Origin of the sequence: Nitrosomonas sp. (assembly GCF_040256045.1) — a bacterium.
Taxonomy (GTDB): domain Bacteria; phylum Pseudomonadota; class Gammaproteobacteria; order Burkholderiales; family Nitrosomonadaceae; genus Nitrosomonas.
Genome location: NZ_JBDZWD010000010.1, coordinates 1 through 53256 on the forward strand (window position 1 = coordinate 1; position 53256 = coordinate 53256).

Here is a 53256-nt window from a genome sequence, read left to right on the forward strand (position 1 = left end):
CGGTCAATCTCCAACCCGCTCGCGACTGAAAACAGAATTATTCAGAGCGGACTAAATAACGCTGGAATAAACCATTGCACGATTATTGTCAGCAATGCGTTTGCCTTGGTTGTGCTTCTTGTCGGGCCCGGCTATCTTGTTTACATGGGATCTTGCCCGATCAGTATCTGCCTGACCGGGTTGATTGGAAAATTCTGTTATTTCTGTTTGTCCGTTGCTTCTTTGGGATCTGTTTGCGATGCACGGACTGCTTCCAGGTTTTTGATGGCTTCTTCATTGCCCTGTTCGGCAGCTTTCTCAAACCATTCGATAGCTTTGTTGGTGTCTTGCTTCACGCCTTCGCCCATCAGGTAGATGACGCCAAGGTTATTCTGCGCGTCGATATTGCCTTGTTCGGCAGATTGGGTGAATAGTTCGACCGCTTTGGCAGTATCCTTGGTAACGCCCTCGCCACTGAAATATAGCAGCCCAAGGTTGAACTGAGCGCCGGCATGGCCTTGTTCCGCCGCTCGGAAGAACCACCCTGCGGCGGCTTCCGGATCCCGATCCTTGGCTTTTCCTTGTGCATCACGGGAAATGGCTTCGCCGGAGAAATACATGGAACCGAGGCTGTTCTGTGCTTCCGCATCGCCGGCTTCCGCATCCTTGCGCAGGTTCAGGAAACGTTGCTCCGGTGTAAGGCCGTCATCGAGTATCGGCATGATCTGTTTCTTCAGCTCATCCTGTTCTTTATCCGACAAACCTTCTTTCAGAACCGAAGGGAGTTCACCAACGGAAGTAGATTCATCCATCATTACGATCTCTGGCTCATCGCTTGCTGTTTTACCGGTGGATTCCTTATTTCCGCAGCCGGTGGCCAACAGGAGGGCCGTCAAAAGAACTGTGATTATCTTCATGCTGTTTTCCTTTTCTATCTGATTGATGATTTAACTCATCCGGTGATACCGCTCTTGTTTTACGGGTTGATATGATTGTTGTACATACTGAAAAATCGGATATATATATTTGTGGGTTTCGTTCAATTTTCGGTGATGGCGAACAAGCGCTGGTATTCCCTGATGGCATAGCGGTCGGTCATGCCGGCGATGTAATCGGCGATAGCTTGATGTCCGTACTCCTGAAATTTTTTCTGATATTCATAGGGCAATAATGCAGGTTCAGTTTCAAACGCGGTGAACAATTTTTCAATCGTATGCCGTGCTTTGTTGCTCATACGCATGACCCGGTAATGCTTGTAGAGATTCTTGTGCAGAAAACGTTTCAGTTCCTGTTGTTGTCGTTTGATCGTATCGCTGAAACCGATCAGAACAGGCTTCTCGCGCACACTGTCCGGGCTGTCCGGGCTGGCATCCCTGATGCGGGCGCCGCTTTGCACGGTCAGATCGACTACTAGCGTATTGATCATGCCGCGAACGGTTTCATGAATCAAACGCCGTCCGGTAATATCCGGGTAATGCTGTTTTACCTGGTGCAGGTGGCGCGCGAAGATTTCGATTTCTTCAAGCTGCGTCAGGGTAATTAGGCCGGAGCGCAACCCGTCATCCACATCGTGATTGTTATAGGCAATTTCATCTGCCAGATTGGCAAGCTGTGCTTCCAGTGAAGCACTGTAGCCATGCAGAAAACGTATTCCCAGTTCTCCCAGCTCCGGGGCTCTAGATTTGGGGATCCTTTTCAAGATACCTTCGCGGGTTTCGAAACACAGATTCAGTCCGTTGAACGCGGCATAGCGCTCTTCCAGCACATCTACTACACGGAGTGATTGTAGATTGTGCTCAAATCCTCCGTGGATTTTCATGCAGTCGTTCAGAGCATCCTGGCCGGCATGGCCGAAAGGCGTGTGTCCCAGATCATGTGAGAGCGTAATCGCTTCCACCAGCTCTTCGTTGAGCTTCAGATTGCGTGCAATGGAACGACCGATCTGGGCGACTTCCAGGCTGTGAGTCAAACGGGTGCGAAACAGATCGCCCTCATGGTTGACGAATACCTGGGTTTTGTATTCCAGCCGGCGGAAAGCAGTAGAGTGGATGACGCGATCCCGGTCGCGCTGAAACTGGCTGCGCCCGGACGGCAGTTCTTCATGGATACGGCGGCCGCGTGAGTTGGTATCGGATACGGCGTAGGGTGCCAGATTACTATGCATCGGTAACGCAGGCTGACAATGTTTCAAGCAGCAGAGGAGTGGGGATGGTATCGCCCGCTGATGCTTTGCCGATACAATCGAGCAGGATGAAACGCATGGCACCCTCTTTCACTTTTTTATCGAGCTGCATCGATTCCAGGTAACGTTCCGGTGTGATGCGCGGGCCTTTTACCGGTAATCCGGCATTTTCGAACAAGTGCCGGATACGATCGATCTCCTGAGAGGTAATGCGCTGTAAACGCTGGGAGAGATCAGCTGCCATGATAGTGCCGGCGGCAACAGCCTCACCGTGTAGCCATGCACCGTAACCCATGGCATTCTCGATTGCATGGCCAAAAGTATGACCAAGATTGAGCAGTGCCCGCAAACCGCTTTCACGTTCATCCAGCGAAACGATTTCAGCCTTGATTTCACAACTGCGGCGGATTGCATAATTTATTGCCTCGGGGTCACGTGCCAGCAGTCGTTTCATGTGGTGTTCCAGCCAGTCGAAGAAATCTGCGTCATGGATCAGGCCGTATTTGATTACTTCTGCAATGCCAGCGCGCAGTTCCCTGTCCGGCAAGGTAGTGAGGGTGGCTGAATCGGTCAGAACCAGTTGCGGCTGATAAAAGGCACCGATCATGTTTTTGCCAAGCGGATGGTTGATGCCGGTCTTTCCTCCCACGGAAGAATCTACTTGTGCGAGCAGGGTGGTGGGAATCTGGATAAATGGCACACCGCGCAAATAGGTGGCAGCTGCGAAACCGGTCAGGTCGCCGATGACTCCACCCCCCAGTGCAATCAGCGGTGTCTTGCGTTCACAGCGGTGTTCCAGTAGTGCATCAAAAATCAGATTCAGCGTTTCCCAGTTTTTGTATTGTTCACCATCAGGCAGAATGATCGCAAAGGTTTCCACGTGATGCTCGGCGAGCATGGTACGCAGTTTCTCCAGGTAAAGCGGTGCTATAGTGGTATTGGTAACGATTGCAGCCTTTTTGCCAGGCAGATAGGGAAGCAGCAGATCTGTTCTGGAAAGCAGCCTCTGTCCGATATGAATGGAGTAATTGCGGTTCTCCGGGGGGGCGTCAAGTGCAACTTCGACTGATTCTATTGCGTTCATATCACATTCTTTCAAAGTTATCGTTCAGCAGAAGCAAAACCTGATCGGGGTTTATCAGAGTCTGTGTTGTAGGCCATATGTCATTCGGATGGTTTAATGCAAGGAGAAGTGCCTTCAGCAGTGGAGTTTTGATTGCACTGACGCAATTTCTGTATCAGTTTCTGTACGAAAGTGCGGGCACTTTGCCGACCGCTGTCCATGATGATATGTGCGGTTTCACGATACAGCGGATCACGCTGGGTGAACAGCTCGATCAGTCTGGCATGCACGTTCCCGGTTTGCAGCAGAGGCCGATTTTTATCTTGATGGGTACGACGGCGTAATTCAGTAACGGGTGCGCACAGATAAACTACTGTGCCATGCTGCCGCAATAAGGTACGATTATCGGGGTGTAATATCGCTCCTCCCCCGGTAGCTAGTACGATGTTCTGCTGCCTGACCATATCCCGCAGTATTTCACTTTCACGTTTGCGAAAGCCCGCTTCTCCTTCTATTTCGAAGATCACAGGTATTCCGACTCCAGTGCGTCGCTGGATTTCGTGGTCGACATCAATAAAAGTCTTGCCGACAAGATTCGCCAGTAATTTGCCAACCGTGGTTTTACCGGAACCCATCATACCGATCAGAATGATGTTGCCTGGTATCGACCCGGTATCAGAATTTTTTGTGTTTGGCGTTTTGCTGCGTTGCATGCGGTAATTGTACCGGAAATGCATAACCTGCCCGTGGATTTCCCTGAGGGTGCGGGATGGTTTTTCGCTGGAGTATTTGCCCGAATTCTGCTTGAATCGGGTAAAAATACGGCGGAAAACAGGATGAATTTATAGAAACCTGACAATGAATGCTTTTTCGATATTCCCTGTGAGTGGAATTCGGACGCGGTGGCCGCTGCCGGGCGCAATGCTGACCGTATTGCCTTCGAGATCCTGCATTTGTTCGAGCTGGATGACGCGATTGCCGGAAGGGTGGACGATTTCCAGGCGATCACCGATCTGAAAACGGTTCTTGACCAGGATCTCAGCCATGCCGGTGGTGGTATCCATATGTTCGATGTCGCCTACGTACTGGCTGCGGGAGGATTCAGAGTGGCCGCGCAGATAATTCTGCGTTTCCTGGCTGTGATGGCGCTGATAGAAACCATCGGTATATCCTCGATTGGCCAAGCCTTCCAATTGGCCTAACAGCGCGGGATCGAAGGGACGCTGATGGACAGCATCATCGATTGCCTGACGATAAACTTGTGCAGTACGTGCGACATAGTAAGTTGATTTGGTTCGCCCTTCGACCTTGAGCGAATCGATACCGATTTCAGTCAGATGCGCGACATGCTCGACAGCGCGCAAGTCTTTCGAGTTCATGATGTAGGTACCATGTTCATCTTCCATCACGGGCATCAGTTGCCCCGGTCGCTGGCTTTCTTCGATCAGATAGACCTGATCGGCTGCGGGATGGCGTTGTATAGCGGTATTGCTGAAAGAGATAGATTCGATTGATTGAAGTGCTTCATTGAAATCGAAGTCGATTTTTTGCGGCAGCTCGATATCGCCGCTTGCATTCTCTTCAGCTGCCTTGACTTTGTAGTCCCAGCGGCAGGAATTGGTGCAGGTGCCCTGATTGGGGTCGCGATGGTTGAAATAGCCGGATAGCAGGCATCGGCCGGAGTAAGCAATACATAAAGCACCATGCACGAATACTTCGAGTTCCATATCCGGGCAGAGTGTACGGATCTCGCTGATTTCTTCCAGCGATAGCTCGCGCGACAGGATGATGCGCGTCAGGCCGAGTGATTGCCAGAATCTGACGGCGGCATAGTTGACGGTATTGGCCTGAACGGATAAGTGGATTGGCACCTCAGGCCATTTTTCCCGCACCATCATGATGAGACCCGGGTCGGCCATGATCAGTGCATCGGGCTGCAGTTCGATGACAGGTGCCATGTCGCGCAGGTAGGTCTTGACCTTGCTGTTGTGAGGCATCAGGTTACTTGCTACAAAAAATTTCTTGCCGAACTGATGCGCTTCAGTGATCCCTGTGCATAACTGCGGAAGGGTAAATTCATTATTACGGGCGCGCAGCGAGTAGCGCGGTTGGCCGGCGTAGACCGCATCCGCTCCGAAAGCGTAGGCAGCACGCATTTTTTCCAGAGAGCCGGCGGGCAGGAGTAATTCAGGGGCTTTCAGCATGATGTAAAATGAGGCAAATGGACTGAGGAAATAAAACTGCTTCAGTTCTTATCCGATTGTTTTTCAAAGTTTCAGTGAATGTTGCCATTGTATCACCATGCCGATCGACCCTGTTTTCATCCATTTACGGTTGCACAGCGAGTACTCTGTCATAGACGGTATCGTGCGAGTTGAAGAAGCGGTCACAAAAGCGCGTGATGTCGGTATGCCTGCGCTGGCATTGACGGATCTTTCCAATCTCTTCGGTCTGGTCAAATTTTATCAATGTGCTTTCAAAGCCGGGATCAAGCCAATTGCCGGCTGCGACATCTGGATCACGAATGAAAACGATGCAGAGCGGCCTTTTCGTCTGTTGCTGCTGTGTCAGTCTTTTTCCGGTTATCTGCTTCTGAGTCGCCTGCTGTCCCGCGCCTATCGCGAGAATATGTGTCGTGGGTGTGCCGAACTGAGAAAAAGCTGGTTCCGAGAAGAGGAGGCGGGTACAGAAGGGTTGATTGCGTTGTCAGGAGGAGGGCAGGGAGAGGTCGAGCAATTGTTGCTGGCTGACCCCCCTGCTGCAGTAACGGCTGCGCAGCAGTGGGCGGATTTGTTCCCCGGAAGGTTTTATCTGGAAATTCAACGTTGTGGCCGACCTGATGAGGAAATATCAGGATATGCCCTGATGGATCTGGCTTCCCGCCTGAAACTGCCGGTGGTGGCGACTCACCCGGTGCAATTCATGCGGCCGGAGGATTTCAGGGCACACGAAGCGCGTGTATGTATCGCACAAGGTTATGTACTGGGAGATCGCCGGCGTCCCAAGGAATTTACCGAGCAACAGTATTTCAAAACGCCGGAAGAAATGAGTGAGCTGTTCCGCGATGTGCCGGAAGCATTGGCCAACAGTGTGGAGATTGCCAGACGTTGTTCGCTGATACTGGAGTTGGGAGTCAATCGGTTACCCGATTTTCCGACACCAGCCGGAATCAGTGTCGAGCAGCATCTGCGCGAGCAGGCCCAGACAGGGCTCGAAGCGCGTTTGCTGCAATCGTTCCCGCAGGTGCTGCAACGTAACGAAAGGCGGCCAATCTATCAGATGCGGCTGGATTTTGAAGTGGAGACCATTATTCAGATGGGATTTGCCGGTTATTTTCTGATTGTGGCCGACTTTATCGGCTGGGCCAAGCAGCATGATGTGCCGGTCGGGCCGGGGCGTGGTTCGGGAGCAGGATCGTTGGTGGCCTATTCTCTCGGGATCACTGACCTGGACCCGCTGCTTTACGACTTGCTGTTCGAACGATTCCTGAACCCGGAGCGTATTTCCATGCCGGATTTCGATATCGATTTTTGTCAGGACCGGCGTGAGCAAGTGATCGAATACGTGCGCGACCGTTACGGCTCGGAGAGTGTGGCGCAGATTGCAACATTCGGTACCATGGCTGCCAAGGCAGTGGTGCGTGATGTCGGGCGGGTGCTCGATCTGCCATATAACTTTGTTGATCAGCTGGCCAAGCTGGTGCCGTTTGAATTGGGTATGACTTTGCGCAAGGCGCGTGAAATCGAGCCATTGCTCAATCAGCGGGCAGAGGAAGAGGAAGACGTGCGCAATCTGCTGGAACTGGCGGAACGACTGGAAGGATTGACGCGCAATGTGGGGATGCACGCGGGGGGGGTGCTGATTGCGCCGGGGAAGATCACCGATTTTTGTCCGGTTTACTGTGCTGATTCGGGAGATGCGGTCGTCAGCCAGTATGACAAGGATGATGTCGAGAAAGTAGGCCTGGTGAAGTTTGACTTTCTCGGGTTGCGGACATTGACCATTCTTGATCGGGCAGTTGCCGATATCCGGCAGTATCGGGCTGCGTCACCCGGACCGGCGGTCGCTGAGCCGGATGCACAACCTACTGAAGAAAGTCATTTTTCACTGGGAAGTATTTCCCTCGAGGATGCGGCCACATTTTCTTTGATGGCGAAGGGCAATACCGTCGGGATTTTTCAGTTTGAATCACGTGGGATGAAAGATTTGCTGCAGCGGGCAAGACCTGATCGATTTGAAGATCTGATCGCGCTGGTGGCGCTTTACCGGCCGGGGCCGATGGATCTGATACCTGACTTCATCGAGCGCAAGCACGGTAAGCGGGTGGATTATCTGGATCCTCGTCTGCAGCCGATCCTTGGACCTACCTATGGCATCATGATTTATCAGGAGCAGGTGATGCAGATTGCCCAGGTAATCGGCGGTTACAGTCTGGGCGGGGCCGACTTGCTGCGGCGTGCCATGGGCAAAAAGAAAGTAGAGGAAATGGCACAGCAACGTGCAGTGTTCGTTGAAGGTGCAGTCAAAAATGGAATGGCCGAAGCAGATGCTGTAACGCTGTTTGGCTTGATGGAAAAATTTGCCGGCTACGGTTTCAATAAGTCCCATGCGGCTGCGTATGCGCTGATTGCTTACCAGACGGCCTATCTCAAGACACATTATCCAGCGGAGTTCATGGCCGCCTGTATGTCATCAGATATGGATGATACGGACAAGGTGAATGTATTTTATGAGGACTGCAAACTGAACAGGATTGCCATCCTGTCACCGGATATCAATGAATCCGGGTATTACTTTTTCCCGGTCGATCATAAAACCATTCGCTATGGTCTGGGAGCCGTAAAGGGATCGGGGGAAGCGGCTATCTCGGCTATCGTACAGGTCAGAGAGCAGGAAGGGGCATTTACCGGTCTGTTCGATTTCTGCCGGCGTGTCGACCGGCGTATCGTCAACCGCCGTACTATTGAAGCACTCATTCGTGCAGGTGCATTTGATTCCGTTGAAACCAATCGAGCAGCACTCCTTGAATCCGTGGGCAATGCCATGGAGTATGCCGAGCAATGCTGCCTGGCTGCCAGTCAGGTGAGCTTGTTCGATGAAAATACAGATCTGATTCAGCCGCCTGCAATTACGGGTGTTGCGCAATGGCCGGAGAAAGAGAAGCTGCAGAACGAAAAAATAGCGCTGGGATTTTATCTGAGCGGCCATCCTTACGACAGCTATGCCAGAGAGTTGAGTCGCTTCATCCCGGCGCGTCTCAGTCGTATCATTCCCGGACGTGAACCACAGTTCATCGCCGGCGTGATCTATGCCATACGAACACAAATGTCCCGGCGCGGGAAGATGGCTATTGTTACATTGGATGACGGGTTGGCAAGAGTCGAGGTCGTGGTCTACAGTGATTTACTGAGCACGGGTTCACACTTCATGAAGGCAGATCAGTTGCTGGTCGTCAGAGCCCTGGTCAGCCATGGCAACGGGGAAAATGCTGATCGGCGTATCGTGGCGAAGGAGATTTATGATTACGTCACTGCTCGTTCGATGCATGCCAGAAAACTGAAAATCACGATCGATGACTCCGGGCTTCTCACGCCCGCGCGACTGAAGGAGTTACTGGTTGCCTATCTGCCGGAAAATGGAGTGAATAATGTCATTCCTTCGTCAGGTTGCGCGGTATCGATTGATTTTCGTAACCAGGTAGGTAGTTGTGAAATTGATTTGAGCAGCCGCTGGCGTGTTCATTTACATGAAGGGCTGATCGAGTCGCTTATGGATATCCTCGGTCGTGACAAGGTGGAGGTGGTTTACTGATAGCAGATTTGGGTAATGCTGCGCCCCGGGCGAAGTTGCCAATCCGGACTGCAGAAATCCAGCTTATTTTAATTGCCGTGAATATATTCGATGTAAACCCATAACATCATGAGCATGAACAGTACCAGTGAGAGCGTGACCCGGATAGTAAGCGATTTGACCATGCGTGTGCTGTCGCCTTTATCCTTGATCATAAAATAAAGTGCAGAACCCAGGCTGTAGAGGATGGATAGCAGAAGTAGAATGGCAAGTATTTTCAAGTGTTCTCCCGGTGGATGACAGGCAGTTCCTGCACCGTTTCCGCTGCTTTTACTGCTGTTTGGAAACTCCAGCGGACGACGGTCAATGCCGTTTGTCAGGAAAGATTGGTCGTCTGCTTTTTTTATTGTAACTGATAACAGTTGGCTGTGAACCTTCCTGATATTGAATCTCCGCCAGCGATTTTCCTGATGGGGCCTACCGCCAGCGGAAAATCTGCTATGGCTCTGGAGATCGCACGACGTTTCCCCGTGGAAATCATTGGTGTCGACTCAGCCCAGGTTTACCGGTTTATGGATATCGGCAGTGCTAAGCCAGACAAACTGATACTGTCGGAAATTCCTCATCATCTGATTGATTTGATCGACCCTGATGAAAGCTACTCTGCTGCACGTTTCCGGGAGGATGCTTTATTGGTGATGCACGAGATTACGGCGCGTGGCAGGGTTCCGTTACTGGTCGGAGGCACCATGCTTTATTTCAAGGTGTTACGACAGGGGCTCGCTGCATTGCCTCCAGCGGATGATAATGTGCGCAGGGCGCTGGAGCAACAGGCCTCCGAGAAGGGATGGCCTGCCCTGCATGCTGTTTTGAGTCGACTCGACCCTGTAACGGCGGACCGTATCCAGCCGAATGACAGTCAGCGAATACAGCGTGCGCTGGAAGTCTGTCATCTGACCGGAAAACCTATGTCGGAAATACTGGAACAGCAGCAAAATGCCGATTTTCCATTTCGTGTTTTCAAGATTGCGCTGCTCCCGGGCGATCGCAGTATTTTACACGACCGTATCAGTCAACGGTTCGCAGCCATGCTGGAAGCCGGGCTGGTCGATGAAGTACGCCTGATCCGTGAGCTGTTCCATGTCGACAGCGATATGCCTTCGATGCGGTGTGTGGGTTATCGCCAGGTTTGTATGTACCTGGACAATGAAATCAGCTTTGCCAGAATGCAGGAAACGGGTGTTTTTGCGACCAGACAACTGGCTAAACGTCAACTGACCTGGTTGAGGTCGATGAACGGACTGCAAGTATTTAATTGTCTGGAAAATCGACTGGTCAGACAGATAATCGATTTTATCCGGGCACAGCACCTTTTCTCCTGATTGGCCAGTCAGTTCCGACCGTGGCTGGTTGAAATACAGATTGAGTTACATAATGGACACGGATAGCAGGGGGTCCGATTTTGTGACCGCCCGGCAGAATGTATCGGGCAGATTATATGAAAATACTATTGACGCCGAACTGTAATGGCGTCCCCAAGGGGATTCGAACCCCTGTACTCACCGTGAAAGGGTGATGTCCTAGGCCTCTAGACGATGGGGACCAAGATTGACAAATGAGGCAAACAGCTGGTGGAGATAAGCGGGATCGAACCGCTGACCTCTTGCATGCCATGCAAGCGCTCTCCCAGCTGAGCTATACCCCCGAGCAAAACAAGTCGGCAATTATACTGATCACCCCATTTATTGTAAAGCAGCGTGTCATAAACGCACCCTGCAATTGATTCTGGCATGATACGGGAAATTGCCTGTCCATATGGCTATCGCCTATGTATATGCATGGCCGATTTTTTTGTATAGGTGAACTTTAATAGTTCTGGTTACGTGGCTTGATACCCAGTGTTTTGATTTTCCGGTAAAGATGGGTGCGCTCCAGGCCGGCTCGTTCAGCAACACGGGTCATATTGCCGCCTTCCTGCTCGATCAGTTTTTCAAAATAATTTTTCTCGAAAATATCCCGTGCTTCGCGCAGTGATATGTTGAGTGGGATGTCTGAAACGACGGAAACCGCTTCCCGTGAGGAAAAAGTCAGTGCCTGCTGCACGGCATCAACAGAAATTTCATCGCCGGTACAGGTCAATGCGAGTGAATGTGTGATACTGGTCAACTGGGCGATATTTCCCGGCCAGTCATAATTGCGCAGGGCATTTAGTGCTGCTGTGCTGAAGTGCATGAGCGGTATTTCCCCTGATTCAATCCAACCTGAGAGCAGCTGATTGGCCATTTCCGGCACGTCTTCACGATGAGCCCGCAGGGGTGGGACGGTAATACAGAGGTTGCTCAGTATTTCGAATAACTTGGGATGATATGTACCTTGTGCCGTGAGTTCTGCCAAGGGGCGTATCGTGGCGCACATCAGCCGGACGCTGTATTGTTCCAGTTTGCCGAGCAGCAACAATAAGCCTTTCTGTTCGAGCTTGCTCAGATCCCCGACTTCGCTGAGGAAAAGCAATCCTCCTTTCGCCTGTTCCAACTGAGTCAGGGGGCTTTCAGCGAGGAATGAGCAAGATTCCGGTGCTACCCAAGCCGTGTTAGGGCGATGCAGGAATCGTGCGCAATATTCCACGCCGACACCAGGTTCTCCAGTCAGCAGGACAGGGATTTTGAGATTCTCCACCTGTTCGAGTTTCTTTCTGAGCTCTGTGATTAATCCGCTGTGTCCCAGATTTGATAGAGAAAGGGCAGGGGAGAATTTATGCTGCTTGCCACCACGCATAACCTGACCGACAGTATTCAGCAGTTTCTGCAGCGGGATTGGTTTTTCCAGATAGCCGACTGCACCGACACGTGTGGCTTCTACTGCTGTATCGATCGTGCCGTGTCCCGACATCATGACGACTGGCATGGTCAGGAGACCATTGTTTGCCCAATCTTTCAGTAGTGTGATGCCATCCGTATCCGGCATCCAGATATCCAGCAGTACCAGATCAGGGCGGGTCTGGTTGCGATAGTTTCTTGCCTGCTCCGCATTTTCCGCCAGTGCAACATTATAGCCCTCATCTCCCAGTATCTCAGATAACAGCTCGCGTATTCCCAGCTCATCATCTACAACGAGAATCGTGTTATTGGCCATATGGTCCTGTCCTTATTCTATAATCGGAGTGTGAGAATTTTCGGTATTTTCGCCGAAGCATTCTTTGAGGTTTTTGTTATTTGAAATTCCCCGCCCCTATTGTGAGTCACCAGGTATTTCTGGCAGAACGGTTGGCCTTATCATTGTGCCTTGCATGTTTTCAGTGTGCAAAATTTTATAACTGTACCTATTTAATTGATTCGCTTGGTATCCGGCAATCCGTTCCCATATTCAGGCAGCTCGAGTTGAAGGCTGTGGGGTGCTGCAGGGTAAAGCGGGCAGGGTAATTGAAATCTGGGCACCATGAGGCTGGATGTTTTGTATTTTGATCGTGCCCCCATGTTCATCCACGATTTTTTTGACGATCGGCAATCCCAGACCGGTTCCTCTGGGTTTGGTCGTAACATAAGGTTCAAAGGCATGTGCTTTGACCTGTTCCGGGAATCCCTTGCCATTGTCGACCACACTCAGCTCGATGCCGTTGTTCACGGATCGGGTCTGCACGGTAATCCTGGCATCTTCCATACTGGTCAGAGCATCTTGCGCATTCTGTAACAGGTTATGTATGACCTGCCGCAATCTTGCCGGATCTCCCCGAACAGGTGAGACTTCTCCCGCCAGTTCCAGAGCGATGGAGGGGTGAGGTAATTCGTTTTCAATATTGTCGCCTGTCTGATAAAGAGCCAGTACTTCCCGCACCAGACGGTTGATATCCACCTGACACAATTCAAGCTCGGGCACACGTGCGTATTCCCGAAATTCGTTTACCATTCTTTTCAGAGCTTCGACTTGGCTGACGATCGTTTCAGTGGAACGTTTCAGTATTTTTGCATCTGCTTCATCAAGCTTGCTGACCAGCTTGTGCTGCAGACGTTCGGCAGATAACTGGATGGGAGTGAGCGGATTTTTGATTTCGTGTGCCAGGCGCCGCGCCACTTCCCCCCATGCTACGGTACGCTGGACTTGCAACAGACTGGTGATGTCATCGAATACTACCACGCCACCGCCACCGGATGCTTGGGGCAGACGAGAGCCACGCAGCAGCAGAACCTGTTCCTTGTCCGCAGTGAAGTGTAATACCTGTCGCTGCCATTCACCGACTTCCTCGGAATCAAAGCCCCCTCTTATTTCGGCGGCCAATAATCTCACTCCTGGTTCTCGCTCGGCACATTCTTCCACGGTCAGCCCTTCGAAACTGGTCAGTGGAATCTGCAGTATCTGCTCAGCGCTCTGATTGACTGCACGTATTCTCAAGGTTTTATCAAAGACAATGACACCCGATGATAAGTTGGCCAGAATATTTTCAAGATAGGCGCGTGCGTTTTCAACTTCCTGCTGGTGTTGCTGTGCGATTGTGCGTGTGGCTGCCAGTTGCTCAGTCATGAGGTTGAACGATTCTGTCAGGATACCAAACTCATCTGTACTGTGAACCTGGTGCCGCCGGCTGAAATCGCCCTGCGCCACCGCACGGGTTCCTTCGGCCAGCAATCCTAGTGGGGCACTCAGTTTTTCACTAATCAGGAAAGCACAGGCAAGTGCTGAAAACAATGCCAGTAACAAGGCTAGAGTCAGTGTGGCGCTGTACAGTCGTGTCAGTCCCTGCCGGGACAGCATCAATTCCTGATAATCGCTGAAACCAGCCTGAATTATTTCGGCGTTGCGTGCAATGGATCGCGGTACGCGCTGCAGCACCTGTAATACCCGGATATCTTCTTCAGCGCTCAATACATTAACTGGAACGAGCACCCGTAAATACAAAGTATTATCAGCGAGCGTTTCAATCGCCTTGTAGTTCTTCTGCATTCGGATATGCCGCATTGCTTCCGTGTTAGGGATTTCAGGGAACAACACAGCATCATCCAGACTGGTGAAGGCAATGACTTTTCCCTCCTGATTGAACAGAGTGGCTTCCTGAATCTGGGATTGGATCAGAAGCTGATTCAGGACAGTCAGGGGGAACGATGCCGACTCTACCAGGTCGAGTGCGGCCACCTGTGCTTTTTTCTGCAATTCTTCCAGCAGGTTGTTCAGTATCGTTTGACCCAGTGTCAGGCCACCTTCCAGTGCCCGGTCCACTTTGACATCGAACCAGGATTCGATACTTTTTTCCAGGAACTGTACCGAAATACTGTAAATCAGCACACCGGGAAGAATGGCCATCAATGAAAACACCATCAAAAGCCGCAGTGCCAGCCTGGAGCCGAATTCACCCGTTTTGAGGCGGCGTCGCAATCGCCCGAGCAAAAAACCAACGACTCCAATCAGGAGTAACAGGAAAATTGCGATGCTGACGATTAGCCAGCGGTAATGACGCTCGAAAAATTCAGTATTGGCTCCGGCTGAAGCCAGCAGATACAGCATGACGGCACTCAGCCCTGCAACCACAAAAATAACGTATTTCATAAGCCGGTTTTCTAATAAAAGTCAGACTCATCGCCGACATCAGGTGCAGGCGGAAATTTGATCTGCCAGATTTTTCTTTTGGAGCTGAGATTCCAGTCTTCGGTATCGAGCCATTCAAGTTGAAAAGGCTTGGATAAACGTGAGATATCCAGCCATATCTGCAGAATGGCCGTATAAGTAGTGTCGGGCAGGAGGGATTGATTCTCCTTGATCAGCATATCCGGCTGATGCCCCAAAGCCTGTAATGCGGTTTTCAGTGTGGGAAAATTGCGTGGTTGCCCGTGCTGAGTCAGTCGGTACTGCCTGGTCAGTGCCTGATAACTGAGTTCAATTCTTTCCTTGGAACGGGCAACTTCTTCATCCAACCAGTACCAGCGTGGCTTCATGATCAGAAGCCGGGTGACGAAATAAAGATCAACTCCTTTTTTAAGAGCTTGCTTCATGGTTCTGCTCAGATCGATGTTGGCTTCGACATCGATCAGAAAATTTTCACCGGATTTTCTGATATGAAAAGATTCAATTTCTATATGTCCTTTTTCGGTGGCCAGGGCGGCAGACGACAGCAGCATGATCAGCAATAAAAATATCAGGTTGCGCCAGGGGCGCCTGATAGCGACAAACAGGTCAGTTTTTCCGGAATAAAGCATAAAAGAAGCCATCATGATGTGATCCCGGCAGTAACTGGCCATGGTCGAGCATCCCGTAAGAACAAGACAGCCTGCTGGCATCGTCATGAGTCGCGAGGAATTTGTCGGCGACTGCATCGTTTTCTTCATTGAACACCGAGCAGGTGACATACAGCAGCTTTCCTCCACGTTGCAGTAGCGGCCATAATTCATTCAATATCGCTGTTTGTGTCTGGGCGAAGTGACCGATGTCTTCAGGTCTTCTGAGCCACTTGATGTCCGGGTGGCGGTTGACCACGCCCGAAGCTGAACATGGAACATCGGCCAGGATTCGATCATACAGCCGGCCATCCCACCACTGTGACGGACTCATTGCATCACCACAAACCAGCCGGTAGCCGGTTATTTTCAAGCGGGAGAAATTTTCTGTCAGTCTGGTGAGCCGGTTTTCCTGTTTATCCAGCACAGTCAATTCAATGTCCGCGGTTAGTTCGACAAGATGGGTGCTTTTTCCACCTGGTGCTGCACAGGCATCCAGTACATACATACCTGCTTCGACATCCAGCAGGGGAGCGGCAAATTGTGCACCGGCATCCTGTACGGTGACCAATCCTTCGAAGAATCCCGGTAATTTTTCTACGGCGACCGGTCTGGAAAGCCGCAAGGCAGTATCCCATAGCCATTCGGAGTCGATATTCTGTGCATCCAGCATTGCCTGATAGTGGTCGACCGAAGTGCGCAACCGGTTGACGCGCAAAATCATGGCAGGGTGTTCATTACCCGCAAGCAGTATGGTCTTGTAATCCTGGGGATATTGCTGACGCAGTTTGTCGATCCACCATTGCGGATAGGAGTAGCGGGCGACGTCATCGCCCCTGATCTGATCCGGCAGAGAAGTACGCTTGCGCATGAAATTACGCAGTACGGCATTGACCAGCCCTGACACTGCGGGATTGCGTGTGATCTTCCGCGAAGATGAAACTGCGTGATCGACGATGGCATGTGCTGGTGCCTTACTGTAACGAAGCTGATACAGAGCGACGGCCAGGAGGTAATGAAGCTGTTTGTCCTGTATCGGTTTGTCCAGCAATTTGTGGAGAATGGCATTGAGTTGCCCGTAATGGCGGAGCACGCCATAGGCAATATCCTGAATGGCACCGCGCTGCTGGGGTATGAGATGGGAGCCGGTTTGCCAGATATTGTGTAATACTTCGGTCAGATTGGCACCTGCGAGAACTTCCCTGATCGCCTGCACGGCCAGTAATTGAACTTCGATCATGTTTCAGAGGCGCCTTGGTTATCCTGTGTCGCCTTATGGAAACTCTCCCCGGGTTGTAGCGGGTGTCCGGCAAGGAATTGTGCAGCGGTCAGTTTTTTTCCGCCTGCTTTTTGCAGGATATCGATGGATAAAGCATCACGGCCGCATGCAACCACGATGCCATCAGGATCGACAGTGATGATTTTCCCGGCCTGATGAGAGTTATTGTGATTGACGTGGCTGACGATACGGGTGTGCCATAGTTTGATCGTGTTTCCATGCAGATGGGTAAATGCGCCGGGGTATGGGTTGAATGTCCGGATCACCCGGTCGATATGTGCCGCATCACGTGTCCAGTCGATTTCGGCCTCGGTTTTCCGTATTTTTGCTGCATAACAGGCGTTTGCCTCATTTTGCGGCGTGAAGATCAGCTTGCCCTGATCCAGTAATATCAAGGCTTCGACGATACATTTGCCACCGAGGTCAGCCAGTTTGTCATGCAGGGTCGCCGTCGTATCGTACGGTTCAATGGGGAACGATCGTTTCAGCAGGACTGCTCCGGTATCCAGTCCCTGATCCATCTGCATAATGGAGATGCCGGTTTCTGTATCACCTTCCAGCAGGGCACGCTGAATGGGAGCAGCACCCCGCCAGCGTGGCAGCAGGGAGGCATGAATGTTGATACAGCCATGACGGGGGATGCGTAACACCGCTTCCGGCAGCAGCAGTCCGTAGGCCGCGACGATCATTACATCAGGTTTGAATGTGGCGAGTTGTGCCTGTATGTCTGATGATTTCAGCGTTTCCGGCTGTAACAGTGGGATATCATACTGTTGTGCCAGTATTTTGACCGGGCTTGCCTGCATTTTCATGCCGCGTCCGGCTGGCCGATCCGGTTGGGTCAGGGTGAGGATGATATCGAATCCTGCTTTCTGCAAATCCTCCAGTGCCCTGGCTGCGAAGTCCGGCGTACCTGCAAAAATGATTCTCATGTGTGACGGTGCTTGCTGGATGAATGTGAGTTACCGGAGCGGGAACACTGGCTGGATCCGATCAGGCAATTTGCCTGCGCACCTGTTTTTTCAGCTTGCTCAGAATGCGGGATTGCTTGAAGGGTGACAGGTATTCGACAAATACTTTTCCCAGGAGATGATCCATTTCGTGCTGGATACAAACTGCCAGAAGCCCCGATGCATCCATTTCGAAGGATTTTCCGGCGATGTCGGTTGCCCGGACAGTGACCTCTTCGGCGCGAGTGACCTTATCAAAAATACCGGGTACCGAGAGGCACCCTTCCTGCGTTTCCGCTTTCCCGCTGCTGGCGATGATCTCCGGATTGATCAGCACCAGCAGTTCATCTCGGGTTTCGGAGACATCAATGACGATTATTCGCTGGTGAACATCCACCTGGGTAGCCGCAAGACCTATACCTGGTGCGGCGTACATGGTTTCGGCCATGTCACTGACCAGAGTGCGTATTTCCCGGGTGATGGAGGGTACTTCGGTTGCAATCTTGTGCAATCGTTCATCGGGGTAGCGGAGTATGTTCAGAATTGCCATAACAAATTTGCATAATTCGGATACTAGGATTCTGGGAAGCAGTTCTATCATTGTGCACCGGCCGATTTTTTTCTGACCAGCCCGGTTTCTATCCAGTCAGATAAGGCTTGTGATGACAAACTGCCTTGCTTTTCGGGTATTGCGATGGAGATAAAGAACCCTTATGCGCACTTTGACAATTATATCTGTGATTTTGTTTACCAGTCTGTTTTCTGGTCCGTCTTTCGCGACTGGCGGAATTGGATTGCGAGATGACATTCCGGATCGCTACCAGGTCGTTCCCGGTGATACGCTCTGGGGAATAGCTTCCCACTTTCTCAAAGAACCCTGGCGCTGGCCGGAAATCTGGCAGATGAACCGGGAGCAGATCAGGAATCCGCATCGGATCTATCCTGGAGATGTCATCGTCGTTGAAAATACTCGGTATGGTAAGCGCCTGAGAATGGCGAGCGAGAAGGGTGTCATAAGGTTCTCTCCCCGGATTCGTGTCGAGGAATCGGCTATGCGAGCTATTCCCGTTATTCCGGCTGCAAAAATCGAGCCATTTCTGAATCAGCCACTGGTCGTTGAAAAAGGCAAGCTGGACAAAGCACCCGTGGTACTCGGGGCGAGTGATGATCGCGTGATTCTGAGTGCCGGTGACAAGATCTATGTGGGTGACCTGCCTGCCGATCAGGGAGTGATCTGGCAGGTATTCCGCAACGGGAAAGCACTGACCGATCCTGACTACGATAACCGTATCCTTGGCTACGAATCTATTTATCTGGGAATGGTTAAAATCACCGATTTTGCAACGATCAGCACGGCAAAAATTTACCGTTCCGTGCAGGAGATCCTGAAAGGTGACCGTCTGTTGCCGCTTTCGGCTGTCAGAGTCGATGATTATGTGCCGCATACACCTGATTTTGCAGTAACGGCCCGGATCATTTCAGTCTATGGCGGTGTGAACGAGATCGGGGAAAATATGATCGTGACGCTCAACCAGGGCAGCCACGACCGGATCGAGCCGGGGCACGTGCTCGCCGTTTATCGCAAGAATGATATACGGTCGCATGAGGGAAAGCTGGTCAGTCTCCCGGATGAACGTATTGGTCTGGCACTGGTATTTCGTGTATTCGATACGGTTGCTTACGCGCTGATCATGCAAAGCATTCAGGCGATCAAGGTAATGGATGTCGTGAAAACTCCCTGACAAGGTACAGCAAAGTTACTATACTCGCCCTTTTGTCTGCTGTTACTCAAAAAATCAATCTTCGATTCCGGAAGTCAGGGTAGTCATCAGGTGAGTTCTTTTTCTATGCAGATTGATCAGGATATTGAATCCTGGCTGCGCCTTGGTCTGACTGAAGGCGTGGGAGGAGGAGCTCTGCGTCGGCTGCTGGTTGCCTTCGGTGATCCGGCCCGAGTGCTAGCTGCAAGTCGACCTGCACTTGAGGGTGTCGTAAAGAAACCGGTTGCCACTAGCATTTTTCTCCGTAAGGTGGATGAAGAGAGACTCGCCAGGACCATCAAATGGCTGGAAGATCCTCTCAATTCACTGATTACACTGGCAGATCCGGATTATCCGAAGCTTCTGCTCAATATATCCGATCCACCTCCCATACTTTATTTCAAGGGTCAGCGGCAATTTCTGGCGCAGCCGGCAATGGCAATGGTCGGCAGCCGTAATGCGACACCACAGGGGCTTGCAAATGCCGATGCCTTTGCCGAGGCTGCCAGTAACGCAGGATTTTGCATCATCAGCGGTCTGGCGCAGGGTATCGATACGGCCGCCCATCAGGGAGGATTGCGTGGCGCATCTTCCAGTATGGCCATTGTCGGAACCGGACTCGATCTTGTCTATCCATCGAAAAACCATGAGCTTGCCCATAAACTGGCAAATGAAGGCGGGTTGATTTCAGAGTTTCCACTGGGGACGCCAGCCATAAGCCGGAATTTTCCACGCAGAAACCGTATCATCAGTGGCATGTGTCATGCCTGTCTGGTTGTGGAAGCCACACTGTACAGCGGATCGCTGATTACCGCCAGACTAGCGTTGGAACAAGGGCGTGAAGTGATGGCGATCCCCGGTTCCATTCATTCACCTTTGTCAAAAGGCTGTCATGCACTGATCAAACAGGGTGCAAAACTGGTCGAGAATATTCAGGATATTCTGGATGAGCTGCACTACCAGCCCCAGCCTGTGCCGAGATTTGAAGCTGCTGTGGATGATGACGGAACAGATGTACCAGTAGGAGAGGATGATGATACCGGGCTACTGATGTATTTTGGCTACGATTCCACCGATATTGATACACTTTGCGTGCGCAGCGGCTTGACGGTTGAAACAGTATCCGCCATGCTATTGGGCTTGGAGCTGGAAGGCAGGATTGGTAGCCTTCCCGGGGGGAAGTATCAGCGTATCCGTTGATTCATTGGGTATCAGGCTATAATCATCACCCTGTTAAGTGTCTTAGAGTGGTTTTAATCCAGAATCACGGTGCAGAAACTATGTTCGATATTCTCGTTTATTTATTTGAAAATTATTTCGATGCCGGAAATTGTCCGGATTCTGCCACGCTGACACGCAAACTGACCATGGCTGGTTTTGATGACGAGGAAATCACACTGGCGCTCGACTGGTTGTCTGATCTTTCCCGCCATGATGAAGAAGGCTATCTGGCCAGACTGGCAGAAAGTGATTCAATGCGCCATTTTACTGAAGAGGAAATGGAGATTATTGATACGGAAGGGCGCGGGTTCATTTTCTTTCTCGAGCAGGCGGGTGTCATTAATCCTTTACAGCGAGAATTACTGATCGATCGGGTCATCCGTATGGATGGCGATACTGCCAGTATAGAGAAAATAAAACTGGTGGTACTGTTTGATCTCTGGATTCAGAACCAGTTGACCGACCGCAGTATCGTTGAGGGGTTGTTCGTAGTCAGTGATTCTCATCAACGGCATTGATCCCTCGCAGACATTCCTTCCTGATCCATTAATAAATAATTGATACCCGGGACCGGGTGATTTGATCGACTGACGTAGCCTGCTTGTCAGTTGCCCGCTGCGTCTGCAGTAGTATGTAAATATCTATGAGTAAAAAACTGATCATCGCCGAAAAACCTTCTGTTGCCAGTGACATTGCGCGTGCCCTGGGCGGGTTTGTCAAGCAGAAGGATTATTTTGAGAGTGATGAATTTGTGGTGTCCTCGGCAATCGGGCATTTGCTGGAGTTGATCGTCCCGGAAGAATATGAAGTCAAACGGGGGAAATGGAGTTTTGACCATTTGCCCGTTATTCCTCCGCGTTTTGATCTTGCTCCGATCGAAAAGACGACGGATCGCCTGAAGCTGCTCAGCAAACTGATCAAGCGCAAGGATGTCGATATGCTGATCAATGCCTGTGATGCCGGGCGTGAAGGTGAACTGATTTTCCGTTACATCGTGCGCCATGCCGGCAGCAAGAAACCAATCAAGCGCTTGTGGCTGCAATCCATGACACCTTCAGCCATACGTGAAGCTTTTGCAAATCTGTTGAATGATACTGAAGTACAGCCTCTGGCAGATGCAGCCGTCAGCCGATCGGAGGCGGACTGGCTGGTGGGGATCAATGGCACACGTGTCATGACCGCATTCAATTCACAGGAAGGTGGATTCCATAAAACTACGGTGGGTCGGGTACAGACACCGACACTTGCCATACTGGTCGAACGGGAAGAAGCGATTAAAAAGTTCGTGGTTCGGGATTACTGGGAAGTTCATGCTACTTTCCAAGCAGAAAATGGCGCTTACAAAGGGAAGTGGTTTGATCAAGGCTTCAGTAAGCGCAAGGATGAATCCGAATCCAGAGCAGATCGAATTTGGGATCATGCCAAGGCAGAAGCAATCCGTGATAAATGCGCAGGACGGACCGGGGTTGTCACCGAAGAAAGCAAGCCATCCCGAGAAAGTTGTCCTCTCCTGTACGATCTGACCAGTCTGCAACGTGATGCCAACAGCCGTTTCGGTTTTTCCGCCAAGGTGACATTGGGACTTGCTCAGGCGCTGTATGAAAAACATAAGGTGCTGACTTATCCCCGTACTGATTCGCGTGCACTTCCGGAGGATTATCCGGCGATCGTCAATGATACGCTGCAAGTGCTGAAAGGATCACGTTACGACCGGTTTGCCAGCCAGATTCTGGAATCAGACTGGGTGAAGCCAAACAAGCGAATCTTCAATAATGCCAAGGTTTCTGATCACTTTGCAATCATACCTACCGCACTGGTGCCAAAGAAACTCAATGAAGCGGAGGAGAAACTCTACGATCTGGTCACCAAACGTTTTCTGGCAATTTTTTATCCGGCAGCAGAATTTCTGATCACGACCCGTATCACGCGCGTGGAAGATGAGCCTTTTAAAACAGAAGGCAAGGTGTTGGTACATGCCGGCTGGCAGGCAGTTTATGGCAAGGTAGAGTCTGCCCAGGGGCAGGAAGAGGAATCGGTACTGGTGGCAGTAACACCGGGCGAAACAGTACTGGCACAGGAGGTGGCTGTCGTTGCCGGTAAGACGCGTCCTCCTGCCAGATATAACGAGTCTACGTTGCTGTCAGCGATGGAAGGTGCCGGAAAACTGGTGGAAGATGAAGAATTACGTGCAGCCATGAGTGCCAAGGGGCTGGGTACGCCTGCTACGCGTGCTGCCATCATAGAGGGATTGATTCACGAAAATTACGTCGAGCGTTCAGGAAGAGAGTTACAGCCGACAGCCAAAGCATTTTCGTTGGTGACTCTGTTGCGGGGACTCAAAATTCCAGAGCTGATTTCTCCCGAGTTGACCGGCGATTGGGAATTCAAATTGCGCCAGATCGAGCAGGGCCAGCTCAAGCGGGATGTTTTCATGGAAAAGATTGCGGCGATGACGCGTCATATCGTCGAGCAAGCCAAGAATCATCGTGATAAAACCATTAGTGGGGATTTTGCGACACTCCAGATACCTTGTCCCAAATGTGGCGGAGTGATAAAAGAAACATACAAAAAATTTCAGTGTCAGCAATGTGATTTTGCATTATGGAAAATTCTGGCGGGGCGACAATTTGAGGCGGAGGAAATGGAGACGTTGATTTCTACTCGCGAGATTGGCCCTTTATCGGGTTTTCGCAGCAAAATGGGGCGCGCGTTTAATGCGATTGTCAGGCTGACGGACGACTATGAAATGAAGTTCGATTTTGGCAATGAGGCCGATCAGATACCGGAGAAAGTCGATTTTTCGGCGCAGCAACCATTGGGAAAATGTCCTCAATGTGGTCATTCTGTTTATGAACATAAATTACTTTATGTTTGTGAAAAATCAGTTGGCACAGGCTCTTCCTGCAGTTTTAGAACCGGAAAAATTATTTTGAATCGTGCTATCGAGGCAGAGCAGGTGATCAAGCTGCTGCAGGCAGGAAGAACGGATCTGCTAGCTGGGTTTGTTTCCAGGAAAGGCCGGCCGTTTTCTGCTTACCTGGTCGTAGGTCCGGGAGGAAAGATCGGATTCGAGTTTGAACAGAAAAAGACAAAGAGCAAACCTGCGGATACTGTTCCGGAAACCGGTAAAGCTGCTTCCTGATCTGGCTGGCAGTTTTCTTGCGTATTTCCGGAATAGTGATCGGGTCAGGCATAGACGTAGATGAGGTAACGTACAATACCTGACACAGCAGTAATGAGGATGGATAAACTGCCTACCAGTGCGAGTCCTTCGATAATGAAGAAAGTCAGTGCATGGCCAAGACTTTTGTATTCCACTTCTCCCGTTTCATTACGCTGCCGGTCTTTACGAACCTTGGTCCAGTAGAGAATCATGAAAGCGATCGGAAGGGCCAGAATTGAGTAAAGCAGTGTAGCTATCGGTGCAGTATCATCCATTTGTTGACCTCGTTAAATATGAAAAAGTTGGTATAAGAAAAGGGGGGTATTGTATTTGATCTGTGGTGGCTTTAGTAGCGCGGTTAAAAATGTTCAGCATAAATTGAAAAATACGTTGGTTTACCGGCAAAGTTGTTCAATAAGAAGTAGTTGTAATCAAAAATTTTTGGGTGTGCTGCTGAAGAGTCGCATTGACCGCAATATGAGAGCGAGTTTGCCAGATTGAATATACTTCATTTATCCAGAAAATGATTTGCGAAATCATATCCATAAAAACCATTAGAATTGCTGAGCTAATGAAAAGAAATTTTCATTCAGTGGTTGGTTTTTGTTGTATATCTGCAGGAGATTGTTAGCTTATGCAATGGCTCGATCTTCCGCGAGTACAGCATGCACGAGGTAATGTGCGCCTGCCGGGTTCGAAAAGCATTTCCAACCGCATTCTTTTGTTATCAGCACTGGCTGAAGGTACTACGATGATCAGCAATCTGCTGGAATCCGATGATACCAGACGGATGTTGGATGCATTAAAGCTACTCGGGGTGGCAATTGTTCGCACGGGTGATGACGGATACCGGGTGACAGGATGTAAAGGGAGATTTCCGGTAAAAGAGGCCGAACTGTTTCTGGGAAATGCCGGGACGGCTTTTCGTCCGCTGACCGCAGTGCTGGCACTGATGCAGGGTCATTATCGTCTTGCCGGTGTGCCACGAATGCATGAGCGTCCGATCGGAGATCTGGTGGATGCATTACGCCAGATCGGGGCTGTAATCACCTGTCTTGAGCATGAAGGTTTCCCGCCATTGGAGATTCATCCGGCGGTAATTCATCCGGGTGATATCTCCATCAAGGGGAATATTTCCAGCCAGTTTCTCAGTGGATTGCTGATGGCGTTGTCGCTGACAGGTGAGCCGAGAACCATTGTTGTCAGTGGTACGCTTATTTCCCAGCCTTATGTAGCACTCACGATTGCACAAATGGCACGTTTTGGCGTGCAGGTCAAACAGGAATCTTGGCAGCGTTTTATGCTGCCCGGGAATCAGATTTATCGCAGTCCGGGGAAGATTGCGGTCGAGGGAGATGCATCTTCTGCTTCTTACTTTCTTGCAGCTGGAGCCATTGCGGGTGGCCCGGTACGAATCGAGGGTGCGGGGAGTGACAGCTGTCAGGGAGATGTCCGCTTTGTTGAAGCACTCAAGGCGATGGGAGCACACATCAGCATGGGAAGTGAGTGGATAGAATCGGGTGCTCCTGGCAATAAGGCCTTGAGGGCGATTGATTTCGATTGTAACCATATTCCTGATGCAGCCATGACACTAGCGATAATGGCCCTGTTTGCACTAGGCACGACCACCCTTAGGAATATTGCGAGCTGGCGCGTCAAGGAAACCGACCGGATTGCAGCAATGTCTGCGGAACTGCGCAAACTGGGTGCTCGAGTCGAAGCAGGAGATGATTTTCTGCGAATTACGCCACCCGATGGTCCGCTGACTGCGGATGCTGTTATTGATACTTACGATGATCATCGGATGGCCATGTGTTTTTCTCTAGTGTCATTGAGTGTGCCGGTGCGTATCAATGACCCGGAGTGTGTGGCTAAAACTTTCCCGGATTATTTCGAGAAATTTGCAGCCATTACCCATATTTCTTTTGAAAGTACATTGAGTCAGAAGTAATTAATATCGGAAAAACTACGAATGGTGTGTCTGGAGGATAATTCGGGCAGAGTGTTTTCCAGGTCTCGGTAATTTTTGCAAAATGATAAATAACATCAGTATCCTACTGGGGAGGCAAACAGAATCCCGGAGCCTATCATTATGACCGGGGTCGACGAATCATGGATAAAGAGAATGTACCGATAATTACGTTAGATGGCCCTTCTGCATCAGGAAAAGGTACGATTGCCCGCCTCGTATCACAGACACTTGGATTCCACTATCTTGATAGCGGGGCACTCTACCGTCTGGTAGCACTAGCAGCTATGAAGCGCAATACGGATGTCAGTGACGAACATAGCATGGTCGATATTGCCCGGCATTTGAGTGTATCTTTCAGGGATTCATCGATCTGGCTGGATGGAGAGGATGTCAGTAATGAAGTACGGGCAGAGGCGTGCGGGGAATATGCTTCCCGAATCGCTCAGCACCCCGCGCTCCGAGTAGAATTACTGGAATACCAGCGGGATTTTCGCAAACCGCCGGGTCTGGTAACTGATGGGCGTGATATGGGGTCGGTCATTTTTCCTGACGCTACCTTGAAAATCTATCTCACGGCAAGTGAAGAGGAGCGTGCATCCAGACGCCATAAGCAGTTGATGGAGAAGGGAATAAATGCTAATATCGCAGACCTGATCCAAGCACTTCGGGCGCGTGATGAGCGTGACAGTAATCGTACCGCCTCCCCGTTGCAACAGTGTGAAGATGCGTGTGTGCTGGATACTACTGGCCTCAGTATAGATCAGGTTGTTAGTAGGGTATTGAGTATGTACGCTGAGACCAGGAAAGCTTGAGCAGTTTGAGTTTTTAAGCCGTTCTTTTCTTTTTTATTAACCAACCAACCTGTCCCCTTTGTTTATTGCGGGGAATTGTTTACGATCGGATATTTTTTAAATGACTATTGCAACCAGTGTAGCGGGCTCTTCGGAAAATTTTGCCGAACTTTTCAATGAAAGCCTTTCGCATAAAGAAATGCGTGTGGGCGAAGTGATTACTGCTGAGATCATTCGTGTTGATTACAACTTCGTCGTGGTCAATGCGGGGCTTAAATCCGAGAGCTATATCCCGATTGAAGAATTCAAAAATGACAGAGGTGAGGTTGAAGCCCGCGAAGGTGATTTTGTCAGTGTGGCTATCGAAGCACTTGAAAACGGATTTGGTGAAACCCGTTTGTCGAGAGACAAGGCAAAACGCCTGAATGCCTGGTATGAACTGGAAGAGGCCATGGAAAAAGGCAAAATCGTTACCGGCATGGTCAATGGAAAGGTAAAAGGTGGACTGACAGCCACGATTAACGGTATTCGTGCCTTTCTGCCAGGTTCTCTGGTGGATATTCGCCCGGTCAAAGATATGACGCCTTATGAAAATAAGGAAATGGAATTCAAGGTGATCAAGCTCGATCGCAAACGTAATAATGTGGTCGTATCCAGACGTGCGGTGCTGGAAGAAACCCAAGGTGCAGATCGGGATGAGTTGCTGGCCAGTCTGCAGGATGGTGCGGTCGTCCAGGGGATCGTCAAGAACATTACGGATTATGGTGCATTTGTGGATCTGGGCGGGATCGACGGCTTGCTGCACATTACTGATCTTGCCTGGCGCCGTGTGAAACATCCGACCGAAGTTATCAATGTAGGTGATGAAGTGACTGCCAAGGTTCTGAAATTCGACCAAGAGAAAAACCGTGTTTCTCTGGGATTGAAACAGCTTACGGAAGATCCGTGGATTGGTCTTTCGAGACGTTATCCTCAGGGTACACGTATCTTCGGTAAAGTTACCAATATGACCGATTATGGTGCTTTCGTCGAAATCGAACAGGGGATCGAAGGGTTGGTGCATGTCTCGGAAATGGATTGGACCAACAAAAATGTCTATCCGTCCAAAATTGTGCAGTTGGGCGATGAAGTCGAAGTCATGATTCTTGAAATCGACGAGGATCGTCGGCGTATTTCTCTGGGGATGAAACAGTGCAGGCCCAATCCCTGGGAAGAGTTTTCACTTGGTCATGAAAAAGGTGACAAAGTTACCGGGCAGATCAAATCGATTACAGACTTCGGTTTGTTCATCGGATTACCAGGCAACATCGATGGTTTGGTGCATTTATCCGATCTTTCCTGGAATCAGCCTGGCGAGAAAGCAATCAGCGAATTCAAGAAAGGAGATGAAGTTGAAGCGGTGGTGTTATCCATCGATGTAGAGAAAGAACGTATTTCCTTAGGTATTAAGCAACTGGAAGGCGATCCTTTCAATATTTATGTCGCCTCGCATGATAAAAACAGTATCGTCAAGGGTACCGTCAAATCTGTTGATGCCAAAGGTGCCGTCATTGCACTGACTGATGAGGTAGAGGGGTATTTGCGTGCTTCTGAGTTTTCTCGTGACAAGATTGAGGATATTCGCTCCCGTATTAATGAGGGGGAAGAGATCGAAGCAATGATCATCAATATTGATCGCAAAAACCGGAGTATCAGTCTGTCAGTCAAGGCAAGAATTCAGGATGAGGAAGATAAAGCCGTCAAATCACTGGCATCAGTATCCAACCCTGCCAGTGCGGGTACGACTAACTTGGGTGCGTTGCTCAAAGCCAAGATAGACAGTAAATCGTCAGAAGAATAAGGCCGGCTATGACGAAGTCTGAACTGATTTCCAAGCTGGCAGAACGCTTTCCTCAATTGCTGGCAAAAGATGCCGAACTGGTCGTTAAGATCATTTTGGATGCGATGGCTAAGAGTCTTTCCAAGGGAGAGCGTATTGAGATTCGTGGATTTGGCAGCTTTGACCTGAATTACAGACCTTCGCGTATTGGCCGTAACCCCAAATCAGGTGAGAAGGTTCACGTGCCGGAAAAATATGTTCCACATTTCAAAGCTGGTAAGAAAATGCGTGAACTGATAGATTCCGGCCCTAAACAGCACAAAGTGCTTGATCGCGTTACAGGTTAAGCATTTCTCGTCGTGTGGATTGGGAAAGTGTGGGTTTGAGTGAGCTGGTTTTATACTTTCCCTGTTCGATATAGTGCGGTTACCGGTGTATTTGACGATTCCATTTTTTCTGTTTCACCTTTTTGAGCTGAATCAGATGAAGTACGCATGTTTATGACCCTTCTACGCCTGATTGTTTTTTTGTTTCTGCTCAGTGTCGCTGTCAAGAATTCCGGGATGGTGACAATACACTATTACCTTGGGATGGAATGGGAAGTACCGTTGGTGATAGTACTTTTCCTCTGTTTTACTGTAGGCGCCTTATTCGGGTATTTGTCTTGCTTCGTCAATAGAATCCGTAAGAAATCCTGATATCTTCAGTGGTATGAATGACCCGCGTATCATCGTTGCACTGGATTTTCCCGATCAGTGTACAGCATTGAATTTTGCCGCCGGACTGGATAGTACGCTTTGCCGGGTCAAGGTTGGGAAAGAGCTGTTTACTCTGGCGGGTCCGCAATTGGTCGAGAAATTGATGAAACTGGGTTTCGATGTATTTCTCGATCTGAAATTCCATGATATTCCCAATACGGTTGCTGCAGCTTGCAGTGCTGCGTCAAGCCTTGGTGTATGGATGGTCAATGTACACGCGCTGGGAGGGAGTAAAATGCTGCTTGCAGCCCGACAGGCCCTGGATGGGAAAAGAACCAGACTCATTGCCGTTACTCTGCTTACCAGTCTGAATCAGGATGATTTGAGCGAGCTGGGCATAGCCGATACACCGGAAATGATGGTGCAGCGACTGGCTCTGCTTGCCCAGCGTTGTGGTCTGGATGGCGTAGTTTGTTCAGCGCTGGAAGCGGTGAGTCTGAGAGAAGTGACTGGTGAGGATTTTTGTCTGGTCACTCCGGGTATCCGATCATTTGGTGACGGTAACGATGATCAGGCGAGGATTGCAACACCGGCAATGGCAATACGTAGTGGGGCCAGCTATCTTGTGATCGGCAGACCCATCACCCGATCACCGGATCCGCTCGGAGCACTCCGTCGATTCAATGACGAGGTCGCTTCAGTTTTATGATCGGACAATCTGTACTTCTGGCAGATTCCTGGATGATATTGCAAAAATTTTCCTGAGTGCCCAATCCTGACTGGCTAAGAGGCTGGTAATCAGGACGGTTGCTCTAACACTCCGGCGAGAGATTTTTACTTCTCTTCCCGTTATAAAATCCCGTTTGTGGTTGATTTTGTTTAGGGTCAATACTGCCATGCCGATTGCCCATAGGCAGAATCGGCGTACCCCGGTTTCATGTGACGGAATCAGGCAGGTGTAGGCCAGGGCGTTCTGCAAGTGTGTCTTGGCGATCCCGATCAGGGTGCCTAGACCGGCATGGAAACCTCGCTCGGAGCAACCTGGCTGTAAATCGTTCAGATCAAACCCTTCCTGCAGGAAAATATCTCTTGGCAGCCAGCAGGCACCCCGTTTTCTGTCTTCCCAGATATCTTTCAGGATATTGGTCATTTGCAATCCTTGTCCAAAAGAGACTGATAATTGCATCAGCGTCGGTTTGTGCTGGTTGATTTCCGGAGAGTAGTCACAGAACAGTTCGGTCAGCATTTCCCCGACGACACCGGCAACATGGTAGCAATAGCGATCCATCTCGGCCAGATTCTCGAGCCCCGACAGAGATTCGCTTTCCTGGTATGCGGCCATTCCCTGCCCCATAATACGTATGCAGCGTTCCAGTGCCTGGCGCTGCACCGGGTTGAAGCTGTGAGTCATGCGTATGACGGAAGGAGTATGTTTGATGAGATCGTGTTCCGCTGGAATGGTATGTTCCGAAAGCAGGGGATACAGGGCTCGGGCAAATGTTTCCGCCTCGACTGTTCCACTGACGACCTTGATAAACATTTCAGCCAGTTCGCGTGTTTGCTCCAGTGTCAGCGCACTGTCATCTTCAACAGTATCGACTATGCGACATAACAGGTAGGCGTTCCCTACCACCTCACGCAACGCTGGCGGCAGTTGCGGGATGGTCAGTGCAAAAGTGCGCGATACGCCCTGTAGTATGTGTTTCTGGTAGTGCACATCGTCGAGTGTGGCAATGTTCGACATGGTTGGAGTCATATGCAAATTTCAGGTGGGCAGCTTTTCCAGAGCATACAGATCTTCCACTGTTTCACGCGCGCGGATGAGATGCACCGTGCTGCCATCCACCATGACTTCAGCTGCGCGTGGACGGGTATTGTAATTGGAACTCATGCTCATGCCATAGGCCCCGGCGGACATGACTGCCAGCAAATCGTTTTTTGTCAGCACCAGGTTACGATCATGGCCGAGAAAATCACCGGTTTCACAAACAGGCCCGACGATCTGGTAAGTTTGCATTTCCCCGGTGCGTTTGGCGACTGGCAGGATTGAGTGGTAAGCCTGATATAAAGCTGGCCTCAGCATGTCGTTCATGGCCGCATCGACAATGGCGAAATTGCGGTGCGCTGTATGTTTGAGATAATGTACCCGGGTCAACAGCAGTCCGGCGTTGCCCACCATCGAACGACCGGGTTCGATGAGCAATTGCTGCGGATAGTTTTTTGCGGCCGTACAGAGTGCTTTGATGTAGGCTTCTATCGAAGGTGGGGACTCTCGGTCATAACGAATTCCCAGTCCTCCACCCAGATCAAGATGTTTGATAGTGACGCCTGTCGCTTGCAGGCGTGACAGTAAATCGAGCATTTTATCGGCTGCTTCGATGAAGGGTGCAATTTCAGTCAATTGTGAACCGATATGGCAATCTAGTCCGGAGACCTGGATATGGGGAAGCTGGTGTGCCAGTGAATAGATTCGTTCAGCCTCAGCAGCCGGGATGCCAAATTTGTTTTCCTTCATTCCTGTCGAAATATAAGGGTGGGTATTGGCATCCACGTCCGGGTTGACACGCAGACTGATCGGCGCGATTTTTCCCATCTGTCCGGCAATTTCATTCAGTACCATCAACTCCATTTCCGATTCCACATTGAAACAGAGAATATTGGCAGCCAGCGCGGCACGAATTTCCTCAAGTGTTTTACCCACCCCGGAGAAAACCGTTTTTTGCGGATTGCCACCTGCTTTCAATATACGCTGCAATTCTCCACCAGAGACGATATCGAAACCACTACCGAGGCACGCAAGCAGATTCAATATGGCAAGATTCGAATTGGCTTTTACCGCATAGCAGATCAGATGATCCCGTTGTCCGAATGCATAATCGAAAGCCTGGTAAGTCGTACGGATTGTTGCGCTCGAATAAACATAGCAAGGGGTACCAAATTCAGAGGCAATCTCTGTCAGCGGTACCGATTCTGCAAAAAGCTGGTTATCACGGTATTCAAATGAGCTGAAGCTGCTCATGGCTTTTCCTGTGTATTATTTTTAACGGGAGGTGGATTTTGCGGAAGATAAAGGGGACCTTTATGGCCACAGGCTGACAGGAACAAGTGTAATAAAAGGATCAGGCCAAGTATGCGTATCATGGAATGGCCGAGAATATAAACGGGAAATCGGCCGGTTTTGTAGAATATGAGATAAATATCAGGTCAACGATCATAATGTCGGAAGTACGGTCATGAGTGAGCGCTGGTGAGCCACTGTACCAGCTCGTCCAGCAAGTTGTCACTCACCAGTATGAAAGCAGCAACGGCGCCTGCGGCGTCAGCAGTCTGCGTCGGCCGTTCTCCCGTGAAACTCCGTTGTGCAATCGGTAATCGCGCGTTTGGCTCGTATAAAGAGGCTCTCAATCGGATGACGACTTGGCTGTCGTTTTGTGCATGAAAAACCTGAGTGAATTCGCCCAACTCGATTTTTAACAGATAGTTTGCAGGTGCATGGTTTTCTTTGTTTTTATCGCCCTTCTTCCAGTTGATGGTATGGCTTGCAAAATATTGTCTGAAGCGTTCGGTTAACAATTTTGCTGGTGGTGCCGTCCAGCGACTGCCACTATAAGCATAGATGCGGGCGGGATCATGATAAGCAAGTCTGTAATGGATTGATTGGGTATCCAGCCAGACGGGTGCGCTGACATCTATAACCTGGATGATCGTTTGTGAGAGCCCGGATGAGCCGGCAACCGTTACAGCCGCCACTGGACCAAGATCGTAAATCGAGACGGGTGCCAGTGTTTTGGGTGTCAATGTACACCCCGTAAGTAGAACGGCTAAAAACACAGCAGAAAATTTCATCATCGTTTTTCCGGCTTAGGCGGCGAAAATCCTGGTTCACCCGGGCCTGGCAAGGCAGGTGGTTTGCCAAATACCAGGCTCTGTGGATGATCTTCCAGCAGATTCAGCAATTGATCCAACTTGTGAGTACTTTGTGTAATGGCCAGGCTTGTTTCGTTCAGACTGGCGAGGGTGCGGGTCATCTCCAGAGAACCCTGAGTCAGGTTGTCTACCAGTCCTTGCTGCTGGTTAAGTTTTTGCAAAACCTGGCTGGTATTTTCCATAACCTGACGGGTTTGTTTGAATGTCGAAGTGAATTCGCTGCTCAACTGCGGTAATGTTTGCAACCCTTCCTGAAGCTGTCCGGTCAGTGTGTCGTAGTGCTGGACGGTTTGTTCCAGGTGACTCAGAATATTGCTTATATGCGTCTGATTCTGTTCATTTAGCAGACCGCTTATTTGTCTGATAGCCATATTCGAATTTTTCAGGATCTCTTCCAGGGAATCGGAAAGTGTCTTGATCAGTGAAGATCTGAGCGGGATGCGCGCTTCATTTTGCAGAGGTTCAGTTTCTGCGTCGGCTATATCATCATTCAGTTCGATATAAGTCAAGCCGGTAATACCCTGGCTTGCCAGTTGCGCATAGATATCCCCCGGAAGAATTACATTATGATTGACGGCGATACGTACAATGATATTACGGATATTCTCCCTGTCGAAGTAAATCTCCTCAACTTTTCCGACATTGACACCGCGGTAACGGACTGACGCTTCCGGGTTCAACCCGGATACCGCACCACCCGCAGAAACCAGAAAATAATGGTTATAACTGATGCTGTCGCGACTGAACCATTTGATTGCCATGACTGTTGTCACTCCCAGCAGGAGGATGAACAGGCCGGCAGCTAATGCATGTGCTCGATTTTCCATCAGATTTTCAGCAATAGTTCGACTGTGAAACTATTCGACTGGCTCGCGATTTTCAGCGATAAGCTGTTCGGTCAGATGCGGAGCAATAATCTGCAGCAGTTGGGCAAAAACTTTGGGATTGCCCGCAACGATCTGTCCACTTTGCATATAGCACCCGTTACCTTCAAAATCGCCAACCATACCACCTGCTTCCAGAATGAGCAGGCATCCGGCGGCGATATCCCATGGCGCCAAGCCGGTTTCCCAGAAGCCATCGTAACGCCCTGCCGCCACATAGGCGAGATCCAGTGCTGCAGAGCCTGGGCGACGTATACCCGCTGTTTTGGGCATCATGTCCCTGAATATAGCCAGGTAGGCTTCTATATGAGTAAAATCCCGGAACGGAAATCCAGTACCGATCAGGCATTCCCCTAACTGCACACGCTTGCTGACACGAATGCGATGGTCGTTGAGAAACGCACCGCTACCGCGGCTGGCGGTAAACAACTCATCTTTCACCGGATCGTAGACGACCGCTTGTGTCAGAACTCCCCGGTGCAGCAGTGCAATCGAAACACTATATTTGGGGAATCCATGTAAAAAATTGGTAGTACCGTCCAGCGGATCGATGATCCACTGATATTCCGGTTTAGGGGTATTTTCTCTGGCGCCACTTTCTTCTGCTAGAATTGAATGGTCAGGGTATGCGTCCAGCAAGATTTTGATAATGGCATCTTCAGCAGCTTTATCCACCTCGCTCACAAAATCACTGTGCGCCTTGCGTGTAATAGTCAATCGTTCCAGATTCATCGAGGCGCGGTTGATAATACTGCCGGCACGGCGGGCAGCCTTGACCGCAATAGTAAGCATGGGGTGCATGGCAAAAAACTTGAGAAACAATGACTGGAAAGTCACTATTCTAATATGAATCCAGTCTTGCCGCTCGATAATGTCCGGATCGTGCTCAGCCATACCAGCCATCCGGGTAATATCGGTGCAACTGCTCGGGCTATGAAAACCATGGGCCTGAGCCAGCTTTATCTCGTCAATCCGAAATCTTTTCCTGACCGGGAAGCGGATGCCCGAGCTTCCAATGCACGCGATATTCTTGAATCCGCATGCGTATGCACCAGTCTGGAGGAAGCGATGGGGGATACTTTCCTGGCTGCTGCGCTGACGGCGCGTTCTCGAGATCTGTCGCATCCAACCTGCAATGCCAGACGGGCCGCCATCGAACTGATCCAGTATGCGCATCATCATCCGGTGGCATTGCTGTTCGGCCGGGAAAGTGCCGGACTCACCTCGGCAGAAATCAGTCATTGCCAGTTGACTGTACAGATTCCGGCTAATCCTGCCTACTCTTCGCTTAATCTGGCGGCTGCGGTACAGATTATGGCTTATGAGCTGCGTATGGTTCTTGAAGAAGCGGGGGGTGTAGAGGATAATCCACGGTTATCTGAACCAGCCAGCCTACAGGAGATCGAGGGTTTACACCACCATCTGGAGGAGGTTATGGTTCAAAGTGGATTTCTTGATCCGGTTCAACCGAAACGCTTGATGCGCCGAATGCGTCGCCTGTTTGCGCGCACCCGGCTGGAAAAGGAAGAAGTGAATATTCTGCGAGGCCTGCTGACTGCGGTCAACCCGCATAAATCGACCTGAAGGCTGACATTTATCCCACCGCAGCGGAGGAAAATGTGGAATGCCCGGATGCCTTAACCTGCTGGCATTCCTTGCCGTTTCAGCCAGTCAATTGGGTGCAACAGTTGTTTTGAATGACTGACGTTCTGCCAGCTTGTCTGCCAGACGGACGAGATTAGGATAAGTATCGCGCCATTTGACTGCGGGGAAACGGGCATCCAGATAACCGAATGCGCAGCCCAGTGCGATATCGGCCAGCGTCATGGATTCACCTTCACACCACGGTTTGTCACCCAGTTCGGCGGCGATGGCGTGTAATCCCTGATCGATCTTTTTCTGTTGGCGTTCGATCCACTCCTGACTTTGTTGTGATTCCGGCCGCTTCCATTCAAGATAAATAGCCACACACGCATCGATGATGCCATCCGCGAGCGCTTCCCAGCGTTTGACGCGAAGTCGTTGCGGTCCGGCCGCTGGGATCAGACGGCCTGACTCGGGGCCATTCAGATCATCCAGATACTCAACGATTACGCGAGAATCAAACAGAATATATCCATCATCCATGATCAGAGCGGGCACTTTACCCAGAGGATTGACTTGTGCGACTCGGGTATCGGGGCTGAATGGCGGGTCATTGGTAAATTCATGGTCGATGCCTTTTTCGCCCAGCACGATGCGCACCTTGCGCACATACGGGCTGGTCAGTGATCCAATAAGTTTCATTGTGCTGTCCTTTTTGTTTTTGAAATATTGACTGTGCGATTCTATCCCAGCCGGGGTGCGATAGCGAGCTGTGTTAGAATGCGCGCTCCCGATTGATGAAGAATGCCTGAATTTAAACAATAATTTATGGAAATCTCGACACTTCTTGCACTTTCTCCGCTGGATGGGCGGTATCAGCAGAAGGTGGCAGCCTTGCGACCCTTTTTTAGTGAATATGCATTGATTCGCAACCGGATTCATGTGGAAATTGAATGGTTCAAGGCATTGGGTAATACTCCGGCCTTGACAGGGGCGTCCTCTTTATCTATCGGCGCTGTCGTGCAGTTGGATCAGCTTGTGGAGAATTTTTCCGTAACGGATGCAGAAGCCGTCAAATCGATCGAGACGCGAACCAATCATGACGTGAAGGCTGTGGAATACTGGTTGAAGGAAAAACTGGCCGGAGATCAGGAGACGGCGGCAATTTCTGAATTCGTGCATTTTGCCTGTACTTCCGAGGATATCAATAATCTTTCACATGGCCTGATGCTCAAACATAGTCGAGATCAGGTCATGCTCCCCGCGCTCGATGAAGTCATCAAAAGACTTGCTGTCCTGGCCAGAGATCTGGCGGATCTCCCGATGCTTGCTCGTACCCATGGGCAGGCAGCCACCCCCACGACCCTGGGTAAGGAAATAGCTAATTTTGTTTATCGGTTACGAGGAGCGCGCGAGCGGCTTGCAGCCGTGGTTATGACTGGAAAAATCAATGGAGCAGTGGGTAACTACAATGCGCACATGGTTGCTTTTCCTGATTTCGACTGGGAATCTTTTGCGCGATCTTTCGTCGAAAAGCTCGGTATGAGTTTCAATCCATATACCACTCAGATTGAACCGCATGACACTATGGCAGAGCTGTTTGATGCCTATGTCCGTATCAATACGATTCTTCTCGATCTGAACCGCGATATCTGGAGCTACATTTCACTGGGCTACTTCAGGCAGAAAACCAGAGCAGATGAAGTCGGTTCTTCCACCATGCCACATAAAGTGAATCCAATCGATTTTGAGAATTCGGAAGGGAATCTCGGTATTGCCAATGCGCTGCTCAAACATTTGAGTGAAAAACTTCCTGTCTCACGCTGGCAGCGCGATCTCACCGATTCGACCGTATTGCGCAATATGGGTGTGGCGCTTGGTCATACCCTACTGGCTTATGATTCATGTCTCAAAGGGCTCGGAAAGTTGCAGGCGGATCCGGCACGTCTGTCGGAGGATTTGCAGAATGCCTGGGAAGTCCTGGCCGAACCGATTCAGACAGTAATGCGCCGTTATGGGGTAGCCAATCCCTACGAACAGCTCAAGGCATTAACGCGCGGAAAAACAGGAATCGACCGTACCACACTTCAGCAATTCATCGCGCAACTCGATATTCCGGCCGCCGAGAAAGACCGCCTGCTGCAACTTACTCCCTGGGGTTATATCGGCCTGGCAGCGCGCCTGGCAAGGGATATTGGAGATTGATTCCAGTATCGCATCATTTCTGCCACTCATTTGCACCCATTGGGTTTGAGTACGACTCAAATATCTTTTTTCGGATCAGGGGTTGAAAAAGAAATATCGGCCCCAATATCACCGACACCGTAACAGGAGGAATCTATGCAGGAGCCACACGATCAAGAACCTATCGAGAAACAGAAACTGCCGGGAATGGATGATGTGCTGGAAACAGAGCATTCCGGTACAGTGGCAGGGAATACAGAGCGTGCGGGAGAAGATGCCGCACCCAGTCTTGAGCAGCAACTGAAAGAAGCAGAAATCAGGGCAGCCGAGCATCACGATGCCTGGTTGCGCGCCAAAGCGGAAACCGAAAATATCCGCAAACGGGCGCAGACAGATATTGCCAGCGCACACAAGTATGCTATCGATAATTTTTCTGTCCAGTTACTGGCTGTGATGGACAGTCTGGACGCCGCACTGGCAACGGAGAATTCCACCCTTGAAAATCTGCGGGATGGTGTGGAGCTGACACGCAAGCAGCTTGCGGCAGTTTTTGAGAAATTCAATATCCACACCATTGATCCGCAAGGAGAAAAATTCGATCCACATCAGCACGAGGCCATGTGTGCAGTTGAATCGGATTTTGCACCTAACACAGTCATACAAGTCATGCAAAAAGGTTATATGTTGCACGATCGGGTAATTCGTCCCGCTATGGTGACTGTTTCAAAGGCCAAGGGTACTTGAGATTTTCAGGAGAGCCCCCATTTACGCTACAGGATAAATTTCAATTCATAAAGGACATACTATGGCAAAAATAATTGGCATCGACCTTGGGACTACCAACTCATGCGTTGCCGTCATGGAAGGCAACAAACCCAAGGTCATTGAAAATGCCGAAGGTACAAGAACGACACCGTCGATTGTTGCCTATGCGGAAGACAATGAAATTCTGGTAGGGGCATCAGCCAAGCGTCAGGCAGTCACCAATCCGGAAAATACCCTGTTTGCGATCAAACGGCTGATTGGCCGCCGTTTCGATGAAGAAGTAGTGCAAAAGGATATCAGTATGACACCCTACAAAATCGTGCGTGCTGATAACAATGATGCCTGGATAGAAGTACGTGGAAGGAAAATCGCGCCACCGGAAGTTTCGGCACAAGTGTTGATGAAGATGAAGAAAACGGCTGAAGATTATCTGGGCGAGCCGGTTACAGAAGCCGTCATCACCGTTCCGGCATATTTCAACGATTCTCAGCGTCAGGCGACCAAGGATGCAGGCCGTATTGCGGGGCTGGAAGTCAAACGTATCATCAATGAGCCAACTGCCGCTGCACTCGCATTTGGTCTGGATAAAAAAGAAGGTGATCGTAAAATCGCAGTATACGATCTGGGTGGAGGTACGTTTGATATTTCGATCATCGAAATCGCAGAAGTTGAAGGCGAACACCAGTTCGAAGTATTGGCAACCAATGGTGATACTTTCCTCGGGGGTGAAGATTTCGACTCCAGAGTGATTGAATATCTGGTGGATGAGTTCAGGAAAGAGAGCGGCATTGATCTGAAAAAAGATATGCTGGCGTTGCAGCGACTCAAGGATGCAGCAGAAAAAGCCAAAATCGAGCTGTCTTCCAGCCAGCAGACTGAAGTGAATCTGCCCTATATCACGGCAGATGCATCAGGTCCAAAACACTTGGCTGTCAAGATCACGCGTGCCAAGCTGGAGAGTCTGGTCGAAGAACTGATCGAGCGTACTGCGGGTCCTTGCCGGACTGCGCTTAAAGATGCAGGCCTATCGGTTTCCGATATAGATGACGTCATTCTGGTCGGTGGGCAGACCCGTATGCCGAAAGTCCAGGAGAAGGTCAAGGAAATCTTTGGCAAAGAGCCGCGCAAAGATGTTAATCCTGATGAGGCGGTTGCCATCGGTGCTGCGATCCAGGGCGGGGTGTTGAAAGGAGATGTCAAGGATGTACTGCTGCTGGATGTGACTCCACTGTCATTGGGAATCGAAACACTGGGTGGTGTCATGACCAAGCTGATACAGAAGAACACTACTATTCCGACCAAGGCGCAGCAGGTATTCTCAACGGCGGACGATAACCAGACAGCAGTGACCATCCATGTATTGCAGGGTGAGCGGGAAGTGGCTTCCGGCAATAAAAGTTTGGGCCAGTTCAACTTGACCGATATTCCGTCAGCACCTCGCGGAATGCCGCAGATTGAGGTGACTTTCGACATCGATGCCAACGGTATTCTGCATGTTTCGGCTAAAGACAAGGCAACTGGCAAGGAAAATAAGATCAAAATCCAGGCAAGCTCTGGGTTGTCTGAAGATGAAATCCAGAAAATGGTAAAAGATGCCGAGGCGCATGCGGAAGAAGACAAAAAAGCACTGGAGCTGGTTAACAGCCGTAACCAGTGTGATGCCATGATTCATTCAGTCAAAAAATCACTGGTGGAATATGGAGACAAGCTGGAAGGCGATGAAAAATCCAGAATCGAGGCAGCGTTGAAAGAAGCTGAGGAAGCGCTCAAATCCGAGGACAAACAGACGATCGATACTAAAACCCAGGCGTTAACCGAGGCTTCACACAAACTGGCTGAGAAGATGTATACCCAGGAACAAGCGCAGGCTGGCCAGCAGGCGGGTGCTGGGACCGCATCCGATCAGTCCCAGGAGAAACCGGTTGAAGGCGAAGTTGTCGATGCTGAGTTCGAGGAAGTCAAGGATAAAAAATGATTCCCGGATCGCAGGCTTGGTAGCGGCATAACTTACCACCCTGCTAAAGAAGAATAAACGCAGAGGAAAAGGGGAGAAAAGTTCTTCTCTTTGCCTCTGCGTTATACGTTTAACATTGTAAATTTGACCAGAGAGAGCCGGTAATCTGGACATGAATGCCAAAAGTATCTGCGTAATTTTTACCAGCAGGAATTTTTTATGAGTCAGAGTGATTATTATGAAGTGCTCGGTGTAGGCCGAGATGCGGACGAGAACGAGCTGAAGAAGGCATACCGGAAACTAGCGATGAAATATCATCCTGACCGCAATGCGGGTGATACCAAGGCCGAGGAACGATTCAAGAATATTAAAGAAGCCTATGAAGTCCTGTCTGATCCGAATAAACGGGCTGCCTATGACCAGTTTGGCCATGCCGGCCTGAATGGCGGGATGGGTGGTGCGGGTGCACAGGGGTTCAGTGATGCCTTCAGCGATATTTTCAGCGATCTTTTTGGAATGCGCGGAGGACGCTCCAGTGTTCATCGCGGAGCCGATCTGCGTTATAACCTGGAAATTACACTGGAACAGGCAGCTCGCGGTGCCGAAACCCAGATTCGTATCCCCAGGCAGGAAATTTGTGATACCTGTCATGGTAGTGGGGCAAAACCTGGCACTTCACCTAAAACCTGTCCTGTTTGTAATGGACATGGCCAGATTCGTATGCAACAAGGCTTTTTCTCGATTCAGCAAACTTGTTCACATTGCCAGGGCAGCGGTAAAGTTGTTTCTGATCCCTGCGGGGACTGCCATGGGGCGGGACGGGTCAAGCGTCAGAAAACGTTGTCGGTCAGGATTCCTGCCGGTGTGGATGAAGGTGATAGCATTCGGCTGACGGGAGAAGGTGAAGCGGGAGCAAACAATGGACAGGCCGGTGATCTGTATATTGTCATTCATCTTGCCAGTCATCCGGTTTTCCAGAGGGAAGGCAATCATTTGCACTGCGAAATCCCGATCAGTTTCACAGTAGCCGCTTTAGGCGGGGAAATCGAAGTACCTACGCTTGATGGCCATGCTCGTATCAAGGTACCGGCAGGAACTCAGACCGGAAAAATTTTCCGTTTGCGCAGCAAAGGAATAACTGGTGTACGCAATCAATCCACAGGCGATTTGCTTTGTCATGTTGCGGTGGAAACACCGGTTGATCTGACAGCACGGCAGAAAGAGCTGCTGGAGGAATTCGAATCGATCAGCCAAAAAGATGACTCACGCCATCATCCGCGTGCGAAATCCTGGATGGAGAAAGCACGCGAATTTTTCGCAGAATGATGCGTATCTCTGTTTTATAGGCCATATTGCGGTTTCTGCCTGACTTTGTTGTGGGGGTCGGGCAGAACTTTGTTCTGGTTATATCTGTTTGCCGTCAATAAATTTATGGTGATACAAGCTGAATCCCTTCCTCTACAAAGCGACGGTTGATTTCCAGATGTAGTTGATGGATGAGTTTTACCCTGTCCGAGATCTGGCCAACGAAAACCCGTAATTCGAAGTTCAAGGCATTACTGCTAAATTCCAGAAGCAGTGCGCTGGGTTCCGGATCCCGTAAAACCATGGGATGATCTTTTGCGATTTCCAGCAATAGAGCGCTGACCTTGCCACAATCCGAACCGTAGGCAATACGCACAGGGATAATCAGGCGGGTAATCTGGTCACTCAATGTCCAGTTGGTCAGCTGCTGGGTGATGAATATCTTGTTGGGTACCACGACTTCCTTGCGGTCACTATCGATCAGCGTAGTAGCACGAATATGAATTTTACTGACAGTGCCGCTGGTATTGTTCAGTGTGATCATGTCACCAATTCTGATGGGGCGCTCGAACAGCAGAATCAGACCGGATACGAAATTGGCAAACACTTCCTGCAGGCCAAAACCCAGCCCGACACTCAGCGCCGCTACCAGCCACTGTATATTTGACCATTCCATTCCCAGCTTCTGCAGCGTCACCATGATGCCGATGATCACAATCGAGTATTTGAGCAGCGTGGTAATGGCATAGCCCGTCCCGGGATTGAGCGACAAATGTCGCAACACCAGCAGCTCGAGTGTACCAGGCAGATTGTGTGCGGCAATCATGGCCAGACTCAGTACAATGAGCGCAACCAGCAGAGTTTGCAACGTAATCGGCCGCATGATGACTTCGCCATCGATTTCAACTGAGGTGCGCCAGATGGTAATTTTTTCCAGGAAACTGAGTGCAGGCAGTACATCTATCCAGATAAAGCCAAGTCCCGTGATCAGCAACGCCCAGATACTGATTTTCAATACGGTGGCTGACTGTTTGCTGATGGTTTTGACGTCGATATAGTTGTCATCCAGCAGATCGGCTTCACTTTTGCCTGTCGCGGTACGCTGAGCTAATATCTCTTCCCGTTTTTCGACTGCGCGCTCGAATGCGATTCTGCGTTGGATGATCAGCAGACTGCGAAAGCTGACAAAAAAGATCAGTGTGCAGAATATGATCCAGCTTATCGACTGAAATACGAGCAGATACTGATAAATGGCAGCAAAATAATAACCAATGGCTGCCATGATAATCATTCCGATCTGCAACACGAACAGGAGTGTCATCCAGAATCTGGGGTTGAGCATCAGATAGAATGATTCCCCGCGATAAAGGGCCTTGCCTGAACGCGTGACCGCTATCCAGCCCGAAGCGAACACTGCAAGTATCAGGCATAACAGAATGAAAGTCAGCCGGCCAAAGCCATTACGAACGAGATCATCATCCAACGCATCGGTGAAGGCGATGATGAGGCACAGCAACGCCACGATAGGCGCAAAACGTCTGATATCCCGGTACATTTTGTCGACCAGTTTTTCGGAGCACTTGAACTGTCCGACCAGCAGTCCTTCCGGATGAAACAGCAACAATATGAACGACCAGATAAAGGCGGCAATTGCTGCTACGTGCAGGCTTGCCGAGAATGCATGGCCGATTTCCACATCGGTGCCGTAGCGCAGAATCACCGATGACAACTGGAAAGGCAGGTAAATACATCCCGATATCAGCAGTGCAGCCAGCAGCATGCCCACAGGGTATAACAGCCTGTCCTGGTTGACCTTGCCCAGTAAACTGTTTCCGGTCCGGGCCCAGGCGAGGTAATCGGACCAGTATGTATATCGGAAGATAGCGAATATCAACCCGAATACCGCATAAATGATCAAGATATTTTTCCATGTCGCATTGATTACTTTTTCGACCGCGGTTTGCGTTTTGCGCGAGGTTAACCAGGTGATGGCATCCTGAATATCCTGCACGACATCCATAGAAATGGATTCTGCGCTACGTGTTACCAGCAGATTTTCTTTCAGTAGCAGTTTGTGTTGGCTGATTTTCTCGATAAGTTGCTGCTGTATGGCGAGATGGAGCTGCAGTTCCTTGATATAGCCATGCAGTACCTGGGTAAACTGATCGATCATCTGCTCGCGAGACTGTTTTAGTTCATGGAATGCATTTATGATTTGCTGATAAGCGGGGGTATCGTCTGGCGGTATTTCTTCCCCGTTCATGATCTGCTTGAAATAGCCGGGCTCGTTCAACATTTGTAACTTTTCCTGCTCGAGCTGGAACAGCTCCAGTCTAGCACTGTTCAAGTCTTTTTCAGTTTGTTCTATGGCCGGCTCGACCATGATTTCCTTGAACTGCTTTCTGACTTCCGTTCCCAGCGCGGTATCTTCCACCTTGAGTTCGAGCCGTTGCTGCAGTGCCGCATAACTTTGCGTAATGAGAGCAAGGCGCTTCTCACTGCCGGTTTTCTGGTTGATCAACCGAGTTGAAAATTCGGCATAGCTACTCAGTTTCTTAGCCAGTGACTGGTTGTCCAGGGCATATTTCTCCAATCCCGGATATTGCCACGCTTTCTCAGCTAATAATTGATGGGATTTTTCAACTACCTGTTCGGTTTCAGCACGCTTTTGTCGATTGATCTCTTCGGCAAGTAACTCGGTTTCCTGTTCCAGTGCCTGAATCTTGGGTTGCAGAGAGAATTTTTCCTGAAGCGTAGTGATTTCTATGGCATTGGGCAATACTAATGCTTCCAGTTCCAGCATGCGTGTTTTGTCGGTCAGCGCCTGTAATTGTGCTTCCCGATAGTTTTCCAGTGCAGTAAGTATCTTTTTATCTGTCGTTTTGCGGATTTCGGGAGAATCTTCCGTCAGTTCTGCTCGTAAAGTGTTGATGGACGCCAGTTCTTCCCGTACGGTGACTGCACGTTGGCGCAGCTTGGAAATCTCGGCTATCAGTTTCTGCTGCTGATTCTGCAAATCCGAGAGATTGGCTTGTGTAGTGATATTGCGTCGCTCCAGTTCTTCTGAAGACAGTTTTGCCAGTTTCTCCGGGGCAACTGCCGTAGTAGCAGGAGGGGTGCTTTTCTTCAGGTTTTCCAGCTGTTTAGGATATTTCTCTAGCTGCTGGGAATAATTTGCTGTTTTTTTCAGGTATTCCTGATGATCGAGCAATACCTGCTGGTGATCATTGAAAATTTCCTGCAGATGCTTTTTCTGGGGCGTTTCTTCACCTTTGTTCAGTGATTCGAGTTTGGCTTGGATCGCCTGGAGCTCCTCATCCAGCTCGCTGGCATGACCTGGGCCCGTGCTTATTACGACCAGTAAAATGAAAACAATGATGCGAATTAATCCATTCATGTAGTAATTGCGTTTATGTGTCAGATTTTTGACAAAAATCCGTCAGATCAATTTTTTCCTGATCGGTTGTCGAAGTTTATGGTTCTTTTGCTGCTGAAGAGTAATTTCAGGCCCAAAATTTTTTTGATAGGGCATCCAGATGATACCGATGGCCAGACGACATCCGGAAGGGCAGAAATTCTATTGCCGAGTTATTGTCGGCTAACATATCAAGAACCGGTCAGTGTCTTATTCGGCAATACTGGCCGGTTCTGTAGAGTTTAATAGCTGAAATTTAACAGTCAATCGCTTGATTCACGAATAGATATACGACCTGATATTTGGGCAGAAGAAATTTATTGAGCGTTACGTAAAATATCTCCCGCAGCCAGTTTGCCTATATGGGCAATTTCACTGTTAGCGGTGACCATAGCTGTTACGATTGTGCCATCAATCAGCAAGTTCAGTTTTTCCGTGACCATTTCAGGGTTCTGTGCACCGCTCGCTGCTACCATTGCCTGGAGTTTTGCAGTGATTTTCTCTCTATGGCTGTTGGCAACTTCCTGTATCCAGCCATTGCTCTTTTCATGTTCGGCGACAGCGTTGATAAATACACAACCGAAAAAATCCTCATTGTTGAACCAGTCACGCATTAAATCGAACAGTGCCAGAATACGCTCGGTTGATGAGCATTCCATGTGTGGAAGATCGCAGTCGAACCAGCGAAACCATATATTTGCCTCTGCTTCAAATACGGCCTTGAGCAGATTCTCCTTCGAGCCATAGTGGGTATAGAGGCTGCGCCGGGATACGCCGGATTCCTCAATGATTCTGGCAATTCCCGTGGCGTGAATGCCTACCTGGCAGAACAGGCGACGTGCCGTCTGCAGGATCTTTTCCTCAACTGAAATTTTTCTGGCCATGGTTGTCGGTGTAATCGGAGAAGCTGGTATTCATTATGAAAGCAATTAATCGACACTGTACCGGACAATAGCAATAACATAAAAATTTTCACAGGCTATATTTACTTTGCTCCCAATTGTTTGCCGAGTTTCCGAGCAATTTTACCGGCTTCCAGTCGGATTTCACGCAACTGGCCACTGAGCGGATTGACCTGCCCGATGAAATAAAGGCGCGGCGCTTCTTCGAATTCCTGATCACCCGAAATTTTTGATCTGCCTTTCTCGTCTGTAATGCCGGGTATCTGGATCAGCTCGGGAAAACCGGTACGAAATCCGGTTCCTGCGACGATGACATCGGGTTGCAGAGTTGTGGTGGCCTGGTCACTATTCAGCGCACTTTCAACTGTGCTGAGCACTTCTACTATCCCACCCGATATTTTCTGCACTGGCCCGACGATCTTGATGCGGCCGCTGCGGACGTCATCAGTAAAAGGGCCATAAAGAATCGGCACTACGTTATTGATGGCGTATTGTTCCGACATTGGCATAGTGGGGGAGGGCAGTCCGTAAACGGATAAATCTCCGATCATGGTACGTCGCAGAAGATTGAGCAGACCATCTACTAGTGCTCTTGGCAGGTACCTCGTCCATACTCCGATACCGATAAGGGGTATGCCATAAATACTTTTGGGCAGGACTTGCGGCGGTGTTCTGACGGACATGGCTACTGAATCGGCATATTCCGCCAGTCTGCTGGCAATTTCGGCAGCCGAATTACCACTACCGATTACCAGCACATGTTTGCCCGCATAATCTTGGGCATTTTTGAAGTGTGCGGAATGAATGATTGTTCCAGTGAAGGTGTTTTTACCTTCCCATTCAGGAATGACTGGAATGCGATTGGCACCTGCTGCAATGATAACCGCGCGAGATTCAAACTGTCGGCCATTGTTGCTCGTGATCAGCCAGATATCACGCTCACGGTCATAACTGACTTTTTCGATCTCGATACCAGTCTGTACCGTGTACCCTCCACGTGCGGGAAAAGTTTCGAGCAGCGATACAACTTCGTCACGTGAAGGCCATCCGCCGGTTGATAGCGGGAATTTGCTGCCGGATAAAGCTGAGAAGAAGCGGCCCGAATTCAGGCGCAGGCCATCATAATGATTTCGCCAGACATCTCCCACTGCAGGAGTGCGTTCCAGCACTAGCGGGGTGAAACCTGCCTTGGTCAGTTCATATGCAGCCGACAGGCCGGCCGGACCGGCACCCACTATTGCCACATCATGGATATCGCTGGTGTTCATCGTTATCTCCTCTCGGTTTCAATCAAAAAGTCTGGCGGAGATGGATCTGTCTATTTTGGCTGTTGATGAATTTCGATATTGACTGGTACCGGCCGCATAATGGTGTCTGGTATTGGTGCCGTGTGTCTCAACTTTTCCAGAAGTGCAGTCACCTTTTCCTGTGGTGCATCAGTCTGAATTTCTACGACCACGTTGATATCCTCAAACCCGGGATTGCCGGACTCTATTGCAAAAGCCGCACGAAAATTGACTCGCCCGGAAACATGTACGCGAAGAGATTCGACATTGATGCGAGCAGCAGATAATCCGCCAATATAAGAAGCAGTCAGGCAGTGGCCCACAGCAGTCAGCAGAAGATCCTGCGGAGTGATCCCCATGCTTTCGCCACCGTAGTGCGCAGGTTCATCGCCGACAATTATCTGTCCATCAGTGACATTTGAAGTAGTGTGATAGCCGCTATCCCATACAACCGTTGCCTGATACCGCGGTTTCGCAAGCTCACCGTTGCCTCCCTCTCTGATCTGATTCTGTATTGCAAAGGATTGCTCGATATTGATTCCATTGACAATCGTTTGGGTATCCGGGACAGCCATTGTTAAATCTCCAGGTAGCAGTTGCAATCAAAAGGCCGATCAAAAGAGGCAGATCAGAAGTAGACTGTTCGTTCTCTTTATGGCCGGATGATATACCGGGAATAATCGAATGACAAGGCCGAAAAAAAGGTCGTGGGGAGAACTATAAGCTAAGTAGGAATATATAATCCGATAACATTCAAGCAGACGGTTTTTATTGACTTGCAGATTTTGGGTTATGGTCTGGACAGACAGATCTGGGCTATAGACCAGCGCGACTGTACGCACTGACAGTTGGCTGCGATGCAGATCAGGCGTGGTGAAGCCTCCCGGCCTCACTGGTTCTTGAGCTCGTCGAAGGTGTTCTCCGCATCAGCCCGGTTGCGGTAGAGCTGGCCGAGTGTTCGTTGCCCACTTTGCCCCCGACCTCCATTACCAGATGCAGCCTGACCATCAGGTTTGCCGTTGAATGTGAGCCCGAATACGCCAAGTAAGGCCGATGTGCCGTGGATTCTGGATATCGACACGAAGATCAAACCGCTCTACGGCAAGCAGGAAGGCGCGGTAGTATCGTATAACCCGAAGAAGCCAGGTCGACCTTCGCATAGTTACACGCCTACCTGAGACCTGCCAGTATTTCGGCCGCACTGCATGTCTTCAACTGCGGTTTTAAGAATAATATAACAATGACGCCGATTTTTCTTGTTGCTTGAGGTGGTGCCATGGGCTCCGTCTTTCGTTATTTGCTATCCGGCTGGGTGCTTCACCATGCGGTAGGATGGAAGTTTCCTCCTGGTACTTTCACGGTAAATATCGTCGGCTGCCTTGTCATTGGAATCCTGAGCAGGCTCGTTGTGAAGCATAATGACTTTTTTTCAGCGGATACTCGTCTGTTTCTTTTCACTGGTGGTATCGGGGATACCATGTTTTCTGCATTCGGACTGGAAATTTTTTATCTGTTGCGCAGGGATGAAGTGCTGGTAGCTGGCAGTTACGTCATTTCCAGCATCATTGTTGGCCTGATTGCTTTGTGATTCGGATTCAGTGCTATCTCTGCCTGGGGCTAAAGTGATACCGGATAAGGTGCTTTGGCTGAGGGATAGCAGTGTCAGGTGGCAGGAATGCCTCTCATTTGTTTTTTAAATAGTTAGTTGATCAATGATAACGGCACATAGAGGCTATGGACAAACCTGGTGGGGGGCGCAGTGGCTTAATTCGCTTTCACAAATCGATTGTGACAACCGTTTGCCACGCGGGCGAAGTTATGCCAATAAAGGGGCAGTCACAAAAATTGAGATTCAGCATGGAAAAATTCGTGCCAGGGTAAAGGGCTCCTATCCACAACCCTACAGTGTGCAGATCGAAGTGCCGCCGATACCTCGGCAGCAGGCCAAAGCATTACTGGATGTGTTGGCGCACGATCCTGTCATTATCTCGAAGATGCTTAACCGAGAGCTTGATCCCGCCGTTCTGGCACAAGCGAACAAGCTCGGAATCGATATTTTCCCGACACGCTGGAGTGATTTTTCCATGCGTTGTTCCTGCCCGGACTGGGCGGTTCCCTGCAAGCACCTGGCAGCGGTGATTTATCTGATCAGTCGGGAAATCGACGGCAATCCCTTTATGGTGTTTTCGTTGAAGGGTATCGATCTGATTCAGGAACTCAGAGCTCGTCATATTTCGATTGAACATGAAGCGAAAGCGACGCTACCGACAGTGGATAGCTTGCTGGATCAGGCACATCGGCATACGACATCGATTCCGGATACCATCAACCCGGAGGAGGATTACAGCACACTCGATTATTCTATTTTGCCTGATCTTGCTGCTTCCCTGGTGAGCGTATTGCCGGCAAGCCCTGCTTTTTTTCAGTCAGGTGATTTTCGTACTGTCTATGAAAAGGTGATGAAACGGGTGGTCAAACAAGCCCGACTTGCGCTGAAATCCGCCACAGAAACGAATAATGTGATACCGGCCTCTGCAGATACACCGCATATCGTACTGGATCGCGCGTATCAACCTGCGCTTACCGGGCTGGCGGGGTTGACACGCTGGTCGGATTGGGTGGCTGTTCTGCAACAGCTTACTGAAGCTGATTTACCGGATCTTCAGCCGGAAGTCGCAGCGTTGTACCATGTGCGCATGGCCAATCTGTATTTGCTGGCACAGGGCGCAGTCGTGCCGCAAATATTCGATGTGGATCAATCGGAAGTAGGTTTACGCTGGCTGCCAGCGATGCTGGATCAGACAGTGAACGCCTTGATCGGTCGGTTGGCGGTATTGTTGCCATCAGGATTATTGGCATATTTCAACGGTGAGCAGGAAGCCAATCTTTCCGGCGAAGTGCAGGCCATCGCGTTATGCAGTCTGTTTCTGAATGAGCTTATCCGCTATTGGAGTGATGCCAGGAGTGAGAGACTGCATGGCAATAAATCGTTTGATCTGTTTTTTAGCCGTGGCCGTGCTCGATTTGATGGGCCTGGTGAAGGGGAAACCGGTACCGGCATACAGCTGTGGCTGTCACGTTTTCATATTGGCCGACAGGCTTATGTACCGGTATTGCAGCTGGCGGAAGAGGGTGTCGGATTTTGTCTGTCGCTGGGTGTTGTGGCACGTGACCAGCCATTGCAGGAACCGGCACCATTTGCCCGTTTGCTTAAGGATGATGCATGGCAGGCACACCGCTACGGGGTGTTGCAAACGGTGTCGTTGCTGGCAGAATTTTTTCCAGCCTTCAACGATTATCTCAGTGCTGGCGCTGCTGTGCCGATAGCATTGAGTGCCGAGACTCTGCCTGCATTTCTGTTCGATACATTACCGGTTATCCGGTTGCTTGGGATACGCGCACTCCTGCCCAGGGCACTGGATTACATACTGCGGCCACGTTTGTCGATGAAGCTGTCAGGGAAAAATATTGGGAGTAGCGGTTATCTCAATACGGAGGATATCCTCGGTTTTGACTGGATCGTGGCGATCGGCAATACCCACCTGACCAGAGCCGAGTTTGAGGAACTGGTTGAAGCAGCTCACGGTATCGTGCGTTTCAGAGGTGAATATGTGTATCTCGAGCCCGCTGATATTGAGCAATTGCGCCTGCAACTGGAGAAACCGCCGCCTACTACTCCAGCCGAGTTATTGCGCATCGCCCTGAGCGAGGAATATCTCGGTACACCAGTCTCGCTGGATGCAAAAGCACGTGACATTATCCGTGAGCTCACCGAAATCGGCAGTGTGCCGCTGCCTGATGCACTCAACGCTTCTCTGCGGCCTTATCAGGAACGTGGCTATGTCTGGCTGTATCGCAATATTCGTGCCGGGTTCGGCAGCGTCATCGCTGATGATATGGGACTGGGCAAGACTCTTCAGGTGATCGTTACCCTGCTTAAACTCAAAGAAGAAGGGAGCCTGAACGAGGCAAAAGCACTGGTGATCGTCCCGACCAGCCTGTTGACCAACTGGACCAAAGAGATCACACGGTTTGCACCCACATTGACCGTGGGCATTTTTCATGGGAAGGAACGCTCACTGGAAAAAGAACGTCCGGATATATTGCTAACGACCTACGGCATGGTACGTACCGATCTGTCCAAGCTCAAGAAGCAGACTTGGCACATCGTCATCGTTGATGAGGCGCAGAACATCAAAAACTCTGCTGCTGCACAGACCAGGGCCGTTAAATCCATCCCTGCACCTGCCTTTGTTGCCTTGACGGGTACGCCTGTCGAAAACAGACTGGTTGAATACTGGAGCATCATGGATTTTGCCAATCGTGGATTTCTGGGTAATCTCACGCGTTTCACCAGAGAGTTTGCGGTCCCGATACAACAACACCATGACCAGCAGGTCGTCCAGCGCTTTAAGCGTGTCACCAGCCCATTTCTGCTGCGGCGGCTTAAATCGGACAAAAGTATCATCAGCGATTTGCCGGATAAAATTGAACAGAATCAATACTGTGAACTGACGAAAAAACAGGCCGCATTGTACGAGTCAGTCGTGCGTGAAGCTTTACGGGTGATCGATGGTGAGTCTGATGCTTTCAAGCGTCAGGGATTGGTACTGCAGATGATCATGGCTTTGAAACAGATCTGTAACCATCCTGTACAGTACCTTAAAACAGGTGAGATCGATGCCAGTTTGTCCGGTAAAGCGGAATTGTTTCTTGATCTGCTCGAACCGGTCTTTGCCGCCCATGAAAAAGTGCTCGTGTTTACGCAATTTCGTGAAGCTGGCGAGTTGCTGTCGGCATGGATCAAAGCACGGTTTGGACGTGAGCCACAATTTTTACATGGTGGCGTTACGCGAAAAGCACGCGATATCATGGTGGAGCGGTTTCAGAATGATCGTACCGAGCGCGTTTTTCTACTATCGTTGAAAGCGGGTGGTACGGGTCTCAACCTGACAGCCGCTGCCAATGTGATCCACTTCGACCTCTGGTGGAATCCTGCAGTTGAAGCACAGGCGACAGATCGGGCCTATCGTATCGGTCAGCAACATAACGTCCAGGTACATCGTCTAATTACCCGTGCCACATTCGAGGAACGCATCAATGATATGATCCAATCCAAACGTGATTTGGCAGATATGACTGTAGGTATCGGGGAAAAATGGATCGGAAATCTGAGTGATGCAGAACTGAAAGATGTGTTTAGTCTGGGGTAAGCAAAAAAATCTGGAAAAAAATTAATCTTCCAGGTTGGTGCCACTTTGGGGCAGGCAAGAATCGGGAGGACATGACGCTCAACCGTAAAAGTGCCAGGGGTGTAATCCAGCTTTTCGCTGATTTCATCACGCACAAACGTTAACCGGCAGCCACAGGGGCAGTTCTCATCGTGGGGTTCGTGACGGATCTCGATGTGTGGCAATTGCGGTGGTAATGCTGCCCGTTTGAGTGGATTGGGTTGACTGACAGAGTCAGATTCGGGGAAGAGGGCTGCAAGCTGCGTCTCGATCTCGGTATCCTCGTCAACAGCTTCTTCCAGCAGGCTGCCCTGCGCACCAGGCAGTAACTGTTCACCGCGCTTGCCAAACCGGAAACGGCGCAGTACTACAATTTCGAAGGTCAGCTTCTTATTCAGTGTCTTGCTCAGTACCAGCTCCTGGTCTTTGTCCTGAAGCGTTACCATGAGATTGACTGCCAGCACCCGCAGTTCACCAGCATCCATAGATTGCAGTAATTGAAGTACCTCGCAAGTCGTGGCAGGAGTGTGCCATGAATCCAGATCATCCGTGTCAGATGCAGTCAATGATTGCAGATTTGCCCAGGCGCTGCCACGGCAGACCCAATACCAGGGCATTGATCTGCTCTTCGGTCAAACGCATCCGCGTACCGACGGGTCCTGACCCCAATTTCCGTAGAGGCAAGCCGGTCAAGCTCAATGACTGTCTGATACAGCGCAGGTGCTGACTTACCAAGATTCACTCTTTTGGTCATACAACCTCCTTATGTTGCACGGATATAGCGGAGCTCATATAGATTGATTATAATTTATAGATGGCTTATCCCACTTCATTTCGCCGCAAAGTTTTATCTGTTCGAGAGCAGGAAGAGCTCACCATAGTGCAAACGGCAGCCCATTTTTGTGTAGGAATTGCCAGCGTGACACGCTGGATAAAAAATCCTGTTCCTCAG

Annotated in this window: 44 protein-coding genes, 2 tRNA genes and 1 pseudogene; 19 read left to right on the forward strand and 28 right to left on the reverse strand. The window is 50.1% G+C overall.

The features are described 5' to 3' along the window. Positions 1–197: 197 nt before the first annotated feature. The 5 genes from ABUL11_RS03260 to trhP form a co-directional block, all read right to left on the reverse strand. Positions 198–896: a tetratricopeptide repeat protein gene (locus ABUL11_RS03260; RefSeq protein ID WP_350282433.1), complete on the reverse strand. Its 699-nt coding sequence runs from the start codon at positions 894–896 to the stop codon at positions 198–200. Between the two features lie 122 nt (positions 897–1018). Then, positions 1019–2143 (reverse strand): deoxyguanosinetriphosphate triphosphohydrolase, encoded by a 1125-nt coding sequence (locus ABUL11_RS03265; protein WP_350282434.1) that lies wholly within the window; start codon positions 2141–2143, stop codon positions 1019–1021. Continuing rightward, on the reverse strand, positions 2136–3245 hold the full coding sequence (aroB, locus tag ABUL11_RS03270; protein ID WP_350282435.1) for a 3-dehydroquinate synthase: 1110 nt from the start codon (positions 3243–3245) through the stop codon (positions 2136–2138). The genes ABUL11_RS03265 and aroB overlap by 8 nt, the downstream gene beginning before the upstream one ends. 80 nt (positions 3246–3325) lie before the next feature. Next, positions 3326–3937: a shikimate kinase gene (locus tag ABUL11_RS03275; RefSeq protein WP_350282436.1), complete on the reverse strand. Its 612-nt coding sequence runs from the start codon at positions 3935–3937 to the stop codon at positions 3326–3328. A 129-nt stretch (positions 3938–4066) separates the two neighbouring features. Then, the gene (gene trhP / locus ABUL11_RS03280) at positions 4067–5428 is read right to left on the reverse strand and encodes a prephenate-dependent tRNA uridine(34) hydroxylase TrhP (RefSeq protein WP_350282437.1); all 1362 of its coding nucleotides are present in this window, start codon (positions 5426–5428) and stop codon (positions 4067–4069) included. 97 nt (positions 5429–5525) lie between these two features. Here trhP and dnaE point away from each other — a divergent pair, with 97 nt between their 5' ends. Next, entirely contained in the window at positions 5526–9035 is a 3510-nt protein-coding gene (gene dnaE, locus ABUL11_RS03285) for a DNA polymerase III subunit alpha (RefSeq protein WP_350282438.1), read from the forward strand. A gap of 68 nt (positions 9036–9103) precedes the next feature. On the opposite strand, the gene ABUL11_RS03290 is transcribed toward dnaE, so the two are convergent. After that, positions 9104–9295, reverse strand: a complete 192-nt coding sequence (locus ABUL11_RS03290) for a twin transmembrane helix small protein (protein ID WP_011112508.1) — start codon at positions 9293–9295, stop codon at positions 9104–9106. 147 nt (positions 9296–9442) lie between these two features. Between ABUL11_RS03290 and miaA the strand changes: the two genes are divergently transcribed. Further along, a complete protein-coding gene (miaA, locus tag ABUL11_RS03295; RefSeq protein WP_350282439.1) occupies positions 9443–10396 on the forward strand; it encodes a tRNA (adenosine(37)-N6)-dimethylallyltransferase MiaA in 954 nt (317 codons plus the stop codon). Between the two features lie 145 nt (positions 10397–10541). On the opposite strand, the gene ABUL11_RS03300 is transcribed toward miaA, so the two are convergent. From ABUL11_RS03300 to def, 8 genes are all read right to left on the reverse strand, one after another. Next, positions 10542–10617: transfer RNA gene (locus ABUL11_RS03300), tRNA-Glu, on the reverse strand. A 26-nt stretch (positions 10618–10643) separates the two neighbouring features. Beyond that, positions 10644–10719: transfer RNA gene (locus ABUL11_RS03305), tRNA-Ala, on the reverse strand. A 161-nt stretch (positions 10720–10880) separates the two neighbouring features. Next, positions 10881–12146 carry a sigma-54-dependent transcriptional regulator gene (locus tag ABUL11_RS03310; RefSeq protein ID WP_350282440.1) on the reverse strand — a complete coding sequence of 422 codons (1266 nt, stop codon included), beginning with the start codon at positions 12144–12146 and terminating at the stop codon, positions 10881–10883. 231 nt (positions 12147–12377) lie between these two features. After that, positions 12378–14549, reverse strand: coding sequence for a sensor histidine kinase (locus ABUL11_RS03315; protein WP_350282441.1), 2172 nt, complete (start codon positions 14547–14549; stop codon positions 12378–12380). A gap of 11 nt (positions 14550–14560) precedes the next feature. Then, entirely contained in the window at positions 14561–15211 is a 651-nt protein-coding gene (locus ABUL11_RS03320; RefSeq protein ID WP_350282442.1) for a DUF4390 domain-containing protein, read from the reverse strand. Further along, a complete protein-coding gene (gene rsmB, locus ABUL11_RS03325) occupies positions 15174–16454 on the reverse strand; it encodes a 16S rRNA (cytosine(967)-C(5))-methyltransferase RsmB (RefSeq protein WP_350282443.1) in 1281 nt (426 codons plus the stop codon). The genes ABUL11_RS03320 and rsmB overlap by 38 nt, the downstream gene beginning before the upstream one ends. After that, positions 16451–17425, reverse strand: a complete 975-nt coding sequence (gene fmt / locus ABUL11_RS03330; RefSeq protein WP_350282444.1) for a methionyl-tRNA formyltransferase — start codon at positions 17423–17425, stop codon at positions 16451–16453. The genes rsmB and fmt overlap by 4 nt, the downstream gene beginning before the upstream one ends. A gap of 61 nt (positions 17426–17486) precedes the next feature. Then, positions 17487–17993, reverse strand: coding sequence for a peptide deformylase (gene def, locus ABUL11_RS03335; RefSeq protein ID WP_350282445.1), 507 nt, complete (start codon positions 17991–17993; stop codon positions 17487–17489). Between the two features lie 163 nt (positions 17994–18156). Between def and ABUL11_RS03340 the strand changes: the two genes are divergently transcribed. From ABUL11_RS03340 to ABUL11_RS03355, 4 genes are all read left to right on the forward strand, one after another. Continuing rightward, entirely contained in the window at positions 18157–19185 is a 1029-nt protein-coding gene (locus ABUL11_RS03340; RefSeq protein ID WP_350282446.1) for a LysM peptidoglycan-binding domain-containing protein, read from the forward strand. Positions 19186–19290: 105 nt separating this feature from the next. Next, positions 19291–20403: a DNA-processing protein DprA gene (dprA, locus tag ABUL11_RS03345; RefSeq protein ID WP_350282447.1), complete on the forward strand. Its 1113-nt coding sequence runs from the start codon at positions 19291–19293 to the stop codon at positions 20401–20403. 80 nt (positions 20404–20483) lie between these two features. Continuing rightward, complete coding sequence (locus ABUL11_RS03350) at positions 20484–20942, forward strand: Smg family protein (RefSeq protein WP_350282448.1); 459 nt, start codon at positions 20484–20486, stop codon at positions 20940–20942. A gap of 125 nt (positions 20943–21067) precedes the next feature. Beyond that, positions 21068–23566 (forward strand): DNA topoisomerase III, encoded by a 2499-nt coding sequence (locus tag ABUL11_RS03355; RefSeq protein WP_350282449.1) that lies wholly within the window; start codon positions 21068–21070, stop codon positions 23564–23566. Between the two features lie 44 nt (positions 23567–23610). Here the strand turns inward: ABUL11_RS03355 and ABUL11_RS03360 are convergent, their stop codons facing one another. Continuing rightward, positions 23611–23862, reverse strand: a complete 252-nt coding sequence (locus ABUL11_RS03360) for a hypothetical protein (RefSeq protein ID WP_350282450.1) — start codon at positions 23860–23862, stop codon at positions 23611–23613. Positions 23863–24221: 359 nt separating this feature from the next. Here ABUL11_RS03360 and aroA point away from each other — a divergent pair, with 359 nt between their 5' ends. The 6 genes from aroA to pyrF all read left to right on the forward strand — a co-directional run bounded on the left by aroA (position 24222) and on the right by pyrF (position 29576). Further along, positions 24222–25538 carry a 3-phosphoshikimate 1-carboxyvinyltransferase gene (gene aroA / locus ABUL11_RS03365; RefSeq protein WP_350282451.1) on the forward strand — a complete coding sequence of 439 codons (1317 nt, stop codon included), beginning with the start codon at positions 24222–24224 and terminating at the stop codon, positions 25536–25538. Positions 25539–25699: 161 nt separating this feature from the next. Next, positions 25700–26371, forward strand: coding sequence for a (d)CMP kinase (gene cmk, locus ABUL11_RS03370; protein WP_350282452.1), 672 nt, complete (start codon positions 25700–25702; stop codon positions 26369–26371). A gap of 100 nt (positions 26372–26471) precedes the next feature. Then, positions 26472–28190 carry a 30S ribosomal protein S1 gene (rpsA, locus tag ABUL11_RS03375; protein ID WP_350282453.1) on the forward strand — a complete coding sequence of 573 codons (1719 nt, stop codon included), beginning with the start codon at positions 26472–26474 and terminating at the stop codon, positions 28188–28190. A gap of 8 nt (positions 28191–28198) precedes the next feature. Beyond that, positions 28199–28516 carry an integration host factor subunit beta gene (locus tag ABUL11_RS03380; protein ID WP_350282454.1) on the forward strand — a complete coding sequence of 106 codons (318 nt, stop codon included), beginning with the start codon at positions 28199–28201 and terminating at the stop codon, positions 28514–28516. Positions 28517–28732: 216 nt separating this feature from the next. Beyond that, entirely contained in the window at positions 28733–28867 is a 135-nt protein-coding gene (locus ABUL11_RS03385) for a LapA family protein (RefSeq protein WP_350282473.1), read from the forward strand. A gap of 13 nt (positions 28868–28880) precedes the next feature. Next, complete coding sequence (pyrF, locus tag ABUL11_RS03390) at positions 28881–29576, forward strand: orotidine-5'-phosphate decarboxylase (RefSeq protein WP_350282455.1); 696 nt, start codon at positions 28881–28883, stop codon at positions 29574–29576. Here pyrF and ABUL11_RS03395 read toward each other — a convergent pair. The 6 genes from ABUL11_RS03395 to ABUL11_RS03420 form a co-directional block, all read right to left on the reverse strand. Then, entirely contained in the window at positions 29571–30623 is a 1053-nt protein-coding gene (locus ABUL11_RS03395; protein WP_350282456.1) for a phytoene/squalene synthase family protein, read from the reverse strand. The genes pyrF and ABUL11_RS03395 overlap by 6 nt on opposite strands. Before the next feature lie 9 nt (positions 30624–30632). After that, entirely contained in the window at positions 30633–31886 is a 1254-nt protein-coding gene (gene lysA, locus ABUL11_RS03400) for a diaminopimelate decarboxylase (protein ID WP_350282457.1), read from the reverse strand. Beyond that, a complete protein-coding gene (gene lptM, locus ABUL11_RS03405; RefSeq protein ID WP_350282458.1) occupies positions 31883–32008 on the reverse strand; it encodes an LPS translocon maturation chaperone LptM in 126 nt (41 codons plus the stop codon). The genes lysA and lptM overlap by 4 nt, the downstream gene beginning before the upstream one ends. Before the next feature lie 90 nt (positions 32009–32098). After that, positions 32099–32716, reverse strand: a complete 618-nt coding sequence (locus ABUL11_RS03410) for an ABC-type transport auxiliary lipoprotein family protein (protein WP_350282459.1) — start codon at positions 32714–32716, stop codon at positions 32099–32101. Further along, positions 32713–33621 (reverse strand): MlaD family protein, encoded by a 909-nt coding sequence (locus tag ABUL11_RS03415; protein ID WP_350282460.1) that lies wholly within the window; start codon positions 33619–33621, stop codon positions 32713–32715. Before ABUL11_RS03415 ends, ABUL11_RS03410 begins: the two co-directional genes overlap by 4 nt. Before the next feature lie 30 nt (positions 33622–33651). Further along, the gene (locus ABUL11_RS03420; RefSeq protein ID WP_350282474.1) at positions 33652–34479 is read right to left on the reverse strand and encodes an inositol monophosphatase family protein; all 828 of its coding nucleotides are present in this window, start codon (positions 34477–34479) and stop codon (positions 33652–33654) included. A 45-nt stretch (positions 34480–34524) separates the two neighbouring features. Between ABUL11_RS03420 and ABUL11_RS03425 the strand changes: the two genes are divergently transcribed. Next, positions 34525–35262, forward strand: a complete 738-nt coding sequence (locus ABUL11_RS03425) for an RNA methyltransferase (RefSeq protein WP_350282461.1) — start codon at positions 34525–34527, stop codon at positions 35260–35262. Between the two features lie 87 nt (positions 35263–35349). Here the strand turns inward: ABUL11_RS03425 and ABUL11_RS03430 are convergent, their stop codons facing one another. Continuing rightward, a complete protein-coding gene (locus ABUL11_RS03430; RefSeq protein ID WP_350282462.1) occupies positions 35350–35964 on the reverse strand; it encodes a glutathione S-transferase in 615 nt (204 codons plus the stop codon). 126 nt (positions 35965–36090) lie between these two features. Between ABUL11_RS03430 and purB the strand changes: the two genes are divergently transcribed. The 4 genes from purB to dnaJ all read left to right on the forward strand — a co-directional run bounded on the left by purB (position 36091) and on the right by dnaJ (position 41491). After that, complete coding sequence (gene purB, locus ABUL11_RS03435; RefSeq protein WP_350282463.1) at positions 36091–37467, forward strand: adenylosuccinate lyase; 1377 nt, start codon at positions 36091–36093, stop codon at positions 37465–37467. 135 nt (positions 37468–37602) lie between these two features. After that, positions 37603–38190 carry a nucleotide exchange factor GrpE gene (grpE, locus tag ABUL11_RS03440; RefSeq protein ID WP_011112482.1) on the forward strand — a complete coding sequence of 196 codons (588 nt, stop codon included), beginning with the start codon at positions 37603–37605 and terminating at the stop codon, positions 38188–38190. 61 nt (positions 38191–38251) lie between these two features. Next, complete coding sequence (gene dnaK, locus ABUL11_RS03445) at positions 38252–40186, forward strand: molecular chaperone DnaK (protein WP_350282464.1); 1935 nt, start codon at positions 38252–38254, stop codon at positions 40184–40186. A 198-nt stretch (positions 40187–40384) separates the two neighbouring features. Then, positions 40385–41491, forward strand: a complete 1107-nt coding sequence (dnaJ, locus tag ABUL11_RS03450) for a molecular chaperone DnaJ (RefSeq protein ID WP_350282465.1) — start codon at positions 40385–40387, stop codon at positions 41489–41491. A 103-nt stretch (positions 41492–41594) separates the two neighbouring features. Here the strand turns inward: dnaJ and ABUL11_RS03455 are convergent, their stop codons facing one another. The 5 genes from ABUL11_RS03455 to ABUL11_RS03475 form a co-directional block, all read right to left on the reverse strand. Further along, a complete protein-coding gene (locus tag ABUL11_RS03455) occupies positions 41595–44867 on the reverse strand; it encodes a mechanosensitive ion channel domain-containing protein (protein ID WP_350282466.1) in 3273 nt (1090 codons plus the stop codon). Between the two features lie 335 nt (positions 44868–45202). Further along, positions 45203–45769 (reverse strand): TetR/AcrR family transcriptional regulator, encoded by a 567-nt coding sequence (locus ABUL11_RS03460; protein WP_350282467.1) that lies wholly within the window; start codon positions 45767–45769, stop codon positions 45203–45205. A gap of 101 nt (positions 45770–45870) precedes the next feature. Next, positions 45871–47055, reverse strand: coding sequence for a flavin-containing monooxygenase (locus ABUL11_RS03465; RefSeq protein WP_350282468.1), 1185 nt, complete (start codon positions 47053–47055; stop codon positions 45871–45873). A gap of 50 nt (positions 47056–47105) precedes the next feature. Then, positions 47106–47648 (reverse strand): OsmC family protein, encoded by a 543-nt coding sequence (locus ABUL11_RS03470; protein WP_350282469.1) that lies wholly within the window; start codon positions 47646–47648, stop codon positions 47106–47108. Positions 47649–47962: 314 nt separating this feature from the next. Next, positions 47963–48154 (reverse strand): hypothetical protein, encoded by a 192-nt coding sequence (locus ABUL11_RS03475; protein ID WP_350282470.1) that lies wholly within the window; start codon positions 48152–48154, stop codon positions 47963–47965. Positions 48155–48349: 195 nt separating this feature from the next. Between ABUL11_RS03475 and ABUL11_RS03480 the strand changes: the two genes are divergently transcribed. Together ABUL11_RS03480 and ABUL11_RS03485 are read left to right on the forward strand one after the other, a co-directional pair. Continuing rightward, complete coding sequence (locus ABUL11_RS03480) at positions 48350–48661, forward strand: fluoride efflux transporter FluC (RefSeq protein ID WP_350282471.1); 312 nt, start codon at positions 48350–48352, stop codon at positions 48659–48661. 124 nt (positions 48662–48785) lie between these two features. Beyond that, positions 48786–52286 carry an SNF2-related protein gene (locus tag ABUL11_RS03485; protein ID WP_350282472.1) on the forward strand — a complete coding sequence of 1167 codons (3501 nt, stop codon included), beginning with the start codon at positions 48786–48788 and terminating at the stop codon, positions 52284–52286. Positions 52287–52342: 56 nt separating this feature from the next. Here ABUL11_RS03485 and ABUL11_RS03490 read toward each other — a convergent pair. Then, positions 52343–52921, reverse strand: a pseudogene (locus tag ABUL11_RS03490) (IS66 family transposase zinc-finger binding domain-containing protein); the annotation flags it as partial. Positions 52922–53256 lie beyond the last annotated feature (335 nt).

Coding starts and splice junctions, on each gene's coding strand:
- ABUL11_RS03260 (WP_350282433.1), bottom strand. CDS start 896: ATGAAGATAATCACAGTTCTTTTGACGGCCCTCCTGTTGGCCACCGGC.
- ABUL11_RS03265 (WP_350282434.1), bottom strand. CDS start 2,143: ATGCATAGTAATCTGGCACCCTACGCCGTATCCGATACCAACTCACGC.
- aroB (WP_350282435.1), bottom strand. CDS start 3,245: ATGAACGCAATAGAATCAGTCGAAGTTGCACTTGACGCCCCCCCGGAG.
- ABUL11_RS03275 (WP_350282436.1), bottom strand. CDS start 3,937: ATGCAACGCAGCAAAACGCCAAACACAAAAAATTCTGATACCGGGTCG.
- trhP (WP_350282437.1), bottom strand. CDS start 5,428: ATGCTGAAAGCCCCTGAATTACTCCTGCCCGCCGGCTCTCTGGAAAAA.
- dnaE (WP_350282438.1), top strand. CDS start 5,526: ATGCCGATCGACCCTGTTTTCATCCATTTACGGTTGCACAGCGAGTAC.
- ABUL11_RS03310 (WP_350282440.1), bottom strand. CDS start 12,146: ATGGCCAATAACACGATTCTCGTTGTAGATGATGAGCTGGGAATACGC.
- ABUL11_RS03315 (WP_350282441.1), bottom strand. CDS start 14,549: ATGAAATACGTTATTTTTGTGGTTGCAGGGCTGAGTGCCGTCATGCTG.
- ABUL11_RS03320 (WP_350282442.1), bottom strand. CDS start 15,211: ATGATGGCTTCTTTTATGCTTTATTCCGGAAAAACTGACCTGTTTGTC.
- rsmB (WP_350282443.1), bottom strand. CDS start 16,454: ATGATCGAAGTTCAATTACTGGCCGTGCAGGCGATCAGGGAAGTTCTC.
- fmt (WP_350282444.1), bottom strand. CDS start 17,425: ATGAGAATCATTTTTGCAGGTACGCCGGACTTCGCAGCCAGGGCACTG.
- def (WP_350282445.1), bottom strand. CDS start 17,993: ATGGCAATTCTGAACATACTCCGCTACCCCGATGAACGATTGCACAAG.
- ABUL11_RS03340 (WP_350282446.1), top strand. CDS start 18,157: ATGCGCACTTTGACAATTATATCTGTGATTTTGTTTACCAGTCTGTTT.
- dprA (WP_350282447.1), top strand. CDS start 19,291: ATGCAGATTGATCAGGATATTGAATCCTGGCTGCGCCTTGGTCTGACT.
- ABUL11_RS03350 (WP_350282448.1), top strand. CDS start 20,484: ATGTTCGATATTCTCGTTTATTTATTTGAAAATTATTTCGATGCCGGA.
- ABUL11_RS03355 (WP_350282449.1), top strand. CDS start 21,068: ATGAGTAAAAAACTGATCATCGCCGAAAAACCTTCTGTTGCCAGTGAC.
- ABUL11_RS03360 (WP_350282450.1), bottom strand. CDS start 23,862: ATGGATGATACTGCACCGATAGCTACACTGCTTTACTCAATTCTGGCC.
- aroA (WP_350282451.1), top strand. CDS start 24,222: ATGCAATGGCTCGATCTTCCGCGAGTACAGCATGCACGAGGTAATGTG.
- cmk (WP_350282452.1), top strand. CDS start 25,700: ATGGATAAAGAGAATGTACCGATAATTACGTTAGATGGCCCTTCTGCA.
- rpsA (WP_350282453.1), top strand. CDS start 26,472: ATGACTATTGCAACCAGTGTAGCGGGCTCTTCGGAAAATTTTGCCGAA.
- ABUL11_RS03380 (WP_350282454.1), top strand. CDS start 28,199: ATGACGAAGTCTGAACTGATTTCCAAGCTGGCAGAACGCTTTCCTCAA.
- ABUL11_RS03385 (WP_350282473.1), top strand. CDS start 28,733: ATGGTGACAATACACTATTACCTTGGGATGGAATGGGAAGTACCGTTG.
- pyrF (WP_350282455.1), top strand. CDS start 28,881: ATGAATGACCCGCGTATCATCGTTGCACTGGATTTTCCCGATCAGTGT.
- ABUL11_RS03395 (WP_350282456.1), bottom strand. CDS start 30,623: ATGACTCCAACCATGTCGAACATTGCCACACTCGACGATGTGCACTAC.
- lysA (WP_350282457.1), bottom strand. CDS start 31,886: ATGAGCAGCTTCAGCTCATTTGAATACCGTGATAACCAGCTTTTTGCA.
- lptM (WP_350282458.1), bottom strand. CDS start 32,008: ATGATACGCATACTTGGCCTGATCCTTTTATTACACTTGTTCCTGTCA.
- ABUL11_RS03410 (WP_350282459.1), bottom strand. CDS start 32,716: ATGATGAAATTTTCTGCTGTGTTTTTAGCCGTTCTACTTACGGGGTGT.
- ABUL11_RS03415 (WP_350282460.1), bottom strand. CDS start 33,621: ATGGAAAATCGAGCACATGCATTAGCTGCCGGCCTGTTCATCCTCCTG.
- ABUL11_RS03420 (WP_350282474.1), bottom strand. CDS start 34,479: ATGCACCCCATGCTTACTATTGCGGTCAAGGCTGCCCGCCGTGCCGGC.
- ABUL11_RS03425 (WP_350282461.1), top strand. CDS start 34,525: ATGAATCCAGTCTTGCCGCTCGATAATGTCCGGATCGTGCTCAGCCAT.
- ABUL11_RS03430 (WP_350282462.1), bottom strand. CDS start 35,964: ATGAAACTTATTGGATCACTGACCAGCCCGTATGTGCGCAAGGTGCGC.
- purB (WP_350282463.1), top strand. CDS start 36,091: ATGGAAATCTCGACACTTCTTGCACTTTCTCCGCTGGATGGGCGGTAT.
- grpE (WP_011112482.1), top strand. CDS start 37,603: ATGCAGGAGCCACACGATCAAGAACCTATCGAGAAACAGAAACTGCCG.
- dnaK (WP_350282464.1), top strand. CDS start 38,252: ATGGCAAAAATAATTGGCATCGACCTTGGGACTACCAACTCATGCGTT.
- dnaJ (WP_350282465.1), top strand. CDS start 40,385: ATGAGTCAGAGTGATTATTATGAAGTGCTCGGTGTAGGCCGAGATGCG.
- ABUL11_RS03455 (WP_350282466.1), bottom strand. CDS start 44,867: ATGAATGGATTAATTCGCATCATTGTTTTCATTTTACTGGTCGTAATA.
- ABUL11_RS03460 (WP_350282467.1), bottom strand. CDS start 45,769: ATGGCCAGAAAAATTTCAGTTGAGGAAAAGATCCTGCAGACGGCACGT.
- ABUL11_RS03465 (WP_350282468.1), bottom strand. CDS start 47,055: ATGAACACCAGCGATATCCATGATGTGGCAATAGTGGGTGCCGGTCCG.
- ABUL11_RS03470 (WP_350282469.1), bottom strand. CDS start 47,648: ATGGCTGTCCCGGATACCCAAACGATTGTCAATGGAATCAATATCGAG.
- ABUL11_RS03480 (WP_350282471.1), top strand. CDS start 48,350: ATGGGCTCCGTCTTTCGTTATTTGCTATCCGGCTGGGTGCTTCACCAT.
- ABUL11_RS03485 (WP_350282472.1), top strand. CDS start 48,786: ATGATAACGGCACATAGAGGCTATGGACAAACCTGGTGGGGGGCGCAG.